This window comes from Pantoea sp. 22096 (assembly GCF_052045955.1).
GTDB classification, from domain to species: Bacteria; Pseudomonadota; Gammaproteobacteria; order Enterobacterales; family Enterobacteriaceae; genus Pantoea; species Pantoea alfalfae.
On the sequence record NZ_JBQEPW010000007.1, the window covers coordinates 1 to 57,671 of the forward strand.

A 57,671-nucleotide genomic window follows, 5' to 3' on the forward strand; every position below is an offset into this window, starting at 1 on the left:
AAAGATGTCAGCCGCCTGCATGTTTCATGGGGGAAAACGGCAAATGACAATTGTCTGGTTAACCTTGAATCTGATGCCGTTCAGTCCAGTGAGAATCAGACACTGGCGAGACTGACGACAACCTGCAGTAGCGATCAAATGCAGCCGGTACGGTACGCTTCTAATACCGACAACAAAGATACACAGGGTTAATGAGGTAACATCATGTTTTTAATTTCAGGAAAGAAAATAATGCGCCTCATTGGCTCAGTTTCATTAATGTTAAGTTTGATGCTGATGGCTACTTTTACTGTTAATGCAGCGAATTCATCAGCCGATGTAACGTTAACATGCAAAATAACATCAAGTACAACGTTAGTTGATGTGGGCTCATTGGGCATTAATATTTCAGCTGCTGTGCCAGTGGGTACGATCGTTTATAGCGGCACGGCAACCGCTAACTTTAAATGTGCCCTGGATAATCTGCAGCAGTTCATAGATGGATTAAGCGGTGAAGTTTATTTTAAGCGCAAGGCGATTGACGCGGGTGCCCTGGGTTATGGATTGACGTTATATACTGGCTATGGCGGAGAGATGAGTACTGATGCCGCAAGTATTGCAACCGGTATCATGATTAGTACTTATGCTTTAACCAGCGGCGGAACCGTGGGCACCTATACAGATGTCTCAATCAACGTACCCTATCAGATTGTAAAGACCTCCAACTCGATGTCAGCGTCAACTTCTCTTAAGAGCTATGTAAACGCTTTTGATGTTGGTTCGTTAATATCAGGTAAAGATGTATCATTCAACTTCACTAATATTAAAACAGGTATCACAGTTAAAGATCAGACTTGCTCAGTCGCCGGTGATACCAATCTGCCTGTACCATTAGGTAGTTACACGACAAACCCCAGTAGCGGTTTAGGATCAGGAATCGGCCAGACTAGCGCTACAACCGCGTTTAATATTCAGCTTAACTGTGAAGCACTTCTTTCGGGTTCGTTTGATGTGATGATGCAGTTGGATGGTGACGCGTCTGGCGGATTATCCGATTTGGGTGTGGTAGCACTTAATTCGACCTCAACAGCGAGTGGTGTCGGTGTACAAATCCTTAATGAAAATCAGCAGCCGATTGCACTTGCTACTCCATTTAACATTGCGAGTTATCCGCTCTCATCTGCATTAATCACGGTGCCACTCTATGCACGTTATTATCAGACGGCTGCGAAAATAAATCCTGGCACGGCCAATGCAGTAGCAACGTATACGCTTAGTTACCAGTAATCAGCAGGGCTCTGCGGAGCCCTTCTTCATACTTTATCTACAGAAAAGGATTATCTGTGAATAAACCCAGGGAAAAAAACAAGCTCAGACTTGGTGTATCAGATGAAAGCCCATTTATTCTTTACTCCATTCAAAACATACTCGTAAAGGAGTTTTTAGAACTTGATATTGTTGCTTATCCGGTTGAAGCTTATCATTTACTGTCTGTTATCAGAGAGGATATGCCAGATATATTAATAACGGACTTTTGCTTTAATTTTGAGCGTAATGATGTCAATGGCGTGAGGAAAATAGAACAGATACATAAGCAAAATCCGGATTTAAAAATTATCATTTTTACTGCACAAAACAGTCAGGCTATTTTGAAAAGTATATTACAAATCCCGGTCAATGCCATTGTGCACAAACGAGATGACATTCGTGATTTGGTCAAGGCATTCAATTGGGTTTGCTCATCCAATTCCGGAATATACTACTCAGAACAGATGAAGAATTTAATGCTCTCTGCACCCGCAGATCCAGCACAAACACTTTTATCGCCTTCAGAAGTAGAGGTTATTCGATTGTTCGCCATTGGATATAGCCTGATGGAAATAGCAAAAGCGCGCAAACGTAGCATAAGCACCGTTGCAACACAGAAATACAATGCTATGCGTAAGCTTCAGCTGCAATCAAATACAGATTTGATTAAGTATGTTTTTGCACAGGAACTCATTTAACTCCCCCTAGCACAAAAAATTTTTATATACAGCGAAAATCATGAACTTTCATAATCTGAATATAGCAGTACTGGCACTCACCTGTGCTCCATTTTGTACATTCGCAACTAACCTGCAGCAAGCTGCTCAGGCTGCATTGAGCTATGACTCTGCACTACAATCCAGTCAGATGACCAGTGCAGCAGATAAACAAAAATACTGGCAAGGCATGGCCGGAATGCTGCCAACATTAACCCTGGAGGGAAACTGGGATCGTCAGGAACAACCTGATAAGAAATATCAGAGTGGGGTAACCAACCACAGCTACGATCTCAGCGTCAGACAACCGCTGTTTGATATGAGCAAGTATGCCGGATGGCGTAAAGGTGTTGCTATTGCCAACACGGCTGAAGCACAGGCAAAACAGGCTGAAGAGAAGTTACTTAGCGCTATCAGCAATGCTTATTTTACGGTGCTTTATCAGCAGGAAGTTTTGCAGGCCGCAAAAGCCGCCAGTCATAACTTTAAGCAACAAGAGCAAAAACTTCAGACCGGCTTAATCAATGGACAGAATACCCGCACTGAACTGGACGAGGCAAAAGCTAACTACGCTCTGGCACAGGCTAAGGAAATAGAAGCTGGCAATCAGCTATTGCTGGCAGGCGAGGCATTTCGCCGTTTATCAGGTATCAGTCCGGATACTGTAGAACCGGTGAATTTTCAGTGCCTGAAAGCATCGCCCTATTCTTCTCTGACCGATGCAATTAATGCCAGCCAGCAGCGTAATACTGATATTAAAATTGCGCTTTTTCAGAATGATCAGGCAGACGCAGATGTTCTTGCGGCTGACGGCGCGCACATGCCCGTGGTCTCGCTCTATGCGCGATACGGCAAGAACTGGAGTCGTAATGACGACGACGACAATATTCTGTATGACGCAATTTTCGGGACGAACTCAAAGAGTAATAACCTGCAATATGGCGTAAACGTTTCTGTTCCGTTGTTTGCCGGCGGCAGTCAGGTTTCACAATCTTTTGAAGCAGCTTATCGTCGTCAGGCAGCAAAGTATTCCACGATGGAAGCACAACGCAAAGCGGCAACCGATACCCGTTCTGCCTGGCTTAGCCTGACCAATGGCAAAGCCTTAATCAGTGCTCAAAAGAATGCCGTCGACTCAGCACGTGAAAAAGTGGTGTCGGTCCAGTATGGCCGTGAAATGGGCTTCCGCACCGTTAACGATGAACTGGATGCTCAGCAAAAATATTACACCGCACTCAAAGATCAGGCTGAAGCACGATTAAGTTATCTCAATGCCCTGATCAATCTGGCGCAAAGCACCGGATCGTTATCACTCGACATGCTGAATTTTTTTCAGTGCCGTTAATCCCTTAATTATGATGAATCTATAAATGGAACAATCACTTTTCCGTCAGGAGGCGCTTGATGCCGCTAACCGGGGTAACCTGGGTATAGTGGCACTTTATTGTCCGCCCTATCGCTGGCTTGTTATTTCTGTGGTGATTTTTATTACTGCCGTTACAGCCCTGTTTTTCATTTTCGGCAGCTATACGAAATATGAATCTTCTACCGGAGAACTGCTGCCTGAGAATGGCATGTTAGTCGTTCCTCCGCCTGTAAGCGCAACCGTAGTGGATATTCCGGTTAAAGAGGGACAACTGGTCAACAAAGATGATGTTCTTATGGTGTTGTCATCCGAAGTCTCCACACAGATGGGACAGACGCGTCAGGTTATCGCCGAAAATCTGGTGGCTCAGCGGGAACGACTTCAGCAGGATCTTCAGACGCTTGCCAAATTACATGACGTCGAAATGAAAGGGTTATCCGACACCATCGCCAGTCTGAAACTCCAGCAGGAACAGCTGAGACTTCAGCTGACACACCGTCGCAAGCAGGTGGCGTTAGCGAAACTGCAACTGGATAAACTCAACGCTATGCACCTGGAAGGGTACGCCTCAAATCGTCAGCTGGAAGAGCAGGAATCCAATCTGCTCGACAGTCAGGCACGTTACCAGGAGTACCAGCGTCAGCTGCTGGACACGTCGCAAAAAATTGTTCAGGCGGAGCAGCAACTACATGAAAAGCCGCTGGATGATGAGAAAAAACGCAACGACATCGAACGGCAACTGGCAGATAACCGTCAGTCAATGGCAGAGAATGAAGCGCGCCGATCCATTGAGCTTCGTGCGCCGAAGAGTGGTTATGTCGGCATGATCATGGTCAAAAATGGTCAGATGCTAAACGCCGGTCAATCGGCAATCGCGATTCTGCCTCACAATACTAATCTTGTTGCCCGCATCATGGTCAATACGCAATCCATTGGCTTTATCCAGCCAGGTCAGCGTGTTGTGCTGCGCTATAAAGCCTTCCCTTACCAAAAATTTGGCCAGCAATATGGCAAGGTGATCGAGGTTTCGCGAACCGCCCTCTCTCCTCAGGAAGTCTCCACCTTAACCGGTAAAAATAATGTTCAGGAACAGCAGTACCGGGTTCTGGTCTCTCTGGATAAACAAACTATTTCTGCTTATTCGCAGAATGAAAAACTGAAGCCAGGTATGGCGCTGGATGCCGACTTTATTGTCGACAAACGTCGTCTCTATGAATGGGTACTGGAGCCGATTTTCGCGCTAGGACACAAAATTTCTCTCTGATTTAGAAGGTCTGTTCTGTGTTGTTATTAGAGAAACTCAATTTTAAATGGTTTAACCGCTTACCGATAATTCGTCAGTCACAGGCAGCCGAGTGTGGGCTGGCTTGTCTTGGCATGGTGGCTAATTATCACGGTCATCAGATCGACATGATCACGTTACGTCGCCAGTTCGCCACATCACTCAAAGGTGCCACTCTGGCAGATGTCATCGCTATGGCACAACAGCTCAATATGACTTCCCGCGCACTGCGAGTAGAAATGGAAGAGCTGTCTAAACTGCGCATGCCCTGCATTCTGCACTGGGAACTGAACCACTTTGTAGTGTTGAAGAAAGTACGCGGCAATAAGATCACCATTCACGATCCCGCGCGCGGGATCCGCGAACTGACATTTAAAGAAGCATCGACCGCCTTCACCGGCGTCGCGCTGGAGTTGGTTCCCTCTTCCACCTTTGAAGTAAAAGAAGAGAAAGAAAGCATCTCCATGATGAAGCTGGTGGGCAGCGTGACGGGGGTAAAGTCTGCCTTTGCTCAGGTGCTCATTCTCTCAATCGCACTGGAGCTATTCGGCGTCCTCGGCCCCTTCTTTATGCAGTGGGTGATGGATATGGTGCTGGTTTCTGCTGACTATTCTTTGCTGTCGCTGCTCGGTGTAGGCTTTATCATGATCGCGCTGTTTCAGACTATCGTTACAGCGTTGCGCTCATGGGTAATGAGCTGGTTCTCAAGCCAGCTCAGTGTGCAGTGGACCGTAAACGTCTGTCACCATATGTTAAAACTGCCGCTGGAATGGTTCGAATCACGCCACGTCGGAGACATTCTCTCTCGTTATGGTTCGCTTAATACCATCCAGAGTACGCTGACTTCCCGTTTCATCAGCACCGTACTGGACGGTGTCATGTCAATCGTCACGGTAGTGATGCTTTTCATCTATAACGCGCAACTGGCGTGGCTGGTCATTGGACTTTTTCTCGCCTATGCACTGCTACGTTTCATGGCTTACGATCCGGTTCGCCGCGCCAATGAAGAACAAATCATCAGCTCGGCCCGTACCCAGTCGTCTCTGCTTGAAACGCTGCGCGGGATCCAGGCAGTTAAAACCAATAATAAACAGGTGCCCCGCCTCTCGGCATACATGAACTTTCTGGTGGATACCACTAATAAAGGCATCGTGATACAGAAGCTCAATATCCTGTTCGGTTCGGCTCAGGGACTGCTAACCTCAGTGGGCCGTGTAGTTCTGGTCTGGCTTGCTGCGCTGCAGGTCCTGGATGGCAACTTCTCTGCCGGTATGCTGACCGCCTTTATCAGCTTTTCCGATCAATTCATGAGTCGTGGTTCAGGTTTGATCAATGCCATCATCGATTTTCGTATGCTGAGAATGCATGGTGAACGCCTGGCCGATATTGTTCTGTCTGAAACAGAAGCCAGTTCTGAGGGCAATCGAGGTCTGGTTAGTAAAGAAACCGACAAGGAGACAGACGTACCTCAGGATATCAGGCTTATCAATATTCGTTTTCGCTATGCGCCGACTGAACCCTGGGTTGTCGATGGTGCGAATCTGGAGATTAAAGCGGGTGAGAGTCTTGCCATCGTGGGGCCATCCGGCCAGGGCAAAACTACGATGGCCAAAATTATTCTTGGCCTGCTACAGCCGGAAGAAGGCACCATCACCGTGGGTGGCATGGACATCACTCAGACCGGACTTGAACATCACCGTAATCGTATTGGCTGCGTAATGCAGGATGACATTCTCTTTTCAGGTTCAATCAGCGAGAACATCAGCTTCTTTGATAACGAGCCCGATCACGCAAAAATTACCCGCGTGGCCCGTCTGGCTCAGATTCATGGCGATATTATGAAAATGCCGATGAATTATCAAAGCCTGGTAGGTGATATGGGCTCGTTTTTATCGGGTGGCCAGTTACAACGTATCCTGCTGGCGCGCGCACTCTATCGTGAACCTAAAATCCTGGTACTGGATGAGGCCACCAGTCATCTGGATATTTATAACGAGGCGCAGATCAACAATGCAATTAAACAGATGAAGATCACCAGAATCATCATTGCACACCGTCCGGAAACTATCCGAAGTGCCGATAAAATCGTCCTGTTAAATAACGGTACGCTCAGCGAAGTCACGGCAGAGCAGTTATTTGGGCAGACAAAAACCCATAATGAAACGGAGATTACCCATGGATAAGACTATTTGCCGCTTCACTGAAGGCACAATTACCTTGCCGGAAGGCTACTGCGAGCGAACACTGAATACGCTGGCTGATACACGATCTGTTCTGCCACCAATCACTATTTCCCGTGATAAGTTAGGCGATCATAACAACCCGGAAGAGTATATCCTTAGCCAGCTCGCTATCCTGCAAAAACAGATGAAAGACTGGCAACAGGAAGCCCATCAGCCAGTGGTTTTGGGGGATAACCTGACTACGGGAATCATGATCAGTTATGACTTCCTGCGACCAGATAATCTTCGTCTTTATCAGAAACAAGCTTTATTCACGCTTAATATGGAAGATATATTGATTTTCTCTCTGTCGAAAGCGAGCCCCATAACCTCTACCGATATGCAGCTTTTCTCAGATACCCTGAAAAGCTTCCGTACCTGGTAATCTGCAGTGTACAGATAAAATAATCCGGAAGAGCATGTGCTCTTCCGGATTGCGTTTCAGCTTTCAGTCGATGCGTTCAGTAACGCTGACAGGTGAAGAGATAGGAGAGCGGCCCGCCAACCAGATAAGCCTTTTTATCGACCCTGATGATATCAAGCTGAAGATAACCAGGATCGAGAGTGATCTCAGCCAGCAGCAGATTAAACACGGCATCCGGCGTTGTATCATTAGTCGAAGTAATAATTTCTCTTATTTTGTAGCGGTAAGTGTCACTATCAATTTTATTACCGGCACTGAGCGCAATACGTCGATTAACCGTTGTTACCTCATCACCAAAAGTTACCTGCCCATTCAGTAATAAATATCCCGAATCTGAATTAATAAAACGTAAATCCTGGGAAACAGCAAACTCAATTTTTTTATTATCGTTGCGACTAAGATCGTAGCGGCTAAATGCTGAGCAGCGGAAAGGCAGCTCGTTTGTCCGGAGTTTAAAATAGTTAATGCCTGCAAAGATCCCCAGCAACAGCATAGCCAGCGTTAACGTCAGCGTAAGAGTGGCTTTTCGTTTCAAAACATTCTCCAGTCAAGATAGTAGAAGTTTTCGCAGGAAACGATATGACCACTGCTGTTCAGGTTACATGTGGAAAGAATGGTCCGGCCATAATCTTTAGTTGTGAATGCCGTGTTTTTATCGAAATAGATGCGCCGACCTGGTACACAGGATTGATTATTCTCTTTAAGCATTTCAAGAATTTGTTTATCCAGTGACTTTTGTTCGAACACATCTAATCCCGGAATAATAACCGCTTCGCAACCGCCTTCCAGTTTGATGTTACTCATAGAAGCACTCTTTTCAGCAGGCTGACGTACAGTGAAGTACCATAAAGCACTTCCAAGCAGCACCAGCATGATTAGGGCGAACAGGAGCTGTCCGAGATTCAGAGCCGATTTTTCAACAACATGCTCTGCGATAACAGGATTGGGTAGCATGGGCTGACTATCTGCGACAGATACCACCTGCTCCGCTGACATTTCATCAGCCTGAACCTGCGTCTCAACAAAAGCCGGAGAGGATTCGCGTTCTATTTTGATTTCAGTATTAAGTCGGATGCCAATTTTCGGAATGGTGATGATCAGGTTTTCACAGCCATACGCTGCAAGCGCTCTGCGCAGAATGCTCAGATACTGATTCAGATTGCTGTTTGATCCGCGCAGACCATATTTATCCCATACTTCGGTCAACAGGGTATCGCGCGACAGTATCTCACCTTCAGAATTCAGTAACTGTTCAAACAGCCGACCCGATGAAATACTCAGGCTCAGCGTTTCCTGAGTGGGAAGATGGCTTAGCGTACAGTCATCTGAATTGTAACTAATCTGATCATCGATAATGTAAATCATTAAGAAATCACTGAATTTGCGCTCATTTCCGACAGTATAATTCAGCTTATTTAAAGAAGCACTAAAGAGACCTGATAACCGGCCTTAAAGGCAAACTCCCCGGAAGAATGCAGGCTTCAGACTCACATTAATACTAATCAGTTAAGACAATATTAGCCTCAACCTCGCCAGCCTGGAACCTGTGCGGGTTAAGTGCGGTCAACCCTCTTAATTTGTTGTGAACCATAGATTTTAATCGCATCACGGCCTAAAATGTGACCATCCCTAACAGTGGTCACTGAATTTTTTAACCCACCTTTAATCTGCCAGGTTCTGACAATGACTCAATCCGTAACAGAAAATGGCACACGAGGCCCGCTCGGGCACAATGTGCGTGACCAGATTGTCGATGCTGCCATGCAGCACTTCGCGCATTATGGTTACGAAAAAACCACCGTCTCCGATCTCGCCCGTGCTATCGGCTTTTCAAAAGCGTATATCTACAAATTTTTTGAATCAAAACAGGCGATTGGTGAAGTGATCTGCTCTACCCGGCTGGCGATGATTATGCAGCACGTCGAAGCCGCGATCGCCGATGCGCCTGGAGCCTCGGAACAACTGCGGCGACTGTTCCGCACGCTTTCCGTCACCGGCACTGAACTCTTTTTTCACGAACGTAAACTGTATGACATTGCTGCCGTTGCGTCGCGTGACCGATGGCCGTCAGCAATGGCACACGAAGTGCGACTAACGAACCTGATCCAGCAGATCCTGCGACGGGGTCGTGAATCCGGTGAGTTTGAACGTAAAACCCCGGCAGACGAAGCGGCGGAGGCAATCTATCGGGTGATCAAACCCTATGCCAGTCCGGTACTGCTGCAATACAGCCTTGATGACGCTGAAGAAGCCTCCGCCCAACTGGCAGCGCTGGTCTTACGTAGCCTTGCGCCCTGAGCATTGCGCACGCTGTGACTATTGACTTATTTAGTCACAAGATCAACGATAGGACTCTGTCTGGTTATCGCTCAGGATTCTGATGCTGATAAGCTTATCTCTGTCTGCTGTATTACATCCCTGCGTTCATCTATCGCACCACCCTACGCAGCGTCTCACTCTTCGCGCTTCAGGCGTATATCCATCGTCTGCGGCAGCATTTCAATCACTGTCCGGACTTTCTACGGGAGTAATCCAATGAGTCACTTAGCCTCATCACAACGCATTGTCATTACCGGCGCGGGCATCGTCTCGCCACTGGGTTGTGGCGTTGAAACCGTCTGGCGGCGATTAACGGCAGGGGAATCAGGTATACGTACCCTGCCCGATACGCTTACTGCTGGCACCGGTATTTCAGTAGGTGGCAGCGTGCCGGGCATCGATGAAGATCCGCTGGCAGGTTACGACCCGGAGGCGTTCATTGCGCCGAAAGAGCGTAAAAAGATGTCGCGCTTTATCGAATTCGCGCTGCTGGCAGCAGAAGAAGCGCTGAATCAGGCGGGCTGGCATCCTGAAGATGAGGCGGCGCGTGAACGTACCGCGACGATTATTGCTTCAGGCGTCGGCGGCTTTGGTGCGATTGCCGACGCGGTGCGCACTACCGACGCGCGCGGTCCGCGCAGGCTCTCACCTTTTACAGCGCCTTCGTTTCTGGCCAACATGGCCGCCGGTCATGTCTCGATCAAACACCGTTTCACCGGTCCGCTGGGCGCGCCCGTTACTGCCTGTGCGGCGGGGGTTCAGGCGATTGGTGATGCAGCCAGGCTGATCAGAAGCGGTGAAGCGGACATTGCTATTTGCGGCGGCTCAGAAGCGGCGCTGGACCGCGTCACGCTGGGCTGTTTCGCGGCTGCACGTGCGCTATCTGTGGGCTATGAAGATCAGCCGCACCATGCCTCACGTCCGTTTGATCGTGACAGAAACGGCTTTGTGATGGCCGAAGGTGCAGGCCTGCTGGTGATTGAGTCACTGGCCCATGCCAAAGCACGCGGCGCGACACCGCTGGCGGAGATTGTCGGCTATGGCACCAGCGCCGATGCATACCACTTAACCGCGGGTCCGGAGGATGGCAGCGGGGCTGCGAGGGCGATGAGAACCGCCCTGCGCCAGGCGGGCATCAGCCCGGAGGATGTCCAGCATATCAACGCGCATGCAACCTCAACGCAGGTTGGCGATCACGGCGAGCTGGCGGCTATTCGCGCAGTGTTTGGCGATGATTCACCGGTCGCGATCGCCTCAACCAAATCCGCCACCGGCCATCTGCTGGGTGCGGCAGGCGGCATTGAGGCGATATTCACCCTGATGGCGCTGCGCCAGCAGATTATTCCGCCGACGCTGAACCTCCATCATCCTGATGAAGCCGCAGGCAATCTGGACCTGGTGGCACTCAATGCACGTCCCACCGCGCTAACTTATGCCATGTCGAACGGATTTGGTTTTGGTGGCGTCAACGCCAGTCTCCTGCTGCGTACGTGGCAATGACTGCAGAGTGACAATTAAGCCCGCGCTGCCAGACACCCTCTCAGCGCGGGTAATACATCAGACGTTCTGAAAAAGCGTACACAGCTATTCCCAGTGTCCTGTGTTTATCAAAACACCCTCTGTACACCACTCACTTTATAAATCTGTACCTTTCCTGACAAAATTGCCGTTGCCTGGCCGTCAGCCCTTTTCTTTCAGCACTACAATTAATCGGATGAAAACAACTTCAGAGAACGTTGATGAAAATTGCAGCCTTCGATATTGGTGGTACCTCTTTAAAAATGGGTGTGATTGACGATCAGGGAAATATTCTGACCAGCGATAGTGCTGATATTTCCCATAACGCACGCGATAAAATACTTGATGAGATCCTGGCCTGGCTGGAGAAAAATCCCGTTTGTGCGGGTATTGCCGTCAGCACACCTGGGTATATTGATACAGACGCCGGTTATATTGCCATGGGCGGCACCATACGTGACTTTGACGAGTTTCATCTGAGCCAGTGGCTGACAGAAAAAACGTCTCTGCCTGCTACCGTCGAAAACGATGCACACTGTGCGCTGCTGGCGGAAAAGTGGCTGGGGAAAGCAAAAAAGCTCAACGATTTCCTGATGCTGACAATAGGCACCGGGTTAGGCGGAGCGGCCTTTTGCAATGGCGCCCTGATTCGGGGTGGACGCAACCGGGCTGGCGAGTTTGGTTGCCTGCTGACTTCGCGCCCCACCAGCAGTAATATTGAACGCCACACCATGAGCCAGAGCTGTACCATGACGGCTCTTCGGGAGAATTACAGCCAGCTCATCGAAAAATCTTCCGACGACGTCACGGGTAAAGATGTCTTTGACGCATACGATCGCAAAGAAGAAGCCGCGCAGCAGGTGGTGAATAAATTCTACCAGGATCTTGCAGCCTGCTTATATAACCTGTTCAGCGTATTCGACCCGCAGATGGTATTTATCGGCGGGGGAATTACTGAGCGCGAACCTTTCCTCGAGGAACTGGCAGAGCAGCTGGCAAAATATGATCCTGATATCCGCATAAATGCCGCGACCTACGGCAACGACTCCGGCATGCTGGGCGCAACCTGGAATTTCCTGCAGCGCCAGCCAGAAGAAAATGGCTTGTAGTTCAGGGCTTATGCAGGTTACTCCTTTCTGATAATTATGATGATTTATCTGGTGCGGTATTTAAAACGATAACCCGGTCATGACCGGGTTTACTCTTGTTTATATTAGTGTCGTATTTGCGCCAGATCGTCTGACGTCAGGCCAGTCATTTCTAAGACAGTTTTACGATCAAGGCCGTTTTGTAGCATAGTGCGCGCAATTTTCAGGGTAGCTTCACGCTGTCCTTCAGTACGACCTTTCTCAATACCACGCCGCACACCAAGCTCGATACCTTCTGCGCGCCCTTTTTCGATCCCTTTTTGTTCAAGCTGCTGTGCGATGGTCATCAGTGCGCCTCCGTGTTGTGGCACCCGCTGTGCCAGTTCGCGAACGAAAGCTTCGTAGTCAGCTGACTCACCAGCCTGCAGTAAATAGTGTATCAGCGTCATCACCTGGGGTGAAGAAAGATAATCGGCCATGAATAGCGTGACCAGATGGTCAGTCAGGCTTGCAATGTCGCGTTGATGAATATGTTTCTGTAAAAGCGTCAGGGCGGCCATACTGCGATGAGTCATGATCTCGTCATCCGGGATGACCGTAATGTCCACCAGCGGGAAGGCGCCTCTATAAAGACTTTCCGCCACTACCGGATCATCAAATTCGTCGAACCAGCGGGTCGACCACGGATAGGGAGTGCGCTTACCGGTATAGAACAATACAGGTATGACTAAAGGCAGCTTTTTATGGCCAGCTTCACGGTGGCGCTGCATAGCAGCTACCGCATAACGTATCAGGCGGAATGCCATATGCCTGTCAGGGGTGGATGGGTGTTCAATCAGAACATGAATATATCCGTCACCGGTTGAGGTTCTGAGGCTATATAAAACGTCACCGAAGTATTGACGCAAATCGTCTTCAACAAATGATCCGGACTCAAGCTTCAGTGTGGTGAGATCGCAGATTTTAAGCATTTCTCCGGAAGGTGGATCTGCATAAAATCTCTGGCAACATCCGGATGCGTAAGAAACTGTCGAAAAGTAGCATCATGAGGTGTAGCACTATTTTTATTTTTCATCAGTTCAGCCCCTGTAAATTCCATGCGCTGCTTCCACAGCGAAGAGGCTATCTTAATGGATCAGATTTTAATTTATAATATTTAAATCTTGCTCAAGTTATATAGATCAACCACACCCATGCTCTTTTAAAAAATTTATTAGCAAGATGAATTACGAGGCAATCTAAATTAATCACCTTGATCAATTTATATAGCGATAATTAAAAAATCCGGATGTACCCGAAACTTCTTACGCTGACCATTAATGTCTGAACAGCTTTACGAAAAGTTAATTTTCTATTTAAGTCACGGCATAACCAGCCCGATCACGCTGTTTATACCGCCCGCTCCCTATCCCCGTCCCGGCGCATCCAACAGGCTAAGCGCCACGCCTGTCAGGGTATAGACCACTACATACAATAAAATCAGTGCCGCAAGCAAAAGACGGTGGCTGCGCATCTCACTTTTCTTCATGGTGCCATTCAGAAGGTGTAGCTCAATGCCAGGGTGGCCGATGCGCCGTTGTGCCGTGCAACAATGGGGCTATCTGAAGCATGCTTATCCAGCCAGCTGTAGTCACCGATCACGCTGGCGGCCCAGGCAGGCGTGAACTGATGACTCCAGGTCAGGCTGGTGTCGGTGCCATAAAATCCCCCCGCGGCGTCGTAGCGTTCAAACCCGCTACGTGCACTCTGCCTACTGCTCACGCCATACCAGGTATTCATATAACGCGCATCGCCAGCCAGACCTGCCACCTGCAGTGCCACCGTATCCTCCTGGGTCTGCCAGGGGATCAGGGTCACAGACGTCCGGTATTGCGCGCCCTGACTATCACTTAATGGCAGCGTCGCTTTGCCCTCCAGCACCAACCACGGCGTTACCGACCATCCCAGCGCCAGCGCGGTGTTCATTGTTGCGTCGATATTCCCCATGCCCCTGAGCCGGTCATCACCGTCGCGCCACGATGAATTACGGTCAGAGCGACCCAGCCCGTAGCCCAGCGTATGTTCCAGATAAAGGCCGTTATCCGCCTGCAGATCGTAGCCAATGCCTTTCTGTGAGTCTAAAAAGAAGGCGCCATCGCGCGCCTGGATCACCGGCATCAGCTGCCAGTGCTGCTTATCGGCGCCGCTATAGCGTGGTGCATTGATACCTGCGATGCCCAGCGTGGCGCTTGGGGGCGGCGTAGTCTCATCAGCCATGGCAGTCGCGGCACAGAATCCTAGCGAAAAACAGACCATGTGCAGCGTTATTTTTCCGGTTATCATCACGTTTCCTCATTATCACATCAGGTGCGGAGCTGAGGGGTTCAGAGCCGCGTCAATAGCCGGAGTATGCGGGGCGAGTGTCAATTAACGACCAGGGATTTATGAAGAAACAGTCAAGGTGATCCGAAAATGCAGTCAAAACGTGTACTGATTATTGAAGATGATGCTGATGCGGCGGGTGTACTCGAGGCCTACCTGAAACGTGAAAATTATGAGGTCATGATTGCCGGTGACGGACCCGGCGGGCTGGAAACTGCAGGACGCTGGCAGCCCGATCTGATCCTGCTGGATATTATGCTGCCCGGCATGAACGGCACCGAAGTGCTGGCCGCGCTGCGGCGGCGTGACGATACCCCGGTAATCATGGTGACGGCGATGGGTGACGCGCCGGACCGTATCGGTGCCCTGCGCTATGGCGCAGATGACTACGTGGTCAAACCCTATCATCCGGGCGAAGTGGTGGCGCGCGTTCAGGCCGTGCTGCGCCGCAGCCAGAGTCATGCGCCCGCCGCAGAATCGCTACGTTGGGCGGGTTTGGTGGTTGATCCGCTGGCACTCACCGCCGTGGTAGAGTGTGACAGTGATGCACCGCGCCGCCTCGATCTGACGCCCACCGAATTTTCCCTGCTGGTCACCCTGATGCGTGCGCCGACGCGGCCTTTTACCCGCCTGTTTCTGCTGGAGCATTGTCTGCCGGAAAGCGATGCACTGGAGCGTGTAGTCGATACCCACGTCTATAACCTGCGCCGTAAACTGGAGGCTGCAGGCATCTCAGACGTCTTACCGGCGGTTCGCAGCGTCGGTTACCGGTTCAGACAGCCATGAAGAACAATACGCATACCTCACTGTGGCGCTGGATCTGCATCCGGGTGCTGTTTCTGGCCATCGGCAGCGTGATCCTGATCGCCGCCTGTATGTGGCTGCGCTTTGCGGTGCAGGCGTTCTGGGTCTACTACCGGATGCCGCCCGCGCTGCTTGATGAGTTCACACAGCTACGCCATCATCCCGCCAGCGATCCGGCGCGCTTTCATCAGATTGTCGATCAGTGGTGGGGGATCAACTTTTCCGATCCTTCGCTGGCATCATCTGACTGGCTGATCGTGCTGATCCTGGTGGTGGTCACCATCCCGTTTATGGTGATGATGGCGCTGCGTTTCGCCCGTCCGCTATCGGCGCAGTTCAGCCAGCTGGCGACGGCGGCGCGTGCGGTGTCGAAAGGCGAATTTGGCCGGACGGCGGCGGTAGTGAAAGAAGCGCCGCAGGAACTGGTGCGATTTACCGAAGATTTTAACCAGATGACGCAGCAGCTGGCGCGTTACGAGCGAGAGCTACGCACCTCGCATGTGGCGATGGCACACGAACTTCGCTCGCCACTGACGGCGGCGATCGGCCGCCTGCAGGGCATTCTGGATGGCGTCTTCCCTGCCGAGCCGCAGCAGCTGGCAATGATCATGAAGCAACTGACACAGCTCAGCCGCCTCACAGACGAACTGCATCTCTTGTCGCTGGCGGATGCCGGGCAGCTTACTCTCAACCGCGAGTGGTTTAATCTCAGCGAGTTACTACGCGAGCGCTCCGGCTGGCTTCTGCCGCAGGCAGAACAGGCGGGGATTGCCATCAGCGTGACATCACCCAACGATCTGCGGCTGTATGCCGATACCTTCCGGCTGGGCCAGGTGGTGACCATCATTTGTGAAAATGCGCTGCGCTATGCTGCCGACGGTGGCGCGTTGCTGATCACCGCCAGCCAGAACGATAAGGCGATCATAATGACCTTCCGCGATTATGGTCAGGGTGTGGAGCCGGACTTCCTGCCGCAATTGTTTGACCGCTTTACCCGTGCTGACTCTTCACGCGCCCGCCACTCCGGCGGCAGCGGTCTGGGACTGTCAATCGCCAAAGCGATCGTCGAGGCGCACGGCGGATCGCTTTACGCCACGCTACCCGCCGACGGCGGTCTGTTGATCGGGATAACGCTGCCGGCGAGATAAATTGTTCTGGCTTGACCATTTCTTGATGGTTCATGGAACATTTCTGGACACAGGCCGGGTTCAATGAGCACAACTCATTAAAGGAACCCGGTTATGACAGACTTCTTATCGGATGCTGCCCGCCAGGTGTGGCGTCATCTCTTCAGTGTTCACATCTTCGCGCCAATCGTGTTCGTGCTGCTCGGCGTATTCATCATGACCGGCTGCCGGGACAACAATGTTGCCCCGCCAGCCGCCCCGCGCCGCCCGGTCAAAACGATGATCGCCCCGCCGCTCAGCAGTGACGCGTCACGCGTGCTGACTGGCGAAATCCGCGCTCATGAAGAGGTCGCGCTGGCCTTCAGGCTGGATGGCCGGGTGGTGAACCGCGCGGTTGAGCTGGGCGATCGTGTCAGCGCCGGGCAACTGCTGGCCGCGCTGGAAAACGATCAGCCTCGTAATCAGCTGAGCAGCGCGCGGGCCGATCTCGACAGCGCCCGCGCCGCCGAGCGGGTCGCCGCGCTTAACCTGCATCGGATGCGGCTGCTAATGCCCGGCGGAGCCATCGCCCGCAGCCAGCTGGATAGCGCTAAGGCGGACTGGCAGAGCGCGCAGTCCCGCTGCCTTAGCAGCGAAGCGGCGCTGAAAAATGCCCAGGATAACCTCAGCTGGACTCAGCTGACTGCGCCGGCAGCAGGCCGGATCACCGCCATCACGGTTCAGCCCGGTCAGGTGGTCAGCGCCGGACAGACTGTCATGACGCTGGCAGCCGGTGATGCACGCGATGCCGTGTTTGACCTGACAACACCTGCTCTGTTGCGAGCTGACGACCGGACTGCGCTGAAGGTGACGTTGCTCGCTGACCCGGGCATCCAGGCCAGTGGCACGATACGTGACATCAGCCCGCAGGCCGATTCACAGACCCGTACCTGGCGGCTGCGCATCTCAATGAATCAGCCATCGGAGGCGATGGCTCTGGGAGCCACCGTCACCGTCACGCTTCCCGATGCGCAACCGCCGGTCATCGCCCTGCCCGCCAGCGCCCTGACCCGCTTCGCAGATAAGCCCGCGCTGCTGGTGGTTGATGCGGCGTCACGCCTGCAGCTTCGTCCGGTAGTGCTGGCCCGCTTCAGCGCACAGCAAATCTTTGTCTCTGCCGGGATCCGGCCAGGTGAGCGCGTTGTTACCGCTGGCGTCGGCACCCTGCAGCCCGGTGAAAAAGTGACGCTGGCTCCGGAGGGCTCATGAAAAAAATGACTGGCTTTAACCTCTCCGGCTGGGCGCTGGCGCATCAGCAGCTGGTGATCTTTTTCATGTTGCTGGTGATGGCGGCGGGTGTGCTGAGTTATGAACGCCTGTCACGCAATGAAGACCCAGCGTTTACTATCAAAACCGCCGTAATATCTGCCCAATGGCCCGGCGCTGACGTGAATACCACCGTGCAACTGCTGACTGACGTGCTGGAACAGAAGGTGCAGGAGATCCCGTCGCTGGATGCGGTCGAGAGCGAAACCCGCGCCGGACAAACCGTCATCTATGTCAACCTGCGCGATGACACGCCGCCCTCTCAGGTGGCCGGCATCTGGTATCAGCTGCGTAAAAAGATGCATGACGTTGCCCCTTCACTGCCCCTGGGCGTGCAGGGTCCTGCCGTTAACGACGAGTTTGACGACACCTTTGGCACCATTTATGGCTTCACGGCAGAAGGTTTTACCGCCAGAGAGCTACGCGATCGGGTCGATAACCTGCGTCGCAATCTGGCCAGTCTGCCCGACATCGGTAAAACCAGCCTGTTGGGTGTACAGGAGCAGCAGGTGGTTATCGCCTTTTCCCCGCGCAAGCTGAACGGCATGGGCCTTGATTTACAGCAGGTCAGCGACGCCATTAAAGCCCAGAACGATGTCGTCCCGGCGGGCAGCCTGCGTACCGACCGCGAGAATATTGCGCTTCGGGTCAGCGGCACCCTGACCTCGGTTGAAAGCCTGAAAGCAATTACCCTGCATATCGGTGAGCGTTTTATCCCGCTGAACGATCTGGCGACCATCAGCCTGCAACCTGCTGAACCGCCGACGCCCACCTTTAGGGTCAACGGCGTGCCGGCTATCGGGCTGGCGATCTCCATGGCCGCCAGCGGCAATATGCTCGATTTCGGTAAACAGCTTAACCAGCGCATGCAGACACTGGCCGGACAGTTACCACACGGCATCACCATGACTCGCATAGCCGATCAGTCTTCCGTGGTGAAACAAGCGGTCAGCGGCTTTGTCCGGATACTGGGCGAAGCGGTTGTCATCGTGTTAGCTGTCTCCTTCGTTTCGCTGGGACTCCGTGCCGGTCTGGTCGTGGCGGCGGCTATTCCGCTGGTGCTGGCGATGACCTTTACCGGCATGTTGCTGGCGGGCATCGGACTGCAGCGCATCTCGCTGGGCGCGCTGATTATTGCGCTCGGGCTGCTGGTGGATGACGCCATGATCACCGTCGAGGCGATGGTGGCGCGACTCGAAGCGGGCGACAGTAAGTGGCAGGCCGCGACGTATGCATTCAAAACCACCGCCTTTCCGATGCTGACCGGTACGCTGGTCATGATCGCCGGTTTTATTCCGGTCGGGTTTGCCGCGTCCAGTGCCGGGGAGTATTGCTACTCACTGTTTGTGGTGATTACCCTGGCGCTGCTCTGCTCGTGGGTGGTTGCGATCATCTTCTCGCCGCTCACCGGCTGCTGGCTGCTGTCAGCGAAGCGCATCAAAACCCACCAGCCGCCGGGCTTAATGACGCGCGGCTATCACGGGCTGCTGGAGGTGATTCTGCGCCACCCGCTGATGACGATTGGCGCGGCGCTGACGGTCCTGCTGGTCAGCCTTTACGCCACCACCTTTATGCAGGGTGAATTTTTCCCGGCGTCAGACCGCCCTGAATTGCTGGTCAGCCTGACGCTGCCCGCCAGCGCGGCCCAGGCGGAAACCACGCGCCGTACTGCACAGCTGGAACAGATGCTGCGCAGCGATCGGGATGTCGCAAACTTCACCAGTTACGTCGGCTCTGGCGCAATACGCTTCTATCTGCCGATGGATGTGCTGCTGGATAATGAAAACATCGCGCAGCTGGTGGTGATGGCGAAAAGTCTGGCGGTACGCGATCGGCTGCGCAGCAGGCTGGAGAAGAAACTGGCCGCGGATTTCAGTGATATCACGACGCGCGTCTCGCCGCTGGAGCTGGGTCCGCCGGTGGGCTGGCCGCTGAAATATCGCATCACCGGCCCGGACAATGCCCGGGTGCGGCAGGCTGCCAGTGATCTGGCAGCGCTGATCGCCCGCTCTCCGCTGACCCGCGAGGTCAATCTCACCGCCGGGGAACCGGAACGGGTCATGACGCTGGCGGTAAACCAGACCGCCGCCCGCGCCGCCGGCCTGTCGTCCGACACCATCGCCTCCGCGCTGAACACCCTGATGTCCGGCAGTGTGGTGACTACCCTGCGCGATCGCAACCGGCTGATTGATGTGGTGCTGCGCAGCAATAATACGGAACGGCAGAACACGGAGACGCTGGAAGGAATGATGATCACCAACGCCAGCGGACAGAAAATTCCGTTGCGCCAGGTAGCGACCCTGAACTGGGGCGTGGATGATCCGGTGATCTGGCGCCGTCAGCGACTCTCATACATTACCGTGCAGACCGATATTGCACCGGGTCAGCGGGCTGAGCAGGTCTCGCAACAGCTCGCACCTGATGTCGCCGCCCTGCACGCCTCACTGCCAGCCGGATACGGTATTGAGGAAGGAGGCGTGGCGGCGGAGTCGGACAAAGGCAATGGTTCGGTGTTTGCCCTGCTGCCAGTAACGATCTGCGCCATGCTGGTCCTGCTGATGATTCAGCTGCAACGCTTCTCAGGCATGTTGCTGGCGCTGAGTATGGCCCCGTTTGGCCTGCCCGGCATCGTATCTGCGATGCTGCCGGCTGGCACACCGCTGGGATTTGTGGCGCTGCTGGGGATTATTGCGCTGGCGGGGATCATCATCCGCAACGCGGTGATTATGATCAGTGAAGTGGATGCGAACAGCCGCGCCGGCCTGCCAGATGATGACGCTATCCGGCAGGCCGCGCATCACCGGGCGCGTCCCATTCTGCTGACCGCCTGTGCTGCGATCCTCGGCATGATCCCCATCGCCCATCAGGTTTTCTGGGGGCCGATGGCGCTGGCGATTATTGGCGGTCTGGTCAGCGGCACGCTGGTAACACTCACGGTGCTGCCCGCCGCGTTAAGTCTGCTCATGCAGCGACGTTCAGGTTAAAACTGTCACATAAAAAACGCCCGGCGATCCCGTGCTGAGAGCCGCGGCCTCGCCGGACGCGTTCAGTTCATCACCTCGACCAGAATCAGCGGGCACTTTCTGACTTTGCAGGCCTGACTGTAGGCCAGTGAGCAGACCGAACAGAGGTCGCGCACGTCAGACTGGTACTCATACTCCATGAAATAGCGGAACTGGCCGCCCGCCGAATCTGTTCTCCAGAATCGCTGCGGCTCCAGAATTTCATCCAGTTGCCTGAATGTCAGGGCTGACGGGTTGTGATACCCGACTCTTACGCGGTATGTAGTCATGCACCGATTATTCGCATCCCGGCCACGGGCCGCCAGTTGGTTATTGTTTTCAGTTCAATAGCTGGCGCTTATCAACCCGCTTCGCCTGGTGTCGCAGGCGGTTCGGCCAGCAGCGCCAGCAGATGCAGCACCGCTTTTGATGGATGATGCCGACGCCAGGCAAAGGCAACATCAGTAAACAGCGTGTTGTTTTCGATATCGCAGAAGCTGACCTCCGGGTTATCGACGCAGCGCAGCGACTCTGGCACCAGCGCAATCCCGCAGCCTGCCGCCACCATACCCAGCGATGTGGTGATCTGTGGCGCCTGCTGAAAAGTGTGACGGGAAAAGCCGGCCCGCAGGCAGGCCGTGACAATCAGCTCATACAGGCTAGGCGAAACGTCGCGCGGGAAGATTATCAGGGTTTCATCCGCCAGCGCGGACAACGCGACTGTTGGCGTACCGCTTAGAGGATGGCAGCGCGGCAGTGCTATCAGCATCTTCTCGGTGGAGATCACGCGCAGATTAAACGCTTTGCTGCTTTCGCACGGCAGCCGGATAAAGGCAGCATCCAGTAACCCCTCCTGCAGATCCTGCATCAGCAACGACATGTTCTCTTCACGCGTCAGCAGCTCCATCGCCGGATAGCGTTCCGTAAACTGCCGGATAAGGGTGAAGATGCGCGGATTAAACGCCACCGAGCTGGCAAACCCCAGCGACAGCTGACCGCTGATCCCGCGGGCAATACCTCGCGCGTTCTCCAGCGCCTGATCGGCCAGTTGGACAATTTGCTGCGCATCCGCCAGAAACGCTTCTCCTGCTTCAGTAAGTTCCACTCCGCGCGTCAGCCGTTTCAGCAGCGGTGTGCCAATCTCCTGCTCCAGCCGCAGTATCTGCTGGCTCAGGGGTGGCTGAGAAATCCCCAGCATTTCAGCGGCTCGGGTGAAGTGAAGCGTCTCGGCTACGGCAACAAAATAACGCAGGTGGCGCAGTTCCATATCAAAAACGTCTCAAAATTAACAGGTTTCGCTATTGGACCCACCGACTGAATCGGTTCACCATTAGGTTAACACGGCTTAACGGTTAATCGATGAGGCATGAAATGAGCAATTGTGTAACTGATTGTTCCTGTGAGGATCAAATAAAACATACTGTCTTAACGCTTTCTCAGGATGCACCAGAAAGCGTTATCTATCAGACCTCTTTAATGAGTGCGCTGCTGAGCGGCGTCTACGACGGCAACGTCCGCATCGCTGACCTGATGCGTAAAGGGGATTTCGGCCTGGGCACGTTCAACCGGCTGGATGGCGAGATGATTGCGTTCGACAGCAAGGTTTATCAGCTGCACTCAGATGGCAGTGCGCATCCGGCCGACCCGGCACAGAAAACTCCGTTTGCGGTGATGACCTTCTTCAGGCCGCAGCACCAGTTTGAGTTTGACCGGCCCATGTCGCGCGAGGCGATCCATCGGGTGATCGACAGCGAAATCACCTCCGATAACCAGTTCTGCGCGCTGCGCATCAGCGGTCGTTTCAGCCACGTCGACACCCGCACCGTGCCGTGCCAGTGCCGCCCGTATCGCTCCATGCCGGAAGTGCTGGGCGATCAGCCGACCTTTGCCTTCAGCCAGCGCGCGGGCGAGCTGATTGGCTTCCGCACGCCGCAGTATATGCAGGGCATTAACGTAGCGGGCTATCACGAACACTTTATTACCGACGACCGCGAAGGCGGCGGCCACATTCTCGATTACGCGCTGGAACAGGGCACCCTGACCTTTGGTGCCATCAGCAAGCTGGTCGTGGATCTGCCGCAGGACAGTGACTTTCTCAATGCCGACCTGAACCCCGCCAATCTTGACGCCGCGATCCGTGCGGTAGAAAGCTAATCAGAGGAATGACGATGAAAACTCCAACCGATACGACTCTCTGGACCTGCGGCGCTGACCTGGTGGTCGCGCAGCTTGAGGCGCAGGGCGTACAGCACGTCTTTGGCATCCCTGGCGCAAAGATCGATAAGGTTTTTGACTCCCTGCTGGATTCCTCCATTCAGACCATCCCGGTTCGTCATGAAGCCAACGCCGCGTTTATGGCCGCCGCAGTAGGCCGCCTGACAGGCAATGCCGGTGTGGCACTGGTCACCTCCGGACCGGGTTGCTCCAACCTGATTACCGGCATGGCCACCGCCACCAGCGAAGGCGATCCGGTCGTCGCCATCGGCGGCCAGGTGAAACGCTCGGACAGCGCCAAGCAGGTTCACCAGAGCATGGATACGGTGTCCATGTTTCGCCCGATCACCAAATATGCGGTTGAGGTGACCGATCCCTCTGCGCTCTCTGAATGCCTGTCGAATGCATTTCGTCACGCCGAGCATGGCCGGGGCGGAGGCGCCTTTATCAGCCTGCCGCAGGATATTGTCGACCAGCCGGTGACCGGCAAAGCACTGAGCAGCAAAGGCCGTCCGGTGCTGGGTGCCGCGCCAGACGCGATGATCGACACGGTCAGCCAGGCCATTGCCGGGGCGAAAAATCCGGTCATCCTGCTGGGATTAATGGCGAGCCAGCCGGAAAATAGCGAAGCCATTCACGATCTGCTGAGCCGCAGCCACATTCCGGTCACCAGCACCTATCAGGCGGCGGGCGCGATCAGACAGGATCACTTCTCACGCTTTGCCGGTCGCGTCGGACTGTTTAACAACCAGGCGGGTGACCGGCTGCTGCAACAGGCTGACCTGATCATCACCATCGGTTACAGCCCGGTAGAATACGAACCGGCGATGTGGAACAGCGGTAACGCCACCCTGATTCACATCGACGTGATTCCGGCAGAGACCGACAACCGCTACCTGCCGGACGCCGAGCTGGTGGGCGATATCGCCGCCACCGTGCGTAAACTGGCAGCACGCATTACCGCGCCGCTGCAGCTGACAGCAGAAGCCGCCAGCATTCTTGAAGATCGTCAGCAGCAGCGCAAACTGCTGGCGATGCAGGGTGCCAGCCTCAATCAATTTGCCCTGCATCCGCTGCGTATCGTGCGCGCCATGCAGGACATCATTAACAGCGACGTCAGCCTCACCGTCGATATGGGCAGCTTCCACATCTGGATCGCCCGTTATCTCTACAGCTTCCGTGCCCGCCAGATCATGATCTCCAACGGTCAGCAGACCATGGGCGTAGCGCTGCCGTGGGCGATTGGTGCCTGGCTGGTCGATCCGCAGCGCAAAGTGGTATCGGTTTCAGGGGATGGTGGCTTCCTGCAGTCCAGCATGGAGCTGGAAACTGCCGTCCGGTTAAAAGCCAATATCCTGCACATCGTCTGGGTAGATAACGCCTACAACATGGTGGCAATGCAGGAAGAGAAAAAATATCACCGCGTCTCCGGTGTCAATTTTGGCCCGGTCGATTTCAAAGCCTACGCCGAAGCGTTTGGCGCTGCGGGCTTTGCGGTGACCAGCGCAGCAGAACTGGAGCCGACGCTGCGTAAAGCGATGGATGTTCAGGGTCCTGCCGTGGTGGCTGTGCCGGTCGATTACGCCGACAACCCGCTGCTGATGGGTCAGCTGCATCTGAGCCAGCTTCTTTAATCTCGTAAAAAGGAAATCAGGATGAAAAACAGAGTGGCATTTGTAACCGGCGCAGGCCAGGGCATTGGTGAAGCGATCGCCCTGCGTCTGGCAAAAGATGGGTTGGCGGTGGCCGTAGCCGATTTCAATCAGGAGACTGCCCGCCTGGTTGCGGAGAAGATCAATCAGCAGGGCGGTAAAGCGATTGCGCTGAAAGTGGATGTCTCGCAGCGCGATCAGGTGATGGACGCTGTTGAAGAGGCGCGTCGCACACTGGGCGGTTTTGACGTCATCGTCAATAACGCCGGTATTGCGCCCTCGACGCCGATTGCTGAGATCACCGAAGCGGTGGTCGACAAGGTCTACAATGTCAATGTCAAAGGGGTGATCTGGGGCATGCAGGCCGCCATCAAGGCGTTTGCGGCTGAAGGTCACGGCGGCAAAATCATCAACGCCTGTTCGCAGGCGGGTCACGTCGGCAATCCAGAGCTGGCGGTCTACAGCTCCAGTAAGTTTGCCGTGCGTGGCCTGACACAGACCGCCGCGCGCGATCTGGCACCCGCCGGTATCACGGTCAACGCCTTCTGCCCGGGCATTGTCCGAACACCGATGTGGGAAGAGATCGACCGGCAAATCTCTGAAGCCGCCGGAAAACCCGCCGGTTACGGCACCGAAGAATTTGCAAAACGTATTACGCTGGGACGGCTTTCCGAGCCGGAGGATGTGGCCGCCTGCGTTGCTTACCTCGCCAGTCCCGACTCCGATTATATGACCGGTCAGTCGCTGTTGATTGACGGCGGCATGGTGTTTAACTAATCTCCCCTCGCCTGCTGCGTCTCTGCGCAGCAGGCTTCTTTCCTGACCTGGCGAACCGTTAATTTATTTTATCTGAAAAGCAATTACCCATCAGCCAGTTGCCTTCCTGTCCCCGTCTTTGCGCAGTTTTTGTCGCCGCAGAGATTAAAGCTGCTTATCACCCTGCCGATAAAACAGAGACTCCTCTCCCTGTTCGAAGCGACCATGTTAACGATCAACCATAACGAAACCGCCGCCATTACGAACAAATTGCGGTACGGTATTGACTCCGTTCTGGGACGAACGGTTGAACGGCTATCATCAGGGATGCGGATTAACAGTGCTAAAGACGATGCGGCAGGTCAGGCGATTGCCAACCGTATGACGGCCAATGTCAACGCCGACGCGGTAGTGGCACGCGGCCTTAATGACGCCATCAGCTATTCCCAGACCGCCAGTGGCGGCCTGGGCACTATCGTCGATCTGCTGATTCAGGCGCGTACGCTGTCGGTCCAGGCCGCTAACGGTACGCTGTCGGACGCGGATCGGCAGAGCGTCAACAACCAGTATCAGCAGATAATGGCTGGCATCAACGACGTTGCCGATCACACCGAAATTTTTGGGCGTTATCCGCTGGCAACCGATAATCCCGATCTGCCGCCTGCGAAACTGGGTAACGTTGACCCTATCAACGTAAAATTCCCGATCCCGGGCAAGAGTTACTCATTTACCTCGGGTGTGATCCCACTGGCCTATATCCCGGCAGGAGCAACGTCGATAAGCATTACGATTGACTCGCTGGGTCAGGATGACGATCTCCAGCTGTTTACCCGCGACGGCAAGCATCTGGCCGGTACGCCGCTGGACGGCAGTGCGCCTGATTACACCTGGGTCAGTAAAGGCATTACAGATCCGACAACGGCACAATCCCGCCTGCTGACCAGCAATAATGGTTTCTCCACTGGCGCGACCTATGACAGCGCACAGCTGCTGGAAGGCGGCACGAGCTGGGCGCTGGCGGGCAGTAACAGCAGCAGCTACAACGGGATGAACATCACCTACAGCGGTGACGGCGACCGTTATGAAGATGTCGCCAGCGGCGATTTCAACAACGGCACCAATACCGGCACCCGGCTGGAGCGCATCTCGCTGGACACCGTCAGCGAAGATTTGATTGTGGTGGTGGTCGGCAACGGCTCCTTCACCGGTAGTCTGACCTGGGGAAACCTTCCGGAACCTAAAGGCGTGCCTGCAACGCCGCCACATGAGAGTCGTCCTCTCGAAGTGATCACCAGCGCCGACTATGGTCAGCCGATCCAGTCGGATAGCATTCCCGCTACGCCGTCAGATACCAAAACGCTGGGACTGAACAACACTACCCTGCTGACCAGTGGCGACATCGCCACCACCATGAGGGCGCTGGATAAAGCGCTGGAGAAGATCAGCGGCTATCAGTCGCTCTACGGTGCAAAAATAAACCGTTACGAATCCAATCGTAACGTGTTGTCACAGCAGGGCGTGGATACTTCAGCGGCTCGCAGCCGCATTCAGGATGCAGACTATGCTGAAGAAGCGAGTCAGCTGGCGCGCAGCCAGATTATTCAGCAGGGACAGACAGCCGTCAGTAAGATGGCCAATAAAACCCCTGAGATGATTATTCAGCTGTTAGGCAGCCAATAACGTTAACCGGCTGAGCATCATGGCTCAGCCGGTTACCCTGTTTCTCTACCACTCTACTACCCGCCTGATTCAGCCCCAGCTGGCCCGAAACCCCGGTTACACTTCATCACCCTTTGATCTCAGTCACACAATCTCGTTTAAGAACCGTTTAAAGATGATCGTGATCACCCTTCTTTGTTAAAGAAATGCTAAATACTGACAACTATTTATTATCATCTTTGAATGCAGGGTTAATTAAAACAACAGGTTAATCATTACCACGCTAAGTAATTACCTGAATTTTCCTGCCGGTATGTAACTTTTTCATTACTTTTCCGCCATTGCGAGGGCTGTTAATTTGCTGACGATACTGGGTTTTTCCATGGTTGTTTGCTTCATGTATCTGATCATGACCAAACGTATGTCAGCCTTGATTGCGCTGATCCTGATACCAACCATATTTGCGCTGATTGGCGGTTTTTACGCAGGCCTGGGTGCCATGATGCTGGATGGCGTCAAAAAGCTGGCTCCGACCGGTGTAATGCTGACCTTCTCCATTCTCTATTTTGGTCTGATGATTGATGCCGGACTGTTTGACCCACTGGTGCGCTTTATTCTTCGGATGGTGCGCGGTGACCCCCTGAAAGTGCTGGTCGGAACGGCGGTACTAACACTACTGGTTTCTCTGGATGGTGACAGCTCTACCACTTACATGATTGCCATTGCCGCATTTCTGCCGCTCTATCACCGGCTGGGCATGAACGTGCTGATGATGACCTGTCTGGTCAACCTCGCCAGCGGCATCATGAACCTCTCTCCCTGGGGTGGCCCGACAGCGCGTGCCGCGGCGGCACTGCGTATTGATGCTCTCGACATCTTTATTCCAATGCTGCCCGCGATGCTGCTCGCCTGCGTCAGCCTGGTAGCGATGGCGGTGCTGTTTGGCCTGCGTGAGCGTAAACGATTAGGCGTGATGACCATGAAAGATCACCATCTCGACAACATCGAGCTGGGTCTGGGCGATGCCGAAGAGTGCGCTGCCAACCGTCGCCCGAAGATGTTCTGGCCTAACTTTATCCTGACCACCGTGCTGCTGGTGCTGCTGGTGATTGGTTTAATGCCGATTCAGATCCTGTTCATGCTGGCGTTTGCCATTGCAGTGATGCTCAACTATCCCACGCTGGAGGAGCAGAAAGCCCGTATCAGTTCCCATGCCGGTAACGTGCTGGCGGTGACCGCATTAATTTTTGCCGCCGGTATTTTCACCGGCATCCTCTCCGGTACCGGCATGGTTGACGCCATGGCGAAGAGCCTGCTGGCGGTAATCCCGCCCAGCTTCGGACCTTACCTGGCGGTGTTTACCGCGCTGGTCAGTCTGCCGTTTACCTTCTTTATGTCGAATGATGCCTTTTACTTCGGCATTCTGCCGGTTATTGCCCAGACGGCGGCCAGCTACGGTATTACTGCAGAAGAGATTGCCCGCGCTTCTATTGTCGGCCAGCCATTCCACCTGCTGAGTCCGCTGGTGCCGTCTGTCTACCTGCTGGTGGGCCTGGCGAAAGTCGATATCGGCGACCACCAGCGCTTTGCCATCAAGTGGGGGATTCTGGTCAGTCTGGTATTGATGGCGGGCGGTCTGCTGACCGGTGCTTTCCCGCTGTTCCACAGTTAATTTTCTGCTTTCTGGCGGATAACCGGCTTTTTTTGCCCGGTTATCCGCTTCACCGCTCCGCCTGTTGTTTCAACCCGCTCTACACTCTATAGCCAGGCTAATGTGCTGCGTGCCGGACAGGCCGTAGTCTCTCAGAGATTTTGCCGATGACCCTATGGAGGCCCGATGAAAATTCACCACCTTAACTGTGGCTGTATGTGCCCGCTGGGCGGCGCGTTTTATGATGGATTCAGTAAAGGCCTGAAGGCGCACCTGGTCTGTCACTGCCTGCTGATTGAGACAGACCGCGACGGGCTGGTGCTGGTCGATACCGGCTTTGGGCGGCAGGATATCCATACGCCCGGCAGTCGCCTCTCGGGCTTTTTCCGCGCCTTAAACAATATTCAGCGGCGCGACGATCTCACCGCCTTGTCACAGGTGAAGGCGCTGGGCTTTCGGGCTGACGATGTGCGCCATATTATTCTGACCCATCTCGATTTTGATCATGCTGGCGGACTAACCGATTTTCCGCAGGCGCGTATCCATCTGATGCAGCAGGAGGTCGATACCGCCCACCAGCGTCACAGCTGGCTGTCGCGTGAGCGCTATCGTCCCGGACAATGGGGCGGGATCAGCAACTGGGAAACCTATCAGCCGCAGGGGGAAACATGGTTTGGTTTTGAGGCGGTTAATCGCCTGCGGGATTTACCCCCGGAGGTTCTGCTGGTGCCGCTGGCGGGCCATACGCCGGGTCACGCGGGCATTGCCATTCAGCAGCCCGATGGCTGGCTGCTGCACGGCGGCGACGCCTGGTTCTACCGCGGCGAAATGCGGCAGCCGACGCGCCACTGCACGCCAGGATTGCGTTTTTACCAGTGGATGATGGGCATAGATAATGTGGCCAGACGGCACAACCAGCAGCGACTGCGTGAACTCTCCTGCCAGCGCGGCGGCGAAATCACCTTTTTCTGCAGTCACGATGCGCGTGAGCTGGATGCGTTGCAGGTCAATGCGCCGCTGCGCTGATGGGTTATCTGACTGCCTGTTTCTCTGCGAGAAACACCGTACCATCAGTTTCTCAAGAGAAAACACGTCGGTGATGGTACCCCAGTCTTCTCACCTGACTTCCCTGTCATAGCTTATCATTGTACAATGACTTGTATTACTTACTCTGTGGAGGTTCTATGAGAGCAATCAGTTACAGCGAAGCCCGACAAAATCTGTCTGCCACTATGGTTCAGACGGTTGAAGATAAAGCGCCGGTATTAATCACCCGCCAGAACGGTGAATCCTGCGTGCTGATGTCGCTTGAAGAATATAACTCACTGGAAGAGACAGCCTACCTGCTGCGGTCACCTAAGAATGCTCACAGGTTAATGGATTCCATCGAAAGCCTGCAAAGCGGTAACGGGACTGACAGGGATATTATTGAGTGAAACTGACCTGGTCCGAAGAAACCTGGGAAGATTATCTCTACTGGCAGGATACCGATAAAAAAACGGTCAAAAAGATTAATGAGTTGCTAAAAGATGCCAGCAGGACGCCTTTTGAAGGCAAAGGAAAACCCGAGCCATTAAAGCATAATCTTGCAGGCTTCTGGTCACGCAGAATTACGGCAGAACATCGGCTGGTTTATGCCGTCAGTGGAGACGCTTTATTAATCGCCTCATGCCGTTATCACTATTGAAGGGCTCATAAGCTTACCCCTGAGCCCTTATAGTGCAGCCGTTTCAGCGGCGGCGTCATTCAGTGCAATCCAGTTACGCCGGATCGCCTGTCCTCTTTTTCAGCTGTGCGGAAAGCCAGGGCGCAGTCAGACTCTCAGCCGATGTGCTGACCGTTTCCGGCGTACCGCATGAAACAATCCTTCCGCCTTTAAGACCGGAACCAGGGCCCAGATCAATCACCCAGTCCGCTTCAGCCACGATGCGCATGGTGTGTTCCGCCATCACGACGGTGTGGCCGCGCGTCACCAGTTCATCCAGCACAATCAGCAACTTATCCATGTCAGAGGGATGCAAACCTGTAGACGGTTCATCAAGCAGATAGAGCGTAACTGTCCGCTGGACACGCTGCAGCTCCCAGGCGAGCTTGATGCGCTGACACTCACCGCCAGAGAGTTCCGTGGCGGGCTGACCCAGTGTCAGGTATCCCAGCCCCAGAGATCGCAGAGCCGACAGTGAACGCTGGATCCCGTCATACCCGTCAAACACCCTGGTGGCGTCGTCTACGGTGAGATCAAGCACATCCGCTATGGTCAGGTCGTTCCACTTCGCCTCCAGCGTTTCGGGGTTGTAACGGCGTCCCGCACAGACCGAGCAGGTTGCGGTGGCGCTGGGCATAAAGAGCAGCTCAATCGAAATCTGTCCCTGTCCCTCGCATGCAGGACAGCGACCCGCGGGCAGATTGAAGGAAAACCGGCTGGCGCTGAAACCTCTGGCTTTCGCCTCGGGGGTTTCTGCAAACAGCCTGCGGACGATATCGAAAAAGCCGGTGTAGGTGGCCAGATTGGAGCGTGGCGTCCGCCCGATAGGACGCTGATCGATTCTGACCAGACGGCCAATGGCGTCATTTCCGCTGACAACCAGCCCCTTAACGTCCGGGACCAGGTCCTCTTCCTCACCCTCTTCACTGTCAGATGTTTTATCAAAACGTCCGAGCATTTCCGGAAGCACGCGATTCAGCAGCGTCGATTTGCCGGAGCCGGAAACACCGGTAACCGCCGTCATTCTCGCCAGCGGGATAGCGATATCCACGCCGGTAATATTGTTGCAATGGATCTGCTCAAGCCTGAGCCAACTCTCCGCGGGCCGGCGCTGGCGCAGTCCGGTATAGCTGCGGGAGAAGAGATAGCCAGAGGTGGGTGAAGCGTTGACGTCTTTGAGGCCTGCCGGTTCACCGTTATAAACAATCTCACCGCCATGCGTACCCGGGCCGGGACCGACTTCGATGAGCCAGTCCGCCTCGGCAATGAGATCAATATTATGCTCGACGACCACCAGCGAGTTACCTGCACGTACCAGGTTCTTCAGGGATGCGAGCAGCGCTTTGACATCATCGGGATGCAGACCAGCAGACGGCTCATCCAGCACGTAAAGCACACCAAACAGCCGCGATATCAGCTGGGTGGCCAGACGTACGCGCTGCAACTCGCCGGATGAGAGCAGCGTGGTGCGGCGTCCCGGTGCCAGATGCCCCAGACCCAGCGTCTCAAGCTGTTTAAGCCGCATGCAGATATCTGACGCCATCCGGATAACGGCTTCCCGCAGTGCCGCCTCGGCAGGCAGATCTGATGATGAACCGTCTGCATAAGGCCTCAGCCGTTCAGCAAGTTCAGATACCGACAGCTCACTCAGGCTGGCAATGTCATAACCGGCAAAGGTCACGGATAGCGCGTTCCGGTTTAACCTTTTGCCGTGACACGCTGAACAGGGTGTGACCGTGACAAAGCGCGCCAGCCGTTTTTTCGTCGTCTCGCTGCCATTGGAATAGCTCTGCAATACGATTTTTGCTGCGCTGGTGTACGTGCCGGTATAAGCGGGCTCTTCGCCCGCCGCCAGCGCGTTTTCACGCTGTTCAGCATTCAGACCGACAAAAATCGGCACCGATGGCTGTTCGTCAGTCAGCAGTATCCACTGCTGGTCGCGGGCTGAAAGCGTATTCCAGGGTGCATCGACATCGTAGCCGAGCGTCTCAAGGATGCTGCGCAGGTTTTTGTTATGCCAGCCTCGGGGCCATGACGCGATAGCCCCCTGGCGGATACTCAGTGAGCTATCCGGCACCATCGACTCGGTTTTAACGGTGTGCACTCTTCCCAGCCCCTGGCAATGTGGACAGGCACCCTCAGGATTGTTAGGCGAGAAATAATCGGCGGTCATAAACGGCACACCGTCAGGCCTTGTGCCCGCACGAGAAAACAGCAGACGCAGCGTGACGGAAATACGGGTCAGGCTGCCCACCGTTGAACGCTCCTGCGCGCCAGCCCGGCTTTGCTGAAGCGCCACCGCGGGCGGAAGTCCGTCAATGTTATCTACATCTGGCGCAGCGGCCTGATCGATCAGGCGACGGGCATGGGGTGAAATCGACTCGATAAACCGGCGCTGGGCTTCTGCATAAAGCGTGTCAAAGGCGAGTGAGGATTTTCCGGAGCCTGAAACCCCGGTAAACACCACCATGGCATTCCGGGGAAACCGCAGCGACACATCCTTGAGATTGTGTGTTCTTGCACCCTGTACTGAGACATAAGGATCAATGTGCTCGTCAGCGCGATAAGTATGGGCGTTGTCTTGTTCTGTCATGGTGTCCCTGTTTGATGATGCACGGCAGATTAACGACAACCTGCCGTTAATAACTGAAAATTGCAGAGGCTGACCCGGCTTTCGGGCTATCCGGCCCGTTACGAGCCAGAAACACCAGCAAGGGTAGTCAGGGATTTCAGACAGCACAACGCGGGGGCGACTGATTCAGGGCTGTAAAAAAGAACAGCACATAAAAAAGCCCGCGCAGGGCGGGCTTTAGTTACCGGACGCTCATCCTGTCGGATTGAGCTGCGCCTGCGAGTGATGCGAGCGGAATATTGAACATTTTATGCAGGTTCCGGATCATCGGCAGCGTCAGCGCACGCTTATGATTCAGTACCTCATAGACGCGGTTCATGCGTCCAATTGCCGACACCAGGTTTTTCGCTGTTAGCCCCATCTGCTCCATGCGGAATTTAATCGCCTCCACTGGATCAGGTGCCTCAATCGGATAATGTTCCTGCTCATATTTTTCGATAAGCAGGATCAAAACTTCCAGAAAGTCACCGGCTTCACTTCCCTGTTCTGGCTCATTGTCGAACAGGAGAGATACGGCGGCCAGACCGGCTTCATAATCTGCTTCACTGTGAATCGGTTTGATTTTATAAGTCATCACATTTTTACCGTATTTGCGTTTACCCTGCCGTATTCAGCATGCGTTCCTGCAAACTTTATGTAGACCGCCTGAAACCTGTAAACCGTACGTCGTTTTATCTTAAGATGATGGCTGTATCATTGCACGCTCAGCAGAAACCAAGCACATGAGCACAAAAATCGCGTCCAGGTGTTCAGCGCCGGTTGTGAACGTTTCGCTGGCAGGCAGGCACACATAATGGTCATTTCGGGCCGAAAAGACTGAAAGGCGATCCCGCGCCGGAGATTTAATTCAAAATTACTCTACACGTAAAAAAAACCCGTCAGCGACGGGTTTTTTCAGACCTGAAAGATGAATATCACCGCGACAGCATTACGGTTTTTTAAACTTATCTTCGACCTTCTCTTTTGCTTCGGCGATTTTATCACCGGCTTTTTCCGCGAAACCCTCTTTATGCGCAGGTTCGCTGCCTGGCGTTACCGGACGGCTGTCGTCAGCGCGCGCCTGACGCGTGCTTTCAAGTAACGGATCGGCCACAGTACGATTCCCGGTCAGCCGGTCTGCGCCGAGAGGATCTGTACTGGCATGGTCAATATCCACTTCCTGACGGCGTACCGAATCGTTAATGGTTTCAACCCGATCGCTTGTCTCTTTACGTAACACCACCTCTTCAATGATCTCCGCGGTCTTATTAATCACGGGCTGCTCATGCGTCTCTTCCACTTCAATCGTTTTTTCAGACCAGTCAACATGAGTAGGTGATCCTGATTCATTCACCGGACGACGGAATATTGCGGCGTGCTGCTCATGCAGCGAGACATTTTCTGAGACCTGATCGGTGACAGTGTAGCGGCGCACGCGGGTTGAACCTTCGCTAACCAGTCGTTTACCTACTTCCAGTCGCTCTTCGGCCAGACGCAGCACATCCTCGTCACTCTCATCACCGGTCAGGGCTGTACGCGCCGCGCTGCGCTGGGCAGGATCGGTATGGAGCGGATCGATGGCACCCTTATCCTGAAGCGTTCCACTGGCGGGCGCTGTCAGGCCATCATCAGTCGCATAGTCATCAGGCCGTGCGGCACTGCGCTCGGTAAGCACTTCATGGGCATCAAGGATGCCCAGGGCACGAGGTAACTCATCTTCATCGGCCCGCAGCGACAGCACTACACCGCCGGTACGCATCGCATCTTCATAGACTTCAGCCTGATCCTCTTCCAGCGTGTTGCCAAACAGGCGCTGCCAGAAGCCCGGATGACGGGCTTCATGACCTTCAGTGCGCAGCCGCTCACCGGAGATGATATCAATGTCATCATCCAGGAACCCGGCCTTAATCAGGTTACGCTTTGCACCTTCTGCCAGTGAGATATTGCTGAACATTGTTACAATTGTTTCACGCGCCATGTTGTGTTCCTCGGTGATGGATTCGGATGGCTCTGAATAGGGTATTCGGGTCAGATGAGCCTGCTGCCGGCGCAGGGAGACAATCTGTTCTATCTCCACCTCGCTGACGACTTTGCGAATGTGCCACTCCTCTTTCAGCACCAGATGACGGACGATCTCGACCTCTTCCTCGACAATCGGAATAATCAGGACGCCATTTTCTTCACGGATCGCCGGCATCTCAGTCAGCCGCTCCGATTTAGGAATGCGTTGAACGTCCGCCGTCTGTTGCCGGAGCATCAGCGCAATTTTCTGCTGATGTTCAGTCACCTGGCGGGTGACTCTGACATGACCGTCGATGACCCGCTGTTTCGAGACCTCAACGGTTTCCTCCGCCAGACTTAAGACCTGTTCGCTACTCTCTGATCCTGGTTTTTCAGGAGGTTGATTATTCATGGTTAACCTGCCTGTGATACAGAGCGATCATTTGTACTTTCCCTGACCTTGAGCATAAGTGACTGCTTTTCGGTTAGTTAAAGCCTGGCACAAACAATGACAAAGGAAAGTAAAAAGCAGAAATATGCCGCGATATGAAGATAACATGGCGCTAAAATCGGATAAGCGATGCGGCAGATAAAAAGAGGATCTCAGGGTCAATTGCAGTGAAATCTCTGTTTTCAGGTAAGCCAAAGAGAAGGGGTCAGGCAGTGAGCACGCCTGGCGTGCCTCACCTCAGGGGTTGATCCATCCGCTTTCCTGCCGTTCGCCATGGGCAGGATAGTGAAACAGTGCGCGCTGATTTTCATTGCGCTGAAGCTGATACGCATCCAGCATGTTGACCTGCACAATCATTACGCCAAAACGCGATTCGCCAGTTTCCGCTGCCGTCGCGACAGGTGTCTCGTGAGCGGGGGCCAGCGCTTCTCCCGGCGGCCCGGCGATATACGTCTGGCGCGTGTGCTGCGGTAACGTACGCCAGGCGTTACGGGCAACTGCACTTCCCGCTGCGTAACACTCAGCCTGTCCCACCAGCCGTAGCTGGAGGCGGCGCTCATGGCAATATCCCAATACGGTAACCTGGGGATTCGCCGCCATCTCCTGCCACTTTGGACTACGCACATCGGTATAAAAGGTCAGCGTCCGGCGTACATCATGGCACTCGCGCAGTACCACAGTACGTGCCTGAGGCCGTTGTGCAGCATCCACGGTAGCGAGCGTCAGATAACGAAATCCAGCCTGCGGATCGGCGGCAGCCTCTGTCAGTGCTGCCCAGCAGGCTATTTCAAAAGTTTTCAGATCCATTGGAAATTACTCTCATCAGGGACAATGTCAGCCATCTGGCTAAAAGCGTAGCAATGATGTGAGCAGATGGCCTGCCCGCTCCGCTCTGACAGGAAAATATGATCCGCGAGTCGCCGGGTAATATCGCGCAGGGTGAGACAGCCGCGGGATTGCGAAACGCCTTGCAAAGTCGCGAACGCGCGTGCCATCAGTCTGCCGCTCCGTGCTATCTTTGCGCCATCACCTTACCGTCTTGTCCGCAGGGAATGACACTATGTCTGCTGAAAAGTCCGCTGAAGTTCGGCCAGAAATGCCCATTGATGTCACCTCGCCACGCCTGACCTATCGGCCACTGAAACAGGAAGACTGGCCCTTTTATCTTGCGCTCAGTCAGGACAGATCGGTGATGAAGTACATCAGCGATCCGCGCAGTGCTGAAGAGATCCGAACCCTGTCATTCGACGTACGCCTGCCAGCCTGGTACAAAGGCTGCACACACTGGCTTTGCCTGGTCATTGAGGAAAAAACGACGGGTCTTCCTGCTGGCTTCTGCGGATTTATCGATCGTGGAGGAGGTGTTGCGGAGTCCGGATTTATTCTGGCCACGGAGGCACAGGGCAAAGGCTACGGCAGCGAGTCGCTGCATGCCATTATCGCCTTCTGCTTTGAGCAACAGGGTTACCGCAAAATGACCGCAACGGTGACGGCTGGCAATGTCGCCTCTCGCCGCACGCTGCTCTCCGCAGGCTTTATTCAGGAAGGCACTCTGCGGCAGAATTTCTTCCTCAATGGTCAGTGGCAGGATGACTGGATTTTCGGATTACTGAAACAGGCGTACCGGCCCGTTCGCTGATCCGGACAGACAGACGGGCGTCGATCGTCCCCTTTCTTCGACTGCCAGGGTCAGAGGGTTCAGGGTAATGTGACATCGTAACCGCTGGCAACAGCGGGCACAGAATGCTCCTCGCCGTACAGCATCGCTTCAAAGTCCGCCGGTGTCAGTGGCCGGCACAGGCCATTGCCCTGCATAATGTGACATCCGGCTGACGTGACAAAGGCGATCTGCTCTTTGTCTTCAACCCCTTCAGCAGCCACCCGAATACCCAGACTTTTGCCGAGTGCGGTGATAGATCGGAACATCATTCGCACCCGCATGCTGGAGTTGAGCTCGTGCGTCAGCGACTTGTCGATTTTGAAACCTGCCACAAAGCTGTGGCGCAGCAAATTAATGGCCCCCAGCGTGCGTCCATAATGATCAATGATAAATGAGGCACCGGTCCGGCGCACCGCTTCAACCTGAACCGGCATATCCTGCACCAGTACAGCCAGCAGAGGCTCATCCACTTCCAGCTCAACAAAACCCGCATCGCCGTCGGCACTCTCGCGTATAACGGTTTCCAGGCTGTTCCCTGTCAGCTGACGCGGAAAAAGATTGATGCTGACGCGAAGCTCGGGGGATCGCACCTGCCACTGCCGGACCTGTGCCAGGGCACTGCGGATGATCCATTCCCCCAGCGTTACGGAAAGCGGGCTTTTAACCAGCATGCCGATAAAGTCGGCAGGCAACAGCAGCCCACGTGTCGGGTGTTGCCAGCGTACCAGCGTCTCGCAACCCACCAGCTTTCCACTCTCAACGTCGAAGCGGGGCTGATAGTAAAGTGTGAACTGCTGCTGCCGCACCGCCGTTTCCAGTTCGCGCTCGAAACGGCGACGCTGCTGCTCCGCTTCACGAAACTCGGGCATAAACAGGATACTGCAGCCTTTGCCTGAGGCTTTGGCACGGTAGAGTGCCAGATCAGCGGCGGACATCACCGCAGAGGGATCGCGACCGTGATCCGGGTAGGAAGCGATACCGGTGCTGGCACCGACCACAACCGGCGAGTCGTGATAGCGGAACGGCGTCTGTACGGCCGCAATCAGTTTTTCCGCCGTAATCGCCGCCTCAGCGCTGCCGCCCGCCAGCAGGATCACAAATTCATCGCCGCCCAGCCGCGCAGCCGTCACGGCACCGGTACACACCGCACGAATCTGCTCGGCAACGTGACACAGCAGCGCATCGCCTGCTGCATGTCCCAGCGTATCGTTCACCTCTTTGAAACCATCAAGATCGGTCATCAGTAAGGTGTAGGGAACGCCCGCTTTGGTCAGTTGCCCAACCTGATCCATGAACGCGCTACGGCTGGCGAGTCGCGTCAGCATATCCAGAGAAGCCAGCTCACAGAGACGCGCCTCACTTTCATAGCGGGCCGTGACGTCACGGATGATCATGCCCACCAGCCGCTCGCCCTCTTCACGCCAGCCCGAAAAAGAGACTTCTGCCGGGAATTCACGGCCGTCACGCGTGACGCCCCATATCTGCAACGAACGAGGATGAGAGATAGCCGCTTCGTCTGAGGTAATCCGGGCCAGCTCGTTACGGTAGTCAGTCTGGCAGCGCGCCGGGATCAGCTCGCTGACATACTGACCTCTCATCTCCTCTGCGCTGTAGCCGAAGAGAGCAGTGGCTGCCGGATTCCAGAAGGTGATGCCGCGCCGCAGGTCCGTACAGACAATGGCGTCGGGTGAGGTGGATGAGATTGCCTGAAGCCGCTGCTGACTGGTGTAGCGCAGTAACTCCAGACGATGCATCTCCATGCGATCCATCACCAGCGCAGCTATATCGGCCAGATGCTTCCGATCTTCTGAAGTCAGCAGATCGCGCGGATGCGTGTCGGTCAGGCAGACGGTGCCAATATGATGACCATCCGGCGTTGAGAGCGGGATCCCGGCATAAAAGCGGATAAAGGGGTAGCCATGAACCAGCGGACTGTCGCGGAAGCGGGGATCTTTCAGCGTATCGGGCACGCAGAGGATATCGCCCTGCGCCAGCGTATGGTGGCAGAAGGCGACGTTGCGCGATGTACCGGAAATATTCAAACCGTACCGTGAAGCGAAAAACTGTCGCTTCTCATCAATAAGCGATACAAACGCAACCGGTACGCGGAACAGTCGCGCGGCAAGCGTGGTAAGGCGATCCAGCGCATCGCTCGGCGGTGAATCCATCAGATGATACTGCTTAAGTGCATCAAGGCGAGCCGCCTCGGCATCATGATAAACTGGACGTTTCAGCGTAAATCCCCTCTGATGTTATCTGCTGTGGCCGGCATGACGCAGCATGAAGAGGACACGTTCAATCAGACAGGACGCGCAGAACTGGCTGCCGACCCGCTGCCGGAAGAAAGGCCCGTCAGTGAACTCTGCAGCAAAAGCCCGCCGCCATGAGCCCGATAAAGCCGGCATCGCAGACAGCGGGATGCCGGTTAATACGTTATGCCAGGCAGTGAGATCGTGACGGTACGATGGTTAATAACGGACCATGCCAGAACAATCCTGCCAGAGCAGATAAGACGCGCGAAATAATGCGCTTCGCTTAGCTCTTTATATCGGCCTGAAATACGTTAACTTCAGCGGAAAATAGCGGCAGAACGCCTTACTTTTTAAGCTTTGGAACCAGTTCGAAGTGCGGATGCTCTCCTGCCAGCAGCATCAGCAGTTCATATTCTCCCTGGCTGAGCAGGGCAGGATTTTTGGATGCTTCTTTGGTCTGCCAGACTCGCTGGCTAAGGTCGAAGCGTTCAGCTGCAATCTCCTGCGAAAGACCGGCCGCAAGACGCAGCTCACGTACGTTATGCTGAACGGCAACAGGCCGCTGTAAAATCTGATTTCCCATATGAAACGCTCCGCATACGGTGCCCCGGTGAGATGGCCAGACAACCGAATTCACCTGTGGCCAACACATAAATTTGAGTTAAGCTTTAAATGCGCGGCAATCCGTAATCGTCAGGAAAGCGTAAAGCTCAGGTAAAACCACAGGTATAAACTGTAATTAAATTTATTTCGTGAACCGGATAATTATTGCGCACTAAAAATAATCATCGCTGTTCTGAATAGTGATAATGCTCAGCCCGTGGTTAACATTCACCACCGTCTTTAAAAATGACCGTTTCATTCAGCGATAAAAAAAGAGTGAATATTAACGGCTATTTTATTTTACAGAGCCGTTATCTCCGGATGAATAAAATGGCCCATCAGGCTATGCCTGACCGGCATCCGCACAGCCTATTGTTTTTCATCGGTATAACGCGTCAGTTTGCCACTCCGACAGCATGAAGCGGCAGGGTGAAGCGGGTAATGACGCTGCCCAGCGTTTCAGTCTGTCCACTGAGGCTGCCTGCTGTTGCCGAAACCTGCTGGACCAGCGTTGCATTCTGCTGCGTTACGCGGTCAAGTTCAGCCACCGCCACGGTGACCTGGGCAATTCCTTTGCTCTGCTCATCCGAAGCCAGCGCAATCTGTCCAATCAGTTCATTGACGCCACCGACACCGCGCAGCACGGCTTCCATAGTCGTTCCTGCACTCTCTGCTGCGCGTCGGCCATCATCCACGCGTGCCTCGGTATCAGCTATCAGCTCTTCGATCTCCTTCGCGGCTGCAGCACTTCGCTGTGCCAGTGAACGTACCTCACTGGCAACCACCGCAAAACCACGGCCCTGCTCGCCCGCACGGGCGGCCTCTACGGCGGCGTTGAGCGCCAGAATATTGGTCTGAAATGCGATGCCATTAATGGTGGTGGTGAACTCCCGGATTTTCTCTGATCCCTGTGCGATGCTGGTGATGGCTGCCGTCACCCGCTGAACCAGCTCCACGCCCTGATGGGTCGTATCCGTGGTACTGGCAGCCAGTTCACGCGCTTCACGGGCATTCTGTGCATTGTGACGCACGGTAACCGTGATCTCTTCCATGCTGGCGGCGGTCTGTTCCAGCGCAGCGGCCTGAGTGGAGGTCCGGTCGGAGAGATCGGCGTTACCCGCCGCGATGTCGCCAGCCTCACGATGAAGAATGGCTGCGTTGTCGTGAATAGCGCTGACCGTCTGCAACAGACTGTGCTGCATCTCTTTCACCAACGGCACCAGTTGCCCGACGCAGTTGCGACCCAGATCTTCCGGCTCACGCGTCAGATCACCTCCGGCAATAATTTTTAAATGACCGCGGATTTTACCGACCGGACGCACCAGATGGACGACCAGATAGCGGTCGCAGAACAGCAGCAACGCGAATGCTGCCAGCAGTGCCGCCAGCAGTACGCGCTCGAGCTGACGCCGGTCAGCGTTAAGAAGAGCCTGATTTTGTGCCAGCTGCTGCGTCACGCTATCCAGCTTCGCGCGGGTAACCGTTGCATACTCTGAGGGTGAGGTCGTAAGTGCTGCGCGAAAGCTATCCCAGTCAGCACTGGCCGGCGTTAAGGCGATCAGGCCATTTTTATCTGCGCCTGTTCCGCCCTGCATGACAAGAGCGCTGTGCGTCAGAAAACTTAGCTGCTGCGTCAGCACGGCTGAGCGATCGGTCTGACGAAAGATGTCCCGCACGATCTGACTGCTGTAGCCACCTGCCAGCGCGACCACGCCCAGTGAGACGATCATTATCCACAGCACAACGCGGCGAATAGTGAAATGCCTGAGTGAGTTCATGAGGTTTTCCCCGATGTTGTCATTGGTGTAGTTAAAATTAAACAAAAATAAGTTATGTCATCTACTTTAATGCGTTATTATATAGCACGCTATGTTTGTTCTTACTATCCTGGCAGGATATTTCGTAAATTAAAAGTTTTTAACGACAAAATAATAGAATCGTCATTCTTAAAATATTTCGTTAAAGAAAAGTGATTTGCTATTCTGTTCAGGTCTGGCAGGCGGTGTAATAAAAAATAAATCGTCATGGCTCTTTCTTTTTACATAAATAGTCTGTAGTCATGACGCTATAACCTTCAATTTTTCTGTTTAATTTCGCTCCGTAACCAGACGGTGCGGAGGAATTCATGCTCATGAGCCTTAGCGGCGGCGACGATTGCCGTACGCGAACCCTGCACGCGCTGCGCAGTAACGACGAGAGTCGTGACGATGTGTTGCGACAGTTCGTCCGACTGGCCAGCCAGGCCATTGGTATTCCCGGCAGCTTTATCTCCGTTCTGGATGATGAGATGCAGCACGTCAAAGCGGCGCACAATTTCACACTCACTCATTCCACGCGACAGGACTCGCTCTGTCGGCACGCCGTGGACAGTGACAGCACCGTGGTGGTGCCTGATACCCTGCTTGATAGCCGCTTTGCTGACCATAAGCTGATTACCGGCGCGCCTTTTATCCGTTTCTATGCTGGCGTGCCGCTTAAAAGCAGTACCGGTCTGATTCTGGGTACGCTCTGCGTTACCGACACGGCACCTCATCGCTTCAGTGACGATCAGGTAACAATGCTGAAAATGCTCGCAGCGCTGGTGATGTCCTTTCTTGACGCCTGGTACTCGGCTGGCTTTGCCGACCCGGTAACTGGCCTGCCCAATCGTCAGCGTCTGATCCGCGACCTGCAGTTCCTTGCGACCTCCGGAGACACCACGCCACGGCGGCTGGTGCTGATTGACTGTATCGATATGCCGCGTGCCTACGAACTGGCACGCTCAATGGGCATGGGGCCGGTTGAGAGCCTGCTGAAGGATGTGGCGACACTGCTGCCGCTGCGTCTGCGCCCTGCCCCAGGAGAAATGCTTTACACCGTAGCAACCGGACGCTTTGCCCTGCTGACACGGCAGGAGAGCAGACTCACTGCCAGCTGGGTGGCCAATAAGCTGGCCGGGATCAGCGCCGATCTTGGTGATGGGCTGTCGGTTGCGCTGATGACCCATACCGGTGAGGCAAGTTTCAACACGGGTGAATTGCCTGCCCAGGAGATCCTGCGGCGGGCAGTCAGCGCGTTGCACGAAGCCATTACCCGCAACGTTGCCTCAATGCCGTTCAGTGAAGCCACGGATACGCGCCATACCCAGGATTTCACCCTGATGCATGACCTGGCCACTGCCATTCGCGAAGATAAAGGGTTATGGCTCGCCTGGCAGCCGAAAATCTGCCTTCACAGCGGTAAGCCGATAGGACTGGAAGCGCTGATCCGCTGGCAGCATCCCCAGCGCGGCGAACTTTCGCCTGCGCAGTTTTTGCCCGTTGCCAGGCAAACCCAACTGCTTACCGAACTGACCGCCTGGGTCATAGAGCACGCCATCGCCCGCCTTGCCCGTCTTCGCGACAGCTATATTCAGCTGCCCATCACCATTAACGTCAGCAGCAGCGATTTTTCCCGTGACGGTTTTGCTGACGAACTGGAAGAACAGATGCTAAGAGCGAAGCTGCCGGTTTCGCTGCTGGGCATTGAGTGTCTGGAAACGGAACGGATTCTGGAAAGCCCGACCGCGATGCAGGGGCTTGAGATGCTGAAGCTACGGGGATTTGGTATTTCACTGGATGACTTCGGTACCGGCTACAGTAACATCAGTTATCTGCGGCGCATGCCGCTGGATGTGATCAAGCTGGACCGCTCACTGATCAGCGAAATTTCGTCTGACACTGCATCGCGTGTTATTGCCCGCAGTATTATTGCAATGCTCAAAGACCTTGATTACATGGTGCTGGCCGAAGGCGTGGAGAATGCGGAAACCGTTACGGCGCTGACTGAGTTCGGCTGCGACCAGGCCCAGGGATTTTTCTACTCCAGGCCGCTACCGGAAGCGGCGCTGGATGAGTGGCTTGGCTGGCGATTACGCAGTAAGTGCTGATCCTGACTTCCCTGCCCCGCAATCTTATCTGGCAGACTCAGGCGTACTGAATCCGTCCGGCCCGGCAATGATCACCGTATTGCGGCCGGCCGCTTTTGCTTCGTAAAGCGCTTCATCCGCCCGGCGCAGCAGCGCCTCGCGATCGCGACTCTGGTCATCCCGTGAAGCCACGCCTGCTGATATGGTCATCGCCCCGGCGAACGGGAAGGTGGTGGCGCAGACCGTCTCGCGGATGCGTTCCGCGGTACGGGCAGCATCGGCCAGCGTCGTGTGTGGCAGCAGCAGTATAAATTCCTCGCCACCAAACCGGCTGACGATATCGCCGGTGCGGCAGGCCTGACGCAGCAACGCCGCCAGATTCACCAGAACCGCATCGCCCGCGTCATGCCCATACCAGTCATTGATCTTCTTGAAATGGTCAATATCAATTGCGATGACACACTGTTCATGCTCACTGTCTGCCTGCGCCGCCAGCGCCGAAAATCCGCGACGGTTGCAAAGCCCGGTCAGCGGATCGGTCATCGCCTCATCGTTAAGCGCAGCCAGATGGCCTGCCACGGCATGGCGATGCTCCTGCACCGCTTCTTTGAGCCGGTCAGCCTCGTAATACCAGGTTTTGACAGTAGCGAGTGACTCCGCCTGTGCTTCGCTGCCGCCATCCCGCACTCTGTCCGCCAGCTTTTCCAGTGGCGAAGCGATCCGACCCGCCATAAACGCGATGACGCTGGCCGTCAGGAGAATAATGCCCAGAACGAACCAAATGGCGCTTTCCGCCGTGCGCAGCAGAATATGCCTGACCGTTTCAGAGGTGCCAGTAATAAATACGTTCCAGCCGGTTTTCTGCAGCGTGCCATAGCCGGTCAGATAGCTTTGCCCTCCATTTTCCAGGGTAAAATGTCCACTTTCCGTGGTGGACAGGCGCTTCTGCAGGGCCAGACTCAGCAGCATCTTTGTTCCGACAAGCGTCGGGTCATGACTGAAAATAATCAGCCCCTCATTGCTGACCACGCTGACCGTCGATCCTTTGGTATAAAAATGCTGGCTCAGGATTTCGCTCAGCATGCTCTGTTTTTTTAGATAAATGGTGCCGCCGATATAACCCAGATAGCCCCCCTCTTCGCTGAACAGCGGCTGAGATAAAAACACCACATAGTTTCCGGCGGCAGAGGTAAAGGGCGCGGAGATAAAGGGCTTACGGGTCGTAATAGCCTGCAGACTGGCTGCTGAGTGAAGTTTCATGCCTGTCAGATTCAGGCTATCCGGTGAGGTTGCCGCAATGATGGCATCATGGTTAACCACTACCACCGAGTTGAAGAAGCCTGACTGCATGCGCAGGCGCTCAGTTTCTGCTTTTAGCTGCTTCAGATCGCTAAGGCTCTTGATCTGCGATGCACTCCAGGCCAATTCCCGTTGCGCTGTCGTCAGGTAACGATCGGTGGTATCGGCCAGTTTACGGGCATAGGCAATGTTTCCTTCTAGCAGACTGTCTTCAATATTGGCCTTCTGAAACAGTAGCAGCGCACTCAGCAACAGACCGGAGGTCAGAATGACGCCCCCAATGGAAAGTAAAGTCAGCAGCGAACGAAGGCGCATTTTTTTATGGGGCATTGCAGTCGGGATCCGGATGAAGTATCACCTGAGTGTAACAGTTGATGCTTAACGTCAAGGGAAGAAAAGAAGAGGATTTACAGTGGATCACGATGCATTGCCGGGTGTAGGACAAATCCGTACGCACTTGCATAAGGCCTTGTTGAGCATTTCTCAGGCACTGATAAACAGCAGCCTAAAATAATTAAGCAGTAATAATGAAACTGTTTAACCTGCGACCGTCTCAGGTGAGGTGCATTATTATTGCTGAGCGCCAGCGTGAGGTACTGCAGGCACGAAAAATAACGGGGCAGAATCTGCCCCGTTTAATATGGTGAATGAAATGCTCGGAAAGAGTTAAATTAAATCTGCGTTATGAATACGCAGTCAGGCACAGGCTTAATCATTGCGGTCGGATTAACGCCAGAACGACTTAATATAAGAACGGCTGCTGAGTCTTTTAATAAACTGATGCGGGCAGGTAAAGCGACACCCTTCCCACTCCAGATTAAACCATTGGAATTCATCATCTTTAATTTTATCCAGCAGGTTCATCGCCTGCATGGGCGTCTGGAAAGCATAAGCCTTCATCACACCCTCTTTGGTACATAAATCAATATGGACCATATAACCCCCGGGAGTTAAAAAGATCGTAAATCTTATAATTATTGAACAGCCTGTTTAGCATAATCCATTTACCGGCCGCCGATTATCTGATTCCGTCATATTTACGTAAAAAATGAATATTTTTATTTTTCATTTAATTTTTGGGCAACTTAGCCCCATTACATCAATTAATTTGACCATGTTTGCGTAACATGCCAAAAATCGGGGAAATACTCTTTGTTTTTTAAATCAGCACAGCCGGCGGCAATAATAAGCGCACAGGAGGATGACGTTTATCTGACTCCATTTCCGGCATGAGAACGTGTGTGCGGCAGGTCCGGAACCGTTATGAAACGTTAAATATTCCTGCTGAACGATGCGATGGTGATGGTCATAAAGCGAACGTATCGTTTACACTCTCAGCAGCCTTATCGGCACGGTTCTGTAGTGTACGCAGAGAGGCAGGAGATTACTGACGGCGGGCAATAAGGAATCTTATGCTGAATTATATGTTATCGCTCTACCGCACTGTGCCTGTCTCATCTGAATGTCTCAGCGACTGGCTTGCCAGCTGGCTGACTCAGCAGCAGGCCCTGTGCCACGATCATCACTTCTCCGCCGCCTTCCCCTGGCGTGAAACCGGCCTGCCCCAGCACACATTTTTGCAGCGCGAACTGACGATTAACGGCCAGCGTTTTCTCACCGGCCCGCGCTATCTCGGCGGCGACCCCGCTCAGCCTTTTATTGAGATCGTGGCCCGTGATGGCGCACTGGATTACGCAGCCGCAGCCGCCATCATGCGTGAGTGGCAAACGATCAAGCCGCTGAAGATGCGTATTCTGTTACCTGCCACCAATCCTGATATTGGTATAACCGATCAGCTGATTTACCTTAGCGTTCCAGGCTCACACTCCGCGTCTGACGACGAAGAGATTTCGCTGATTACGGCCTGCCGGAAAGATTATCCCCTCTGTAGCTCCGCCATTAACCGCGCTTATCGTGCCAGCTGGCACACGCTTCCGCATCTGCGGGATCAGCTGATGGCCACCAGCAGGCAGGAATTACGGGACGATATTGCCGGAGGGCATGTTTTTCTGATCCTCTGGCAGGGCATGGTGGCTGGGCTGATGATTTGTGTGCCGCGACGACTGGCTTTTATTGAGGGATTTCAGATCATGGATGAGGTGATTCTGCCGGTGTATCAGGGTCGTGGACTCGCTGCACGCGCTCAACAGCGTCTGCTGCAGCAGCTTCACCATTACTGTGGTCAGCATGCGATGCTGACCGGCACCATTCTGCCCGGCAATACGCCTTCTCTGCGAAGCGCGCAAAATGCCGGACGGCGCTGCGTGCTGAAATATCACTTTTTTACCCCAGCAGATTTACGGGCGGACCAGCGGGCCATTTAAATCACCCCAGCGCCAGCTCAATCAATTTATGCTGAATGCTGTAAACACGCAGCTTCAGGTTCAGGCTCTCTTCTGCGCCGATCCGTTTTGCCTCAACCACATGATTACTTTTTTCCAGTGCGATTCTGGTTCTGCTTTGCAGACCGTCGTGCCAGTTGACATCCGCACGGTTCGCCGCCTGTTTTTCCAGGGGGCCGACGAGTTCCGCGACATTTTCACCCCTGGCTGACGTTTCAGTTACAGACATATCTGCCTCTTTTTGCTGCTAAAAATGACCAAACTGGCGGCACGTATTCTACCGACTATCCGACAGGCATGACGCCTCTCTGTTCGCATAACCCGGCATGCATCGCAGAAGCTTTATAGCCCTGCAGGGCGCGGCTTCGCTCGCAAAATTCCGCCAGCTGTTCTTAACTCAAAATCAGTGATTTTGTTCCACTGAGAGAACTATCGGAGGACATTTTGACATCAACATCTCTGATTACCGCCAGTGATAATACCCTCACGCTACGGCGCTGGATTACTGTAGGCCTGCCCGCTACCGAGCTTTTTAACCTGTGGCTTGAGCCCGATACTCTGCCCCGCATTATGAGCCACTTTGCCAGCGTGACACCGGTCAATAAAAGCGATGCACACTGGCAGATTGAGGGCCCACTGGGTAAGCACTACCGCTGGGATTCCCGCATTGTTGAAGCGCAGCCAGGCGAAGTTATTGCCTGGCGCTCGCTTGAGGATGCAGACATTCCTAACGAAGGTGAACTGCGACTGCGCCCGGCGCCGGGGGAATGGGGCACCGAGCTGGCTCTGACTCTGCAGTTCACGCCGCCGGGTGGCGCACTGGGAAAAAAGGTAACAACGTTATTTGATCTGCTGCCAAAAGAGGTGGCCAGCAAAGCGTTACATCGCTTTAAAAGTCTGGCTGAAACCGGTGAGATTCCTACCCTGCACGGGCAGCCTGCGGGTCATCATGGCGGACGTCAGGATAAGGAGAAATAAATGCGCGCACTCTGCTGGAATGGCGTCAACGATTTAAGCGTTGAAACCGTGGCCGACCCGGGTCTGCTCAATCCTCATGATGCCATTATTCGCGTCAGGCTCACCACCACCTGCGGCTCCGATCTGCACGTCATTGACGGCCTGATCCCGAGTATGCGGGAGGGCGATATCCTGGGTCATGAATTCATGGGCGAGGTCGTTGAAGTTGGCCGTGCGGTAAAAAATATCCGGCGCGGCGATCGGGTAGTGGTGCCCTCTTTTATCTCCTGTGGCTCCTGCTGGTATTGCCAGCATCAGTTGCCCTCCTGCTGTGACAATACGCATCCGCAGTGGGAGAAAGGCGAAACGGTGCTGGGTCATGCCACGGGCGGCATTTACGCCTACAGCCACGCGTTTGGCGGTTATGCGGGTTCACATGCAGAGTATGTTCGCGTGCCCTTTGCCGACAATGATTGCTTCGTCGTGCCCGAAGGCGTAACCGATGAGCAGGCGCTGTTCCTCTCCGATGCGACGCCGACCGGGTATATGGGTGCCGACTTCTGTAATATTCATCCGGGTGACACCGTAGTGGTCTGGGGCTGTGGCGGTGTCGGACTGATGGCACAGCAAAGCGCCTGGCTGATGGGTGCGCATCAGGTCATTGGTATCGATCGCTATCCTGAACGGCTGGCCATGGCACGCGACTTCGCAGGCAGCATCACGCTGGATTACACCGAGGTCGATATCAACGAAGCGCTGCTGGAATTAACCGGCGGGCGCGGCCCGGACAGCTGTATTGATGCTGTCGGCATGGAAGCCCGCGGTGAAGGATTAAGTCAGGTCTATGACAAGACCAAACAGATGCTGCATCTGGAAACGGATGTCGGTGCAGCCTTGCGCCAGGCGTTATATGCCTGCCGTAAAGGCGGCAACATCGCGATTCTGGGGGTGTATGGCGTGATGGATAAGTTTCCGCTGGGGCTGATGATTAATAAAAACCTGACTATTCGTACCGCCCAGCAGCACGGGCAACGCTACATGCATCGCCTGCTGGAGCATGTTGCCAGAAATGAACTTAATCCGGCTTTTATGGCGACACATCGTTTTCCACTGGAAGAGGCCCCGCGAGGCTATGAGATGTTTAAACACAAAGAAGATGGCTGCGTTCGTGCCGTGTTCGTACCCTGAAAACACATAAACCGATTCGGGCGGCGCTGCCGCCCGGCGAGACCTTTCCTGAACCCTGGCAAAAATCCCACTTATTTTCGGACGCTGAAAGACAGATGATAAGAGCCTGTCACGGCCAGGCTGAATCTGAATTAACCCACCATAACGCCATGCAGATATGAATTTTTTATGAACGTGAAGTGAAAAAAACACATCTGAATCATATCCCTGCAAACGCCATGCGGACACTTCTGCCTGTTCACATTTTGAAAACAAAATAATCACACTAAGTTATTTTTTCATGCGTAAATTAGTGCCAGTTTTCATTTATGGAGCAGGCCAATGACGCAATATGTGGCGGTTTTTCTCTCTTCACTGTTCATGTGCAGCAACGTTTTCGCAGGTTCGGTTTCTTCCGTATCACTCGACGCGCTTTCCACCGCATTGAATGAACGCATGCAGGTCATGAAGGCTGTGGCGGGTTATAAGGCGCAGCATCATTTACCTGTTGAGGATCTGCCTCGTGAGCAGGTTGTTCTGGAAAATATGCTGCATAACGCGCAGCAGGCAGGACTTGAACCTCAATCGGTTGAACCTTTTGTCCAGGCTCTGATGAACGCCAGCAAAGCGATTCAGTATCGCTATCGGGCTGACTGGCTCTCAACACCGGAGAGTGACGTATCCGTCACCGATCTGGCCGGGACCCGGCAGCAGATTGAACGGCTGGATACCCAGCTCCTGGCTGCGATCAGCCAGCGCCTGATGACCGGTAGCTTCTCGCAGGAGGACAACGTGTTTCTGATGTCACAGCTCACGGCCCCCCACCTCAGCGAAAGTGATAAAAACAACCTTTTCGCTTCTCTCGCCCGCATTCAGCGCTCGCATTAATCCTCAAGCCCTGGAGTAAGCTATGCAGCTTCATGAACTCATGAACCCCGACTACGCTGACAATCCCTTACCGCTTTATCGGAAACTCCATCGGCAGGGCCCGCTTATTCCAGCCGGGGATAAGATCATCATCAGCGGCAGTCACGCGGTGGTGGATGCCCTGCTGAACGATCGGCGGGTCGGTAAGAATTATATAGAAAGTGTCAGGTTAAGATTTGGTGATGCCGCCGCCGACATGCCGCTGTTTCAGAGCATCGGCAGAATGTTTCTGGTGCTGAATCCGCCGGACCACAACCGGTTGAGAGCACTGGTCATGAAAGCGTTCAGCGCCCGGGAGATTCATCCCCTCAGAGAGATGGCGCTGACGATAGCCAATGATCTGGTTGATGCACTGGCAGGCCTTCGCACCTGCGATTTAGTCCAGGCATTCGCTTTTCCGCTACCGGTACGCATTATCTGCAGGATGCTGGGAGTCCCGGAGTCGGATGCGCCTGAACTGGGTCGACTTACGTCTGTGCTGGTCAAAGTTTTCGACCCGCAAATCAGCCAGACAGATCTGCTTGAAGCCGCCGATGCGTTTGCCGTACTGGAGAGTTACTTCAGCGCCCTGATCGTCGCGCGCCGTGACAGCAGCGCCAGTGATCTGGTGTCCCTTTTCCTGCGTAGCGGTAACGACGGTGACCGGCTAAGTCACGATGAGATCATCGCCAATGTGATACTTCTGTTTCTTGCCGGTCATGAGACCACCTCAAATATGCTCTGTAATACCATTCTGGCTTTGCATGACCATCCGCAGGAACTGGCATGTCTGCAGCAGAATCTTGCGCTGATACCCGATGCTATACAGGAATGTCTGCGCTACGACAGTTCGGTCCAGATGCTTTACCGCACGACGCTGGAAGAGATTGAGGTGGCAGGCCAGCTCATCCCGCCCGGAACGCGCTTCTTTCTGAGTCTGGGCGCAGCCAATCACGACCCGCTTGTCTTTACCTCGCCGGAGCGGGTCAATATCCGTCGGCATGAGGGACGCTGCCTGGCATTCGGTGGCGGGATACATCACTGCATGGGCTACCGGCTGGCACTGGCGGAAATGGAGGTGGCGTTACAGGTACTGCTGACCCGACTGCCAGCCATGCGGCTGGTAACCGCCGGGGTTCGCCGCAACCACAGAGCCAACCTGCGCGGTGTCAGCGCACTGCCGGTCGAGTGGTAAAGCCGCCCGGGCCAGCTGCGCCCGGCGATTAACCGCGCAGACGCAGCGTGGCGGGCAGCACCAGTTGGCTGTCTGCTGGATCATTTCCGGCAATCATCGTGGTCAGCATAGAAAAACAGGCCTGCGCGAGCGCCGGAACATTCTGCTCTATAGTGTCGACAGAAATCGAGAGTGAATCATAGAGATAGTGGTCATCAAAACTGGCGATGCGGATATCGCTGGTCAGCAGGTTGTGCTCACTCATGTAGCGCAGTACCCCTTCCAGCAGGCCGCAGGCCGCAGTGAACATCGCTTTGGGTGGACGCCCCAGTCGCTTACATAGCGCGGCAAACATCTCGTAGCCGCTGCCGGGATGGTAGTTCCCCTGAATAATCCACTCCGGCTGCAGCGTCACACCCGCCCGCGCCAGCCCCTCTCTGAATCCCGCCAGACGATCCTGGGTCGGGGAAAGATCGGACTGTCCGCCCATAAAGTAGATCTCCTCCGGACAGGCGCGCGCCAGCTTTTCAACCAGCTCAGCGGTGGGCGTCACGGCATCGGTGATGACCCATGGCAGCTTCGTGTTGTTCATGTGGCGGTCAAACAGCAGCACCGGCAGCTGTTCGCTGAGACTGACATAGTCGCTGTCGGTTAGCATACTGGAGGCAACAATCAGCCCGTCGACCTGACGCGCCACCAGATTGTTGACTACGACCCTCTCCTGACCGGCATTTTCGTCGGTACAGGAGATCAGCAGCTGCAGACCCGCTGCGCGGCAGAGATTTTCCAGCGCATGAGAAAAGGCAGCGAAACCGTGGTTAGTGATCTCCGGTACCACCAGCCCCAGCGTATGACTGCGGGCATCGTGCAACATCCGCGCATGGATACTGGGCTGATAATGGTGTTCGCGGGCCAGCGTCAGAACCCGCTCTCGCGTCTCCTTCGCGACCCGTAACTCTTCGCCACGGCCGTTGAGCACCAGGCTGGCAGTGGCTTTTGAAACCCCGGCCAGCCCGGCGATATCACTGATGGTAACGCGTTTTGTTTTTCTCACGGCAAGACATCGGTTAGTGAAACAAGGGTTTATTCTACCATGCAGCGACGTAACGACCAGTAGCGGGCCTGCAGTTCTGCGCGCCCGCGCAGGGTCAGCAGCGCCGGCTGGTCCGGAAAATAGCGGCTGCTCATCACCCCTTCCCCGTCGTTGATGAAGATCTCAACGCTCGAATGGTCACACAGGATCTGCAATCGACGCGCTGCACCGGTCCAGTAGCGGGTTATCCATTCACCCGACACCAGGCTGCGACGAGCAAGCCGCAGTTCGTTGTGTTGCCAGGTCAGGATCAGGGTATCGGCGAAATTGAGTTCGATGTCGCCCTGGCTCGCAAGCTCAATTTCAAGCCGCTGGGCGGCAATCGGCGGCGCATCATCGGCGCGGCCCTGATAGTGCTGCTCGTTCCCGCGCAAGGCCTGCAGTTCCGCGATGGGCTGCTGACAGAGCCGGCCGTTACGTGAGCTCAGCTCGCGCAGACAGGTCATCTGGTGGATCCACCCCTGCGCCACGGTTGGCTGGGCCATCTCTTCACCGTCCGGCGTCCCCATCCAGCCCACCAGCAGACGTCGGCCATCAGCGGTCAGCGTGGTTTGCGGAGCATAAAATTCAAAGCCGGCATCCATTTCGTTCAGCGGGCCGTGCTGATATGCAGGCTGCTGATAATCCAGCTCCCCACTCAGCCAGGCACAGGCGTGACTGTTCAGATAACGCTTCTCTTCGGGCGCAACGCCCTGCGGACAGCAGATCAGATAGGTGCTGTCGCCGAGCGTGAACATATCCGGGCACTCCCACATATAACCCGCGGCATCCAGGCCGCCCAGTTCACTGCCCGCGATCTCGCCGAGATTCTGCCACTCCCGCAGCGTGTCAGAACGCAGCAGAAGCACCCTGCCCTGCCGCTGCATATTCTGTGCCGCCAGCACCATGTACCAGCGATCGTCATGACGCCACACTTTAGGATCGCGAACGTGGCCTGTATAACCCTCCGGCACGGCAATGACCGGGCCAAGCTTGTCAAAACCGCCCGCGCTGTTCTGCTGTGCCAGGCACTGCCACGCCGTGCGCGAACCATCATCGAATTTTACGTTGCCGGTGTAGACCAGTGTCAGTACGCCGTTATCGTCGACTGCGCTGCCGGAGTAGCAGCCACTGCGGTCATACTCCTCATCCGGCATCAACGCGATGGGCTGATGCTCCCAGTTCAGCAGATCGGCTGAGCGCCAGTGCCCCCAGCATTTATGCTGATGCGCACAGCCCAGCGCGTTCCACTGGTAGAAGAGATGATAGTGACCGTCGAAATGGATGAAGCCGTTGGGATCGTTAAGCAGCCCGGTAACCGGTGCCAGATGCCAGCCAGGATAGTGGCTGTCGCTGAGCGCCTTTGGCATACCCTGCATCACCGCCTGCAGAATGGCGGCAAGACGTGTTGATGAGGCCATTATTCAGAGTCCGTTTTGTATTTGAGCAGATAAGAGATTACAAACGCGGTGGTGAACGCGATAGCAACGCCGATGACATAATTGAGCAGAGAACCCGCTTTGACAATCGCCATACCCGGCAGGCCGGTCAGTCCGACCGCCGTCATATAAACATGGACCGACACCACCCAGGCACCGCCCAGCGCGCCGCCCACCAGACCCGCGATAAAGGGTTTCATAAACCGCAGGTTGATACCAAAAATAGCCGCCTCGGTGATCCCCAGCAGTGCTGAAAACGCGGAGGGCAGCGAAATCGCCTTGATCTTCGCATCGCGGGTTTTGAACCACACCGCCAGACAGGCCCCGCCCTGAGCGACGTTTGCCATCGCCCAGATGGGCAGCAGGAAGTTCACGCCAATCGAAGGATTGCCCAGCAGTCCCGCCTCAATCGCATGGAAGCTGTGATGGACACCGGTGATGACAATTACCGAATAGAGTCCGCCAAATACCAGACCTGCCAGCCAGCCGGCGTGCGCAATCAGGGTGCTGAGCACAAAGGAGATACCATCGCCCAGCATACGGCCCGCCGGACCGATAATCAGCAGCGCGACAAAGCCGGAGATAATCACCGTCAGGAACGGGGTCAGGATCAGATCGAGCGCATCCGGGATCACCCGACGCAGCTGCTTTTCCAGCATGCTCATAAACCACACCGCCAGCAGTACCGGGAATACCGTACCCTGATAGCCAATCATCGCCACTTCAATGCCGAAAAAGTTCATGGTGTGGAAACCGGCGGCGACGCCCCAGGCGTTGGTTAGCGCCGGATGCGTCAGAATACCGCCCAGCGTGGCACCCAGAAACGGGTTACCGCCAAACTCGCGGGCCGCCGTAAAACCAATCAGGATCGGCAGGATAATAAAGGCCGCCGAGCTGCACATATCCAGCATGATATAGAGCGCATTTTCCGGATTGACCCAGCCGTAGGTTTTAACCATCCCCAGCAGGCCCATCAGCAGACCCGACGCCACGATCGCCGGAATGATCGGCACAAAGATGTTCGACAGCAGGCGAGCGATGCGCTGGAAAGGATTGAGCTTGCGGGCGGCAATATCAGCAGCTTCTGACTTGCTCGATTCGCTGATGCCCGCCTCGGCGATAAAAGCGGCGTAGACCTTATTCACCACGCCGGTGCCGAAGATAACCTGAAGCTGTCCCGCGTTGCGGAAGCAGCCTTTAACGCCTTCAATCTGGCCAATCGCTTTGGTGTCCGCCTTCTCATCATCCGCCAGCACCAGCCGCAGTCGGGTCGCGCAATGAGCCGCGCTGGCGATGTTCTCTTTACCACCCAGCAGGGGCAGCAGGGCCCGCGATATTTTTACATAGTCCATACATACCTCACTCTTGTTATGTTTTTATCCGCGTGACGTTCAGGCCCCGGCAGCCGGGGCCGCCCGATCAGAACCAGGTTTCCATCTGTACACCGAAGTTCCATTCACCGCCGGCATCGAAGCCTTTGCTGCCGAACGCGTCGTCACTGGCATAGTTATCCAGCCGGTGATCCCAGTTCATCCAGGTTGCAAACAGACGAATTTCCGGACGTTTAAGGAAGTCGCCGACATCACCGGCTTTCAGGGTTGGCGCAACAGTAAGTTTGGTGAAGCTGCCGCTGACCGCGTTACGGTTGTTGTAACCTTCCGGACGCAGATCCATGTACTGATAAGAGCCTTCATACTGCATCTCGAAGTTCTGCGTGATTTCCTGAATCAGCCGCAGGTTGACTGTCGCCCAGTCGTAGCTGTCACCTTTGACGTAGCGATCGTCACTGCGCTGTGCCAGTAAGGCGGGCGCAATGTGCCAGCCGCCGCCAAGGGGAGTGATCCCGTAACTTGCCAGCCGCCAGGTGTTCGCTTCCGGCAACAGTGCGCCGTCAGAACCAATCGACTTCACCTCAGCGCCCAGGCCATGACCATAGAGCAGGGCTGTTTTCGACGTGCCTTCTGTCAGCCCATAAAAGCTGTCGTTATGAAGGCCCAGCAGCGCATGGACGCCGGTTTCGGCCGCATCGCTTTTAACACGGAGGCCGTCAATATCCCGACGATCGTCGTTATCTTTCGCCCGCATACCGCTGACCATCATCTGCACCGGGCCGACAAAATTATTCAGCGACAGGATGTAGTTCTGCGCGGTGTTTTCATTGTTTTCGATGTCACCAAAGGTACGACCATAAAGCGAGAGGTTGCTGCGCGCCTGCTCTGCCCATTTCATGTCGTAAATACCGGCGCCGGTTCCGGCAAGGAACACGACATCGGAGTCGATCCAGTGAATATCAAAGTTATCACGATCAAAACGCTTACCTGCCCAGACCGTTGCGTTATCGAATGCACCGCTGAAGGTGGGAAGCTGTCCCAGTTCGACAAACGCCTGACGCAGGTTGAGATCGCTGCTGGCGGCCGTCCAGTCGTTATAAGTGCGCTGTCCATCGGCCAGCATCGCTTTGAAGCGGGTGGTGGCACCATTATCCAGCGTCTGCTTATGTTCAAGGTTGAGCTCAACGTAGGTATCCGGCTCATTACCCAGACGCCCGACGTGACCGCCGGTTTCTCCAGCCGGGGTTACGGTCGGGCCGCCCTGCGTTTTGGCGGCGGAGCTGTTCATCAATAATCCGGAGCGTGCATAACCGTGGAACTCAAAGCCACCTTCATCGGCAGATTTTTGTTCCAGTTTCGCGGTGCGCTGCGCGACCTCAGCGGTGGAGGTCTGGGTCTGCTGCTGAACCGCCGCCAGCTGCTGAGCCTGCCGTTCAGCCATCTGAGCCTGCTTTTCGGCGATCTCTGCACGGCTTTCAGCCGCATTCGCCCGCTGCTCGGCAGCCTGCAGTCGCTGCTCCATTGCCGCCAGGCGGGCTTCGATGCTGCTCATGCTGGGATCGGCCCAGACGGATGTGGAAAAGAATATTGCAGAGAGGGCGATGGCTAACGTGCTTAGTTTCATTTTTTTTATATCCCTGAGGAGAGGCTATCATCACCGGTTTTTTTTGCTAAACCGGTTTAGGCGCAAATCATAGCCACGGGTAATTTCCCTCTGCAATGAAAAATGCTAAACCGGTTTAGTGATTGTGAGATAGCTCGCAAAACAGGGCTGTCAGATGACGATTAGCCAGCCAGATCGTCCAGCTGGTGGCGCAAGGGAAGTGCTGTCATGGCACCTTTTGCCGTGGTGGCGAGTGCGCCACAACGTTGGGCAGTCAGCAGGCAGCTGACAAGCTGCGATTCATTAACAGGCAGACCTGACTTCGCCAGCTCCCAGAGTAATCCGGCCACAAAGGCATCACCTGCACCGGTAGTATCGACGCTGTTAACGGGCGTGGTAGCATGGTGGGTGATTCGGCCCTGATAACAGGCCATCACCCCTTCCCTGCCCCGTGTCACC

At 54.6% G+C, this 57,671-nt stretch carries 50 protein-coding genes and 1 pseudogene (1 of these 51 running past the window's edge); 29 read left to right on the top strand and 22 right to left on the bottom strand.

The window, feature by feature from the left end:
- From ACTJKZ_RS18410 to ACTJKZ_RS18440, 7 genes are all read left to right on the top strand, one after another.
- Positions 1 to 192, top strand: a 192-nt coding sequence (locus tag ACTJKZ_RS18410; RefSeq protein WP_440829914.1) for a hypothetical protein, incomplete at its 5' end; no start/stop codon positions are given.
- A gap of 12 nt (positions 193 to 204) precedes the next feature.
- Positions 205 to 1,266 carry a fimbrial protein gene (locus tag ACTJKZ_RS18415; RefSeq protein ID WP_440829915.1) on the top strand — a complete coding sequence of 354 codons (1,062 nt, stop codon included), beginning with the start codon at positions 205 to 207 and terminating at the stop codon, positions 1,264 to 1,266.
- A 56-nt stretch (positions 1,267 to 1,322) separates the two neighbouring features.
- Positions 1,323 to 1,985: a response regulator transcription factor gene (locus tag ACTJKZ_RS18420; protein WP_222925654.1), complete on the top strand. Its 663-nt coding sequence runs from the start codon at positions 1,323 to 1,325 to the stop codon at positions 1,983 to 1,985.
- Between the two features lie 40 nt (positions 1,986 to 2,025).
- Positions 2,026 to 3,348: a TolC family outer membrane protein gene (locus ACTJKZ_RS18425; protein WP_161736323.1), complete on the top strand. Its 1,323-nt coding sequence runs from the start codon at positions 2,026 to 2,028 to the stop codon at positions 3,346 to 3,348.
- A gap of 25 nt (positions 3,349 to 3,373) precedes the next feature.
- A complete protein-coding gene (locus tag ACTJKZ_RS18430; RefSeq protein ID WP_161736322.1) occupies positions 3,374 to 4,633 on the top strand; it encodes an HlyD family secretion protein in 1,260 nt (419 codons plus the stop codon).
- A 17-nt stretch (positions 4,634 to 4,650) separates the two neighbouring features.
- Positions 4,651 to 6,834, top strand: a complete 2,184-nt coding sequence (locus tag ACTJKZ_RS18435; RefSeq protein ID WP_161736321.1) for a peptidase domain-containing ABC transporter — start codon at positions 4,651 to 4,653, stop codon at positions 6,832 to 6,834.
- On the top strand, positions 6,827 to 7,258 hold the full coding sequence (locus ACTJKZ_RS18440; RefSeq protein ID WP_161736320.1) for a DcrB-related protein: 432 nt from the start codon (positions 6,827 to 6,829) through the stop codon (positions 7,256 to 7,258). The genes ACTJKZ_RS18435 and ACTJKZ_RS18440 overlap by 8 nt, the downstream gene beginning before the upstream one ends.
- Before the next feature lie 76 nt (positions 7,259 to 7,334).
- Here the strand turns inward: ACTJKZ_RS18440 and ACTJKZ_RS18445 are convergent, their stop codons facing one another.
- Together ACTJKZ_RS18445 and ACTJKZ_RS18450 are read right to left on the bottom strand one after the other, a co-directional pair.
- On the bottom strand, positions 7,335 to 7,832 hold the full coding sequence (locus tag ACTJKZ_RS18445; protein ID WP_161736319.1) for a FidL-like protein: 498 nt from the start codon (positions 7,830 to 7,832) through the stop codon (positions 7,335 to 7,337).
- Positions 7,829 to 8,662: a transcriptional regulator gene (locus tag ACTJKZ_RS18450; RefSeq protein ID WP_161736318.1), complete on the bottom strand. Its 834-nt coding sequence runs from the start codon at positions 8,660 to 8,662 to the stop codon at positions 7,829 to 7,831. Before ACTJKZ_RS18450 ends, ACTJKZ_RS18445 begins: the two co-directional genes overlap by 4 nt.
- Before the next feature lie 318 nt (positions 8,663 to 8,980).
- Between ACTJKZ_RS18450 and ACTJKZ_RS18455 the strand changes: the two genes are divergently transcribed.
- The 3 genes from ACTJKZ_RS18455 (at position 8,981) to ACTJKZ_RS18465 (ending at position 12,243) form a co-directional block, all read left to right on the top strand.
- Positions 8,981 to 9,595 (top strand): TetR/AcrR family transcriptional regulator, encoded by a 615-nt coding sequence (locus ACTJKZ_RS18455; protein WP_161736317.1) that lies wholly within the window; start codon positions 8,981 to 8,983, stop codon positions 9,593 to 9,595.
- Positions 9,596 to 9,832: 237 nt separating this feature from the next.
- Positions 9,833 to 11,116, top strand: coding sequence for a beta-ketoacyl-ACP synthase II (gene fabF, locus ACTJKZ_RS18460; RefSeq protein WP_222925656.1), 1,284 nt, complete (start codon positions 9,833 to 9,835; stop codon positions 11,114 to 11,116).
- A 239-nt stretch (positions 11,117 to 11,355) separates the two neighbouring features.
- Positions 11,356 to 12,243, top strand: coding sequence for an ROK family protein (locus ACTJKZ_RS18465; protein ID WP_440829916.1), 888 nt, complete (start codon positions 11,356 to 11,358; stop codon positions 12,241 to 12,243).
- Positions 12,244 to 12,347: 104 nt separating this feature from the next.
- Here the strand turns inward: ACTJKZ_RS18465 and ACTJKZ_RS18470 are convergent.
- The 3 genes and pseudogenes from ACTJKZ_RS18470 to ACTJKZ_RS18480 form a co-directional block, all read right to left on the bottom strand.
- Positions 12,348 to 13,297 (bottom strand): annotated as a pseudogene (locus ACTJKZ_RS18470) (Rpn family recombination-promoting nuclease/putative transposase).
- 330 nt (positions 13,298 to 13,627) lie between these two features.
- Entirely contained in the window at positions 13,628 to 13,750 is a 123-nt protein-coding gene (locus ACTJKZ_RS18475) for a hypothetical protein (protein WP_254920079.1), read from the bottom strand.
- Positions 13,751 to 13,758: 8 nt separating this feature from the next.
- Positions 13,759 to 14,544 carry a MipA/OmpV family protein gene (locus ACTJKZ_RS18480; RefSeq protein WP_440829917.1) on the bottom strand — a complete coding sequence of 262 codons (786 nt, stop codon included), beginning with the start codon at positions 14,542 to 14,544 and terminating at the stop codon, positions 13,759 to 13,761.
- Between the two features lie 129 nt (positions 14,545 to 14,673).
- On the opposite strand from ACTJKZ_RS18480, the gene ACTJKZ_RS18485 reads away from it, so the two are divergent.
- The 4 genes from ACTJKZ_RS18485 (at position 14,674) to ACTJKZ_RS18500 (ending at position 20,803) form a co-directional block, all read left to right on the top strand.
- Positions 14,674 to 15,369: a response regulator gene (locus ACTJKZ_RS18485; protein WP_161736313.1), complete on the top strand. Its 696-nt coding sequence runs from the start codon at positions 14,674 to 14,676 to the stop codon at positions 15,367 to 15,369.
- A complete protein-coding gene (locus ACTJKZ_RS18490; protein WP_161736312.1) occupies positions 15,366 to 16,535 on the top strand; it encodes a sensor histidine kinase in 1,170 nt (389 codons plus the stop codon). Before ACTJKZ_RS18485 ends, ACTJKZ_RS18490 begins: the two co-directional genes overlap by 4 nt.
- 93 nt (positions 16,536 to 16,628) lie before the next feature.
- Complete coding sequence (locus tag ACTJKZ_RS18495; RefSeq protein WP_440829918.1) at positions 16,629 to 17,762, top strand: efflux RND transporter periplasmic adaptor subunit; 1,134 nt, start codon at positions 16,629 to 16,631, stop codon at positions 17,760 to 17,762.
- A complete protein-coding gene (locus ACTJKZ_RS18500; protein WP_440829919.1) occupies positions 17,759 to 20,803 on the top strand; it encodes an efflux RND transporter permease subunit in 3,045 nt (1,014 codons plus the stop codon). Before ACTJKZ_RS18495 ends, ACTJKZ_RS18500 begins: the two co-directional genes overlap by 4 nt.
- A gap of 62 nt (positions 20,804 to 20,865) precedes the next feature.
- On the opposite strand, the gene ACTJKZ_RS18505 is transcribed toward ACTJKZ_RS18500, so the two are convergent.
- Positions 20,866 to 21,111 (bottom strand): hypothetical protein, encoded by a 246-nt coding sequence (locus ACTJKZ_RS18505; RefSeq protein WP_013356609.1) that lies wholly within the window; start codon positions 21,109 to 21,111, stop codon positions 20,866 to 20,868.
- Positions 21,112 to 21,182: 71 nt separating this feature from the next.
- Positions 21,183 to 22,088 (bottom strand): LysR family transcriptional regulator, encoded by a 906-nt coding sequence (locus ACTJKZ_RS18510; RefSeq protein WP_253418586.1) that lies wholly within the window; start codon positions 22,086 to 22,088, stop codon positions 21,183 to 21,185.
- Between the two features lie 104 nt (positions 22,089 to 22,192).
- Between ACTJKZ_RS18510 and budA the strand changes: the two genes are divergently transcribed.
- From budA to ACTJKZ_RS18550, 8 genes are all read left to right on the top strand, one after another.
- Positions 22,193 to 22,975, top strand: coding sequence for an acetolactate decarboxylase (budA, locus tag ACTJKZ_RS18515; RefSeq protein ID WP_440829920.1), 783 nt, complete (start codon positions 22,193 to 22,195; stop codon positions 22,973 to 22,975).
- A gap of 14 nt (positions 22,976 to 22,989) precedes the next feature.
- Positions 22,990 to 24,669: an acetolactate synthase AlsS gene (gene alsS, locus ACTJKZ_RS18520; protein ID WP_161736307.1), complete on the top strand. Its 1,680-nt coding sequence runs from the start codon at positions 22,990 to 22,992 to the stop codon at positions 24,667 to 24,669.
- A gap of 21 nt (positions 24,670 to 24,690) precedes the next feature.
- Positions 24,691 to 25,464: a (S)-acetoin forming diacetyl reductase gene (locus ACTJKZ_RS18525; RefSeq protein WP_161736306.1), complete on the top strand. Its 774-nt coding sequence runs from the start codon at positions 24,691 to 24,693 to the stop codon at positions 25,462 to 25,464.
- 204 nt (positions 25,465 to 25,668) lie between these two features.
- Positions 25,669 to 27,123, top strand: a complete 1,455-nt coding sequence (locus ACTJKZ_RS18530; protein ID WP_440829921.1) for a flagellin N-terminal helical domain-containing protein — start codon at positions 25,669 to 25,671, stop codon at positions 27,121 to 27,123.
- A gap of 337 nt (positions 27,124 to 27,460) precedes the next feature.
- On the top strand, positions 27,461 to 28,774 hold the full coding sequence (locus tag ACTJKZ_RS18535; protein WP_161736640.1) for a CitMHS family transporter: 1,314 nt from the start codon (positions 27,461 to 27,463) through the stop codon (positions 28,772 to 28,774).
- A 165-nt stretch (positions 28,775 to 28,939) separates the two neighbouring features.
- Complete coding sequence (locus ACTJKZ_RS18540) at positions 28,940 to 29,779, top strand: MBL fold metallo-hydrolase (RefSeq protein ID WP_161736639.1); 840 nt, start codon at positions 28,940 to 28,942, stop codon at positions 29,777 to 29,779.
- A gap of 158 nt (positions 29,780 to 29,937) precedes the next feature.
- Positions 29,938 to 30,189: a YoeB-YefM toxin-antitoxin system antitoxin YefM gene (gene yefM, locus ACTJKZ_RS18545; protein ID WP_222925667.1), complete on the top strand. Its 252-nt coding sequence runs from the start codon at positions 29,938 to 29,940 to the stop codon at positions 30,187 to 30,189.
- Positions 30,186 to 30,440 (top strand): Txe/YoeB family addiction module toxin, encoded by a 255-nt coding sequence (locus ACTJKZ_RS18550; protein WP_161736637.1) that lies wholly within the window; start codon positions 30,186 to 30,188, stop codon positions 30,438 to 30,440. Before yefM ends, ACTJKZ_RS18550 begins: the two co-directional genes overlap by 4 nt.
- A gap of 73 nt (positions 30,441 to 30,513) precedes the next feature.
- On the opposite strand, the gene ACTJKZ_RS18555 is transcribed toward ACTJKZ_RS18550, so the two are convergent.
- The 4 genes from ACTJKZ_RS18555 to ACTJKZ_RS18570 form a co-directional block, all read right to left on the bottom strand.
- Positions 30,514 to 33,051 (bottom strand): excinuclease ABC subunit A, encoded by a 2,538-nt coding sequence (locus ACTJKZ_RS18555; protein ID WP_440829922.1) that lies wholly within the window; start codon positions 33,049 to 33,051, stop codon positions 30,514 to 30,516.
- Positions 33,052 to 33,271: 220 nt separating this feature from the next.
- Entirely contained in the window at positions 33,272 to 33,664 is a 393-nt protein-coding gene (locus tag ACTJKZ_RS18560; protein WP_222925669.1) for a helix-turn-helix domain-containing protein, read from the bottom strand.
- Positions 33,665 to 34,018: 354 nt separating this feature from the next.
- Complete coding sequence (locus ACTJKZ_RS18565; protein ID WP_440829923.1) at positions 34,019 to 35,482, bottom strand: YsnF/AvaK domain-containing protein; 1,464 nt, start codon at positions 35,480 to 35,482, stop codon at positions 34,019 to 34,021.
- A gap of 276 nt (positions 35,483 to 35,758) precedes the next feature.
- A complete protein-coding gene (locus ACTJKZ_RS18570; protein ID WP_161736633.1) occupies positions 35,759 to 36,328 on the bottom strand; it encodes a pyridoxamine 5'-phosphate oxidase family protein in 570 nt (189 codons plus the stop codon).
- A 253-nt stretch (positions 36,329 to 36,581) separates the two neighbouring features.
- On the opposite strand from ACTJKZ_RS18570, the gene ACTJKZ_RS18575 reads away from it, so the two are divergent.
- Positions 36,582 to 37,160, top strand: coding sequence for a GNAT family N-acetyltransferase (locus tag ACTJKZ_RS18575; protein WP_440829924.1), 579 nt, complete (start codon positions 36,582 to 36,584; stop codon positions 37,158 to 37,160).
- A 59-nt stretch (positions 37,161 to 37,219) separates the two neighbouring features.
- On the opposite strand, the gene ACTJKZ_RS18580 is transcribed toward ACTJKZ_RS18575, so the two are convergent.
- From ACTJKZ_RS18580 to ACTJKZ_RS18590, 3 genes are all read right to left on the bottom strand, one after another.
- On the bottom strand, positions 37,220 to 39,349 hold the full coding sequence (locus ACTJKZ_RS18580; RefSeq protein ID WP_222925673.1) for a putative bifunctional diguanylate cyclase/phosphodiesterase: 2,130 nt from the start codon (positions 39,347 to 39,349) through the stop codon (positions 37,220 to 37,222).
- 427 nt (positions 39,350 to 39,776) lie between these two features.
- Positions 39,777 to 40,016 (bottom strand): transcriptional regulator, encoded by a 240-nt coding sequence (locus ACTJKZ_RS18585; protein WP_161736630.1) that lies wholly within the window; start codon positions 40,014 to 40,016, stop codon positions 39,777 to 39,779.
- A gap of 415 nt (positions 40,017 to 40,431) precedes the next feature.
- Positions 40,432 to 41,814, bottom strand: coding sequence for a methyl-accepting chemotaxis protein (locus tag ACTJKZ_RS18590; RefSeq protein WP_161736629.1), 1,383 nt, complete (start codon positions 41,812 to 41,814; stop codon positions 40,432 to 40,434).
- Positions 41,815 to 42,161: 347 nt separating this feature from the next.
- On the opposite strand from ACTJKZ_RS18590, the gene ACTJKZ_RS18595 reads away from it, so the two are divergent.
- Positions 42,162 to 43,943, top strand: coding sequence for a GGDEF and EAL domain-containing protein (locus ACTJKZ_RS18595; protein WP_222925675.1), 1,782 nt, complete (start codon positions 42,162 to 42,164; stop codon positions 43,941 to 43,943).
- A gap of 24 nt (positions 43,944 to 43,967) precedes the next feature.
- On the opposite strand, the gene ACTJKZ_RS18600 is transcribed toward ACTJKZ_RS18595, so the two are convergent.
- Both ACTJKZ_RS18600 and ACTJKZ_RS18605 read right to left on the bottom strand, forming a co-directional pair.
- On the bottom strand, positions 43,968 to 45,551 hold the full coding sequence (locus ACTJKZ_RS18600) for a sensor domain-containing diguanylate cyclase (RefSeq protein ID WP_161736553.1): 1,584 nt from the start codon (positions 45,549 to 45,551) through the stop codon (positions 43,968 to 43,970).
- A 396-nt stretch (positions 45,552 to 45,947) separates the two neighbouring features.
- Positions 45,948 to 46,157, bottom strand: a complete 210-nt coding sequence (locus ACTJKZ_RS18605) for a hypothetical protein (RefSeq protein WP_061061018.1) — start codon at positions 46,155 to 46,157, stop codon at positions 45,948 to 45,950.
- A 476-nt stretch (positions 46,158 to 46,633) separates the two neighbouring features.
- Between ACTJKZ_RS18605 and ACTJKZ_RS18610 the strand changes: the two genes are divergently transcribed.
- Positions 46,634 to 47,545, top strand: coding sequence for a GNAT family N-acetyltransferase (locus tag ACTJKZ_RS18610; protein ID WP_161736554.1), 912 nt, complete (start codon positions 46,634 to 46,636; stop codon positions 47,543 to 47,545).
- Position 47,546: 1 nt separating this feature from the next.
- Here ACTJKZ_RS18610 and ACTJKZ_RS18615 read toward each other — a convergent pair whose 3' ends face one another.
- On the bottom strand, positions 47,547 to 47,792 hold the full coding sequence (locus ACTJKZ_RS18615) for a hypothetical protein (RefSeq protein ID WP_161736555.1): 246 nt from the start codon (positions 47,790 to 47,792) through the stop codon (positions 47,547 to 47,549).
- 215 nt (positions 47,793 to 48,007) lie between these two features.
- Between ACTJKZ_RS18615 and ACTJKZ_RS18620 the strand changes: the two genes are divergently transcribed.
- From ACTJKZ_RS18620 to ACTJKZ_RS18635, 4 genes are all read left to right on the top strand, one after another.
- Positions 48,008 to 48,541 carry an SRPBCC family protein gene (locus tag ACTJKZ_RS18620; RefSeq protein WP_253418556.1) on the top strand — a complete coding sequence of 178 codons (534 nt, stop codon included), beginning with the start codon at positions 48,008 to 48,010 and terminating at the stop codon, positions 48,539 to 48,541.
- The gene (locus tag ACTJKZ_RS18625) at positions 48,542 to 49,708 is read left to right on the top strand and encodes a zinc-dependent alcohol dehydrogenase (protein WP_222925677.1); all 1,167 of its coding nucleotides are present in this window, start codon (positions 48,542 to 48,544) and stop codon (positions 49,706 to 49,708) included.
- Between the two features lie 321 nt (positions 49,709 to 50,029).
- Positions 50,030 to 50,575 carry a chorismate mutase gene (locus ACTJKZ_RS18630; RefSeq protein WP_161736558.1) on the top strand — a complete coding sequence of 182 codons (546 nt, stop codon included), beginning with the start codon at positions 50,030 to 50,032 and terminating at the stop codon, positions 50,573 to 50,575.
- Between the two features lie 22 nt (positions 50,576 to 50,597).
- Positions 50,598 to 51,788 (top strand): cytochrome P450, encoded by a 1,191-nt coding sequence (locus ACTJKZ_RS18635; protein ID WP_161736559.1) that lies wholly within the window; start codon positions 50,598 to 50,600, stop codon positions 51,786 to 51,788.
- Positions 51,789 to 51,816: 28 nt separating this feature from the next.
- On the opposite strand, the gene ACTJKZ_RS18640 is transcribed toward ACTJKZ_RS18635, so the two are convergent.
- The 5 genes from ACTJKZ_RS18640 to ACTJKZ_RS18660 all read right to left on the bottom strand — a co-directional run.
- Positions 51,817 to 52,821 (bottom strand): substrate-binding domain-containing protein, encoded by a 1,005-nt coding sequence (locus ACTJKZ_RS18640; RefSeq protein WP_222925680.1) that lies wholly within the window; start codon positions 52,819 to 52,821, stop codon positions 51,817 to 51,819.
- 29 nt (positions 52,822 to 52,850) lie between these two features.
- A complete protein-coding gene (locus ACTJKZ_RS18645; RefSeq protein ID WP_222925681.1) occupies positions 52,851 to 54,260 on the bottom strand; it encodes a sucrose-6-phosphate hydrolase in 1,410 nt (469 codons plus the stop codon).
- Positions 54,260 to 55,630 carry a sucrose-specific PTS transporter subunit IIBC gene (locus ACTJKZ_RS18650; RefSeq protein WP_161736562.1) on the bottom strand — a complete coding sequence of 457 codons (1,371 nt, stop codon included), beginning with the start codon at positions 55,628 to 55,630 and terminating at the stop codon, positions 54,260 to 54,262. Before ACTJKZ_RS18650 ends, ACTJKZ_RS18645 begins: the two co-directional genes overlap by 1 nt.
- Positions 55,631 to 55,697: 67 nt before the next feature.
- Positions 55,698 to 57,233 (bottom strand): carbohydrate porin, encoded by a 1,536-nt coding sequence (locus ACTJKZ_RS18655; RefSeq protein WP_161736563.1) that lies wholly within the window; start codon positions 57,231 to 57,233, stop codon positions 55,698 to 55,700.
- A 161-nt stretch (positions 57,234 to 57,394) separates the two neighbouring features.
- Positions 57,395 to 57,671: the final stretch of an aminoimidazole riboside kinase gene (locus ACTJKZ_RS18660; protein ID WP_253418524.1), read on the bottom strand. It continues 650 nt past the right edge of the window; only the last 277 of its 927 coding nucleotides appear in the window; its start codon lies off the right edge, out of view — the gene reads right to left on this strand; the stop codon is at positions 57,395 to 57,397.

Excerpts from the sequence above, each read along its gene's own strand:
- ACTJKZ_RS18415 (WP_440829915.1), top strand. The coding sequence starts at position 205 with ATGTTTTTAATTTCAGGAAAGAAAATAATGCGCCTCATTGGCTCAGTT.
- ACTJKZ_RS18425 (WP_161736323.1), top strand. The coding sequence starts at position 2,026 with ATGAACTTTCATAATCTGAATATAGCAGTACTGGCACTCACCTGTGCT.
- ACTJKZ_RS18430 (WP_161736322.1), top strand. The coding sequence starts at position 3,374 with ATGGAACAATCACTTTTCCGTCAGGAGGCGCTTGATGCCGCTAACCGG.
- ACTJKZ_RS18440 (WP_161736320.1), top strand. The coding sequence starts at position 6,827 with ATGGATAAGACTATTTGCCGCTTCACTGAAGGCACAATTACCTTGCCG.
- ACTJKZ_RS18450 (WP_161736318.1), bottom strand. The coding sequence starts at position 8,662 with ATGATTTACATTATCGATGATCAGATTAGTTACAATTCAGATGACTGT.
- ACTJKZ_RS18455 (WP_161736317.1), top strand. The coding sequence starts at position 8,981 with ATGACTCAATCCGTAACAGAAAATGGCACACGAGGCCCGCTCGGGCAC.
- fabF (WP_222925656.1), top strand. The coding sequence starts at position 9,833 with ATGAGTCACTTAGCCTCATCACAACGCATTGTCATTACCGGCGCGGGC.
- ACTJKZ_RS18465 (WP_440829916.1), top strand. The coding sequence starts at position 11,356 with ATGAAAATTGCAGCCTTCGATATTGGTGGTACCTCTTTAAAAATGGGT.
- ACTJKZ_RS18475 (WP_254920079.1), bottom strand. The coding sequence starts at position 13,750 with ATGAAGAAAAGTGAGATGCGCAGCCACCGTCTTTTGCTTGCGGCACTG.
- ACTJKZ_RS18480 (WP_440829917.1), bottom strand. The coding sequence starts at position 14,544 with ATGATAACCGGAAAAATAACGCTGCACATGGTCTGTTTTTCGCTAGGA.
- ACTJKZ_RS18485 (WP_161736313.1), top strand. The coding sequence starts at position 14,674 with ATGCAGTCAAAACGTGTACTGATTATTGAAGATGATGCTGATGCGGCG.
- ACTJKZ_RS18490 (WP_161736312.1), top strand. The coding sequence starts at position 15,366 with ATGAAGAACAATACGCATACCTCACTGTGGCGCTGGATCTGCATCCGG.
- ACTJKZ_RS18495 (WP_440829918.1), top strand. The coding sequence starts at position 16,629 with ATGACAGACTTCTTATCGGATGCTGCCCGCCAGGTGTGGCGTCATCTC.
- ACTJKZ_RS18500 (WP_440829919.1), top strand. The coding sequence starts at position 17,759 with ATGAAAAAAATGACTGGCTTTAACCTCTCCGGCTGGGCGCTGGCGCAT.
- ACTJKZ_RS18505 (WP_013356609.1), bottom strand. The coding sequence starts at position 21,111 with ATGACTACATACCGCGTAAGAGTCGGGTATCACAACCCGTCAGCCCTG.
- ACTJKZ_RS18510 (WP_253418586.1), bottom strand. The coding sequence starts at position 22,088 with ATGGAACTGCGCCACCTGCGTTATTTTGTTGCCGTAGCCGAGACGCTT.
- budA (WP_440829920.1), top strand. The coding sequence starts at position 22,193 with ATGAGCAATTGTGTAACTGATTGTTCCTGTGAGGATCAAATAAAACAT.
- alsS (WP_161736307.1), top strand. The coding sequence starts at position 22,990 with ATGAAAACTCCAACCGATACGACTCTCTGGACCTGCGGCGCTGACCTG.
- ACTJKZ_RS18525 (WP_161736306.1), top strand. The coding sequence starts at position 24,691 with ATGAAAAACAGAGTGGCATTTGTAACCGGCGCAGGCCAGGGCATTGGT.
- ACTJKZ_RS18530 (WP_440829921.1), top strand. The coding sequence starts at position 25,669 with ATGTTAACGATCAACCATAACGAAACCGCCGCCATTACGAACAAATTG.
- ACTJKZ_RS18540 (WP_161736639.1), top strand. The coding sequence starts at position 28,940 with ATGAAAATTCACCACCTTAACTGTGGCTGTATGTGCCCGCTGGGCGGC.
- yefM (WP_222925667.1), top strand. The coding sequence starts at position 29,938 with ATGAGAGCAATCAGTTACAGCGAAGCCCGACAAAATCTGTCTGCCACT.
- ACTJKZ_RS18555 (WP_440829922.1), bottom strand. The coding sequence starts at position 33,051 with ATGACAGAACAAGACAACGCCCATACTTATCGCGCTGACGAGCACATT.
- ACTJKZ_RS18560 (WP_222925669.1), bottom strand. The coding sequence starts at position 33,664 with ATGACTTATAAAATCAAACCGATTCACAGTGAAGCAGATTATGAAGCC.
- ACTJKZ_RS18565 (WP_440829923.1), bottom strand. The coding sequence starts at position 35,482 with ATGAATAATCAACCTCCTGAAAAACCAGGATCAGAGAGTAGCGAACAG.
- ACTJKZ_RS18570 (WP_161736633.1), bottom strand. The coding sequence starts at position 36,328 with ATGGATCTGAAAACTTTTGAAATAGCCTGCTGGGCAGCACTGACAGAG.
- ACTJKZ_RS18575 (WP_440829924.1), top strand. The coding sequence starts at position 36,582 with ATGTCTGCTGAAAAGTCCGCTGAAGTTCGGCCAGAAATGCCCATTGAT.
- ACTJKZ_RS18580 (WP_222925673.1), bottom strand. The coding sequence starts at position 39,349 with ATGGATTCACCGCCGAGCGATGCGCTGGATCGCCTTACCACGCTTGCC.
- ACTJKZ_RS18585 (WP_161736630.1), bottom strand. The coding sequence starts at position 40,016 with ATGGGAAATCAGATTTTACAGCGGCCTGTTGCCGTTCAGCATAACGTA.
- ACTJKZ_RS18590 (WP_161736629.1), bottom strand. The coding sequence starts at position 41,814 with ATGAACTCACTCAGGCATTTCACTATTCGCCGCGTTGTGCTGTGGATA.
- ACTJKZ_RS18595 (WP_222925675.1), top strand. The coding sequence starts at position 42,162 with ATGCTCATGAGCCTTAGCGGCGGCGACGATTGCCGTACGCGAACCCTG.
- ACTJKZ_RS18600 (WP_161736553.1), bottom strand. The coding sequence starts at position 45,551 with ATGCCCCATAAAAAAATGCGCCTTCGTTCGCTGCTGACTTTACTTTCC.
- ACTJKZ_RS18605 (WP_061061018.1), bottom strand. The coding sequence starts at position 46,157 with ATGGTCCATATTGATTTATGTACCAAAGAGGGTGTGATGAAGGCTTAT.
- ACTJKZ_RS18610 (WP_161736554.1), top strand. The coding sequence starts at position 46,634 with ATGCTGAATTATATGTTATCGCTCTACCGCACTGTGCCTGTCTCATCT.
- ACTJKZ_RS18615 (WP_161736555.1), bottom strand. The coding sequence starts at position 47,792 with ATGTCTGTAACTGAAACGTCAGCCAGGGGTGAAAATGTCGCGGAACTC.
- ACTJKZ_RS18625 (WP_222925677.1), top strand. The coding sequence starts at position 48,542 with ATGCGCGCACTCTGCTGGAATGGCGTCAACGATTTAAGCGTTGAAACC.
- ACTJKZ_RS18630 (WP_161736558.1), top strand. The coding sequence starts at position 50,030 with ATGACGCAATATGTGGCGGTTTTTCTCTCTTCACTGTTCATGTGCAGC.
- ACTJKZ_RS18635 (WP_161736559.1), top strand. The coding sequence starts at position 50,598 with ATGCAGCTTCATGAACTCATGAACCCCGACTACGCTGACAATCCCTTA.
- ACTJKZ_RS18645 (WP_222925681.1), bottom strand. The coding sequence starts at position 54,260 with ATGGCCTCATCAACACGTCTTGCCGCCATTCTGCAGGCGGTGATGCAG.
- ACTJKZ_RS18650 (WP_161736562.1), bottom strand. The coding sequence starts at position 55,630 with ATGGACTATGTAAAAATATCGCGGGCCCTGCTGCCCCTGCTGGGTGGT.
- ACTJKZ_RS18655 (WP_161736563.1), bottom strand. The coding sequence starts at position 57,233 with ATGAAACTAAGCACGTTAGCCATCGCCCTCTCTGCAATATTCTTTTCC.